Genomic DNA, 46,035 nt, shown 5'->3' with positions numbered 1-46,035 from the left:
AGATTGTTCCGTTCAATAATCTGTCAACAAGTGCGACTACATTATTCTAGGAGGAAGGAAAATGGCTGGATTTTACAAAGAATTGATCGCGGCCGGTTTTGGCGGGCAGGGGGTCATGATGCTGGGACAGCTTGTCGCCTATGCCGGTATGGACGAGGGACGCAACGTATCCTGGATCCCTTCCTACGGTCCCGAGATGCGCGGCGGCACCGCCAATTGCAGCACCGTTGTCAGCGAAGAGCCTGTGGGTTCGCCGATCATCAACAAGTGCGATGTCTGCGTGGTGTTCAATCAGCCGTCGCTGGCCAAATTCGAGAGCTCGCCCCGAGCGGGAGGCGTTCTGGTTTATAACAGCGATCTCGTGAAATACGAAAATCCGCGTCAGGATATCACGGTGATTCCCGTTCCCGCCGAGAAGCTCGCGGCCGAGTGCGGCAGCCCCAAGACGGCGAATATCGTCCTGCTGGGCGCGGCCGTCGCCGCCTCCGGGATCATCAGCCGCGAGTCTGCGAAACATGTCGTGGAAGAAAAGCTTGGCAAGAAAAAGCCGCAGTTCTTGCCGATGAATCTCAAGGCTCTGCAGTGCGGTTTCGAGCAGGCGGACAAAGCCTGACAAAACGATGAGGTAGGTCATCGCAGCTCCGTCTCGGAGTAAAAAAGCGCCTCCAGCCTGTAAAATTCGTTGGAGGCGCTTTTTTGTCCATCGGCAGGAAACGATCCGAACGAAAGCCGGCGTCGCCCCAAGTCCAAAAAAACGTCTTGAAACGACGCGTTCAGATGAGGTATCATTTTATGGTCCTGCCGTTTTCTGCGACGCTGCGCGGGGACGCTGTACTTCTGCCGGGGCAAGGCGATTTTTTGAAGGCGGCCCTGAAAAAGCCGTTCGCTTTTTCGGCGGAGGTCGGACGAAGGTGAAGCGCCAATCGAAGTGAGGATTCTGGCGGACAATCGCCGGATGAGTCGACTATCCAGGAGAGCGTGTGATGACGACGAGAAAAATTCTACTGCTGCGCCACGGCCAGACCGACTGGAACGCGCAGATGCGCTTTCAGGGGCGCATGGACATCCCCTTGAATGAACTGGGCATGCGGCAGGCGGCAATGGCTGCGGAGCGAATCGCCGAATGGGCTCCCGAGGAAATTTATGTCAGCCCTTTAAAAAGAGCTGTGGCGACGGCCGCGATCGCCGCAGACTGCGAGCGGAGCGCCCTTCATGTCATGGAGGATCTGCGCGAAATCGGCTTTGGCGATTGGGAAGGTCAAAGCGTCTCGTCGCTGCGGGAACGCGGCGACGAATATTCGCGTTGGGCGGCGCATCCGTTCTCCGTGAAAATCCCGCATGCGGAATCGGCCGACGAGATCAAAATCCGTGTCAGAAGAGTCCTTGCCGCCTTGCGGAAAACGCGGGGACAACGTATTTTAGTGGTCTCGCACGGCGGAACTTTGCGGGCTTTTCTGTCCGAAGCTCTGAATCTTTCGCTGGAGGCGGTCTGGAAAAACTTCCGCATGAATAATTGCGCTTTGACCGGGCTTGAGGACACGGGAGAAAAATTTGTCCTCTGTTTTTATAACGACACGCTCCACAGCGCCGTTTCGTCGCAGGGAGCTTCACGGAAATCGCTGCCGGTGCCATTTTAATCCGTTCTTTTTCAATGAGAAGACCGCGGCGGCGCTGAAAAGGGCCGCCTGCTTCTTATGCCGAAAACTGGCATGAACGAGCAAAAAGCCTCAAGAACTGGTAAAATAGATAAAAATTCAACTGTGGGAGGACGAAATGGGCGAAGCAAGCGAACTTCACTGGGAAAAAGAAAAAAAACTCTGGCTTGCGATGTCCTCCGGAGACGAGGAGGCGCGAGAGCAGCTCATCCTCGCCTATCGTCCGCTGGTGTATTGGGTCGCTAAAAAGTTCAGGGTAAACGGGCAGCGCTTTTCCGACCTCGTGCAGGAGGGGACTCTGGCGTTGATACGCGCCGTCGATAAATTCGACGTGAACTTGGGGCACCGTTTTACAACCTATGCCTGCTACCGAATCAGAGGACAGATGCTCAATTTTCTCCAGAGAGTGGAGGCGAAAGCCCCGATCCCCGTCGACATCGAGTGCGAGGACGGCGATGAAACGGCGGAATTTCGAGAAGTGGAGGAGATCATCATGCTGCGGGAGGGCCTTCTTCAGCTTCCCGAACGCGAAGCGCACATTTTGCGCGAGCTGGTGGTCGAATGCAGAAACGCCCGCGAGCTGGCGGAAGAAATGAGCCTTGACGTCAGCCACGTCTATCGTTTGAAGAAAAAGGCGCTGGCGCAACTGAAAGAATGGTTTTCTCGGGAATGTGCAACTTCTGGAGCGGCGGCAGGGATAATAAGATGATTCCGTTGTCTCACAAGGAGGAAAAATGCTCGATAAGCAATACAGCCGAGTGATTCGTTGGATCCGGCGCGCTCAGACCATGAGCGCCGACGGGAATTTTTCCGATGCCATACTCGATGTTGAATGCGCTCGTGCTGAGCTGGATGACGCCCGGCAGGAGCTTTTGTTATGCCATCAGAGCGGAAATGCGCGCCGCTCCGTCCGTACCTCCGTGATGATTTTGCCGGCGGCTTTCGCGGCCATATTGTTCCTGGCGCGCCCTCTGCACGTGACCGAGTCCGAAACGCCGATCGCCGTGTCGCAAATGCGGCGGGCGGATGCAGGCGGGGTGCGGGGAGATTTTTCGGTGTCGCAATCGCTGAGAACGGAAATGAGCCGTTATAATGGCCGGCCGACGTCAGAGGGAAAAAGGACTGCGGAGCCCATGCGAAGCAGCGCGCCGCCGGCGCAAACCGGCAACTCTCTCCAAGCCGCGGGGAACAGGTCGCTGACAGACACCGGGATGTCCGGCGCCGAAGCGAGGACGGCTGCCCGTCCCCGGCCGGCCGCGTCAAAGCTTTCCGACGCCGATATGTACCGTCTTGTGGAGGTTGGCCGAAAAGCGCTGTATAAAAGCAATAACTCAGTTGTGCTCGAATTCCATTAATTTGAGGGTCATGGAGGGAATACAGTTGGTTTGTTCTTTGAAAAAATTATTCGCAATGTGCTTCGTTTTGCTCGCCGTCGGCAGCGCTGCTTGTGCCCAAACGGTTTCTGCCCTGAGGGTCGAAGGAAACAACGAAGTTGTCGCTTCTCATATCTTGCGGGCGGTGAAGACCAAGGTCGGCGATGAGCTGAATCAGCAGCAGGTCATGGACGATATCCAGGCGATTTACGACCAGGGCTTTTTCTCCTACGTCGACGCGAAAGTCGCCGCGGACGCGAACGGGGAGCTTGTTCTCACCTTTGTAGTCACCGAGAACCCGACCATCAAGGAGATTCGTTTCCGAGGCAACACGATCTACAAAGAAGACAAATTGAAGAAAATGCTCTTCACGCAGCCCGGCATGATCTTCAACCGCGTTTTTTTCAGGAACGACATCCAGCGCCTCAGAGAACGCTTTCAGGCCGACGGCTACGTCATGACCCGCGTGCAGGACGTGCAGGTGGAAGACGGCGTGGTCACCGTGCTGATCGTCGAGCCGCGCATCAACGACATCGTCATCCAGGGCAACCGGCGCACCAAAACCTACGTCATCCGCCGCAATATCCCCTTGAAAAACGGGGATCTCTTCAACTCGACGCTCCTGCGCCATTCCATCACGAAGCTGCGCAACCTCGGCTTCTTCGAGGATGTCAACGTCGGTTTTGAACCGGTCGAAGACAGCGACAACGTCGACGTGATTGTCACCGTCAAGGAGAAGCGAAGCGCCAGCTTGATCTTCTCGGTCAGCTACGGGTCGAGCAGCGGACTGGGCGGCGGCGCTTCCTACCGCGAAAGCAATCTCGGCGGCCGGGCCAGGATTTTCGAAATCGGCTTCGATCAGGGCGACTACAAGAATTACTGGCTGTCGCTGTCCGACCCTTACATGGACAAGAAGACGTTCGCCTGGAAGCTCGGCGCCTACAAGCGCGAAGATGATGATCTGACGTACCGTTACAATGGTATAGTTGACGGCGTTCGTAAGCGCTACAATGCCTTCGAGTATGAAGAAGACCGTACGGGAATGTATGCCGGTTTCGGACGCAAGTTCGGCGGCAGCGAGATGTTCAGCTGGTATCTGACCGCTGACTGGCACAAGAGCAAGATTAATTGGACTGGCAAGTCATCGTATTGGAATACTGACGCACAAAGCCGAGAAGATTTCGACAAAATAGTTGGACAGGACTCTCTCAACAGCAAGGTGTTTTCGACGACGCTCGAGTTGACGCGTAACAACGTCGACAGATATTTGAGCTATCCCAAGGGCGACCGCGAGACGATCGGCGTCGAGCACGCCTGGGAAGCTCTCGGCGGCGAATGGGATTACACCAAGTACTGGGCCGAAGCCGTCGCCTATGTGCCTATCAAGGGGTTGGAGGACTACATCGACCTCGGACAGACCGAGGACCGGCCGATCATCCTCGCCCTGCGCGTGCGCGCCGGTTTCTCGGATGGTTCGATTCCGCTTTCCGAGCGCTACTCGCTGGGCGGCGCCAACAGCCTGCGCGGTTATGAAAGCGGCGACTTCAAGGGACATGAGATGTTCCTCGGCAACGTCGAGCTGCGCATCCCCATCGACGAGAACTTCTCGATCGTCGCCTTCTACGACATCGGAAACGCATGGGACAAGACCCAGGGGGCCGGTTTCAGCTTTGATGATCTGGAAGATTCTCCCGGCGTCGGCGTCAGAGTGAAGACGCCGCTCGGCAATATCCGCGTCGACGTGGCCAAAGGAGATGAGACGCAGTTCCACTTCGGCTTTGGCGAGATGTTCTAAAACTCGAGCCCGGAATAACATGAAAATAAGCTGCTGCAGAAGGAGGGAGGCCGAAAGGAATGTTTCAGAGGAAACACGTTCCCGCGATCGTTGCCGAATGTTTTTGGCGCATTCTTCCGGCAGCAGCTCTTTTTCTCGGCGTCATTCCCGCGCAAAGCCGGGCGATGCCCGCGCTGCCGCTGCGCTGCGATGCTCCGGCATGGCTCAAAAGTTCGATCCAGGGAAGCATGAGCGCCGTCTGGCGCGAACTGCAAGGCAGCCGGCTCTCGCGTCAGGCGGCGGTGGAGGCGTTGGCCCTCGTGGGGAGCCGCCTCTTTCCGGGTTTTAAGGTTTCGCTTGTCAATCAGAAGTTCGTCTCGATGGAGCCGCCGCGCAGATGGAACTGGCGCCTTTCCCTGCAAATGTCGGAAGGGAGCGCCCGTCTGCCGGAGCCCTGTTCCGCCTGGATGAAGAACGATATCGAACGCGCCGTGCCTCCGCTTCGGGAAATCGTGGAGAACGTGCCGCCGGAGGCCCTGCGCTGGAGCGCGGAGAGCTTTCAGAGCCAGATCGATAAAATCATCGACGAATATATTCCGGGATGGCGCTGCTCGGTGCGCGTTCACGCCGAGGATCTGGAGGCTCTGCTCGATCTGAAGCTTTACCTTCGGCCGCCCTTGTTGCTCGCCTTTTCTCCGGAGACGCTGTCGGCTTCGCTTCCGCAGTTGCTGACGGACCGGATGAGCGACAAGACGCTCGAGTATCTTTCGCCGCTGACGGGGCTGCCGCTCAGCTGGATCAGTTTCCACCTCGCGGAGATGGAGCGGTGGCTCGGGGAGAAACAGCTGCAGAACAAATGGCTGAGAATGCTGCGGGCTTCGTCGGTGAACGACATTGCCGTCAAACCCATCACGAAAGTGACGACTCACATCGAAAGCACGACCTATTCGTTTCGCGGCTGGTTTTCCGTGCATGCCGGAGGTCCCGCGAGGCTGGAAGCCGGGCTTCATTTGGGCAGATATTTCCCGTTGGGCCCGAAAATTCCGGCGGAAGCTTACGCCGAGATCGTCATGGGACTTGAGCATTGGCATGTTGACGGCAGAGCGGGGCTGCGTTTCTCGCCGTTGGAATTCATGTGGCTGGGACTGGAAGGCAGTACTGAAGATTCGTCTCCGCTCTGGTATCGCCTGTGGCTCGGGCGCGACCGCCCCGGTCTCTATGGCTGGCTGAGATACAGCGACGATGACGATTTGGAAGCGGCCATCGGCTACCGTTTGAATCGTTATGTCGCGTTCGAGCTGTATTACGATAACCGGCAGGACGATCGCGTCAGCCTTCGCGCTTTTAGCAACCTTTGAGGGATAATTTAAGGAGAGAGCTGCCATGGAAAATTCGTACCGTCTGCGCGAGTTGTCCGAGCGGATCGGCGCGACTGTTTGCGGAAATGGCGAACGGATCGTCGAGGGCCTTTCCGAGTTGAACGACTGCGCTCCTGAACGCTTGAGTTTTATAGAGTCGCAGAAGCTCGCCCGCGGCCTTCCGGAGAACGTTGCCGTCGTCGCGGATGAAAAGAATTTTCCCGACGGACGCGACGGCTTGAAGGTAAAGTCGTTCCGCGCGGCAATGGCGGCGCTTCTGGCGATCTTCGAACCGCGCTATGCGCCGCCTGTCGGGATCTCTGGCAGCGCATTCGTCGATCCTGAGGCGATCGTGGCGCCTTCCGCATACGTCGGGCCGAACTGTACGGTCTGCGCCGGCGCGCGTATCGGCAGCGGCGTCAGGCTGATCGCCAACGTATACGTCGGCCCGGACGTGGAGATCGGCGACGACAGCGTGCTCGAACCGATGGCCGTTCTTCAGCGCCGCACGAAAGTCGGCGCGAGGTGCCTTATCCACAGCTGCGCGGTCTTGGGAGCCGACGGCTTCGGCATCATCCCCGGCGGTCCTGACGGCGAGAACGTAAAAGTTCCGCAGATCGGCCGGGTCGTCGTCGGCGACGACGTGGAGATCGGCGCCGGGACCTGCATCGATCGGGCGACGATCGCGGCTACCGTTGTGCAGAACGGCACGAAAATGGACAATCAAGTGCAGATCGGCCACAACTGCCACGTCGGGAAAAACTGCATCATCGCCAGTCAATCGGGCGTCGCCGGCAGCACGACCATCGAAGACGGCGTCGTCATGGGAGCGCGCAGCGGTTTGAACGGCCATATTAAAGTCGCTCGCGGCACTCAGATCGCCGGAATGGGGATCGTTATGAAGAGCACCAAGCCGGGGCAGATCCTCTCGGGGCATCCCGCCACCGATCACATGGAAGACTTTCGTTTCAAGGCTTCGCTGCGCCGCGTTCCCGATCTGCTGAAGCGTTTGAAAAAATTGGAAGAGGTCGCTGCTCATGAGCCGCCGCACGCTGAAAAAAGAGATTGACTTCAGCGGCGTCGGGCTTCATTCGGGCAAGCCGGTCTCCATGAAGCTGCTGCCGGCCGACAGCGGCGAGGGGTATGTGTTCCTTTTCGGCGGCAAGCGTTTCCCGATCCAATCCGCAAAGTACTCCGGCGACGGGCGCGGAACCGTTCTCGCGTTCGATTCTCATCGGGTGATGACGGTAGAGCACCTGCTCGGCGCGCTGCGCGGCCTCGGCGTTGACGACGTTATCCTTTGCCCCGAGGGGATCGAAACGCCGCTGCTTGACGGCAGCGCCGCTCCGTTCTGCGAGGAAATCCTGAAAGCGGGGCTTGAAGAGCTTCCCGGGGAGCCGTCGTACCTGCGCGTTTCTTCCCCGGTGTGCGTGACTTCCGAGGACGAGAAGAAAATATGCGCCGTCCTGCCGTCCGATCGGCTCAGCTTCACTTATGTGATCGAATACGGCGACAACGCCATCGGCACTCAGGCCGCGACCGTCGTGCCGACAAAAGACAACTTTGTCGCGGAACTCGGACAGTGCCGGACGTTTTGTCTGTACGAAGAAGTGGCGCACATGCGTTCTCTGGGCTTGGGGCTGGGCGGAACGGTGGAAACGGCCCTGATCGTCGATGGTCAAAGAGTTCTGACGCCCGGCGGTTTGAGACGCCCGGATGAATTTGTCAGACATAAAATTTTGGATATGATGGGCGACCTGACGCTGATAGGCAAGCCGGTTATCGGCCATTTTGTCGGGATACGGGCCGGGCATGCCATGCATCAGAAACTGGTCGATCGTATCGCGCGCGAGTTTGTCTCGGCTTAAAAAATCCGCATCATAAAGTTTTGCCTGTTCACGGCGACGCGTCGGGGAATCATGTGTGCAGCATGGTACAGGTGAGTGACTGTAAGGAGATGGCGTTATGCTTGATATTAAAGAAATCATGTCGTGTGTGCCTCATCGGTATCCCTTTCTTCTCGTCGACCGCATTCAGGAGTTGGTGCCCGGGAAGAGCGTCGTGGCCATTAAAAATGTCACGATCAACGAACCGTTTTTTCAGGGACATTTTCCCGGCGAGCCCGTGATGCCCGGCGTCCTGATCCTGGAAGCGATGGCTCAGGCCGGGGCCATGATGGTGCTGAATATTCCCGAACTGCGCGGCACGATCGCTTTCCTGACCACGGTCAACAGAACGAAGTTCCGGCGTCCGGTCGTGCCGGGAGATCAGCTTGTGATCTATACCGAGATGGGACGCATCTTCGGCAAGATGGGCAAGGTCAAAGCCCGCGCGGAAGTTGAGGGAAAAACGGTCGCCGAGGCCGAATTGGGGTTTATGCTGACCAAGAAACCTGAAGGGGAAAAATAAAATGGGGATTCAAATACATCCGACTGCGATTGTCTCGCCTCACGCCGAACTGGCTGACGGCGTCGTGATTGGCCCCTTTTCCATTGTGGACGAGAATGTCGTCGTGGGGCGCAATACGGTCCTGCGTCCGTTTGTCCACCTCTGCCCCTACACTAAAATCGGCGAGGACGCCGTGATCTTCGAGGACGCCGTGATCGGCCCCGAACCGCAGGACCATGCGTTCAAAGGTGAAACCAGCTGGGTCTCCGTGGGCAACCGGTCGGTCATCAGGGAAAACGTGACGATCCATCGCGCTTCCGGCGAGGGGAACGTGACCTCGGTCGGCGATGACTGCCTGATCATGGAAGGCGTGCATTTGGGGCATAACGTGCAGATTTCCGATTCCGTGACGATTTCGAGCAAATCCGGGCTCGCCGGTTACGTAAAAATCGGGCGGGGAACGGTGATCGGCGGCATGTCCGGCTTCCATCAATTCGTCCGTGTGGGCTCGTTCTGCATGATCGGCGGCGCCTCGCGCGTGGCGCAGGACGTGGCGCCGTTCCTGCTGGTCAACGGCTCCGAATTGTGCCGTGTATACAGCCTGAACGTTATCGGCCTGCGTCGCAATAACTTTTCGTCCGAGCGCCGTCTGGAAATAAAGCGCGCCTACAGAAAAATTTACCATTCGGGGTTGCCCATGCGCGAAGCTCTTGCCGAACTCGAAAAGCAGGACGCAAAATCCGCTGATGTGGAAGAGATCATCCGTTTCTTCAGGGAAGGCGACAAGAAAAGGGGCTTCTGCCCCTGGCCTGCAGGCAGCGCGGGCAGATCCGGGGAATGATGTTTCGACTTCTGGCCATGGATGTCGACGGCACGCTGACGGACGGCAGCGTTTTCATCGACGCGGCGGGGAACGAATTCAAGCGCTTCGACATCCAGGATGGAATGGGCATGGCGCTGTTTCGCAAAGCGGGCGGCAAAGTTGCCTGGATCAGCGGACGTTTTTCCGCCGTGACGGAGCTGAGAGCTCGGGAACTGCACGTCGATTTTCTGGCCAACGGCGTCGCAGAGAAGCTGCCCGTCCTTCGGAAAATCGCTGCCGAAGCAGGCGTGACCGCCGGCGAAGTGATTTTTATCGGCGACGACGTCAACGACCGCGAATGCGTCCGCTGGGCTGGGCTGGGAGTCGCCGTGGCGAACGCCGTCCCCGCACTGAAAGCGTCCGCCTCGCATGTGACGCAGCGCAGCGGCGGCAGCGGCGCCATACGCGAAGTCGTCGATATGGTCCTTGCGTCTGAAGCGGAGGAGGGCTAGCCTATGAAGCCTTTTCGCACGTTGGATCGTTTTATTATGAAAGAGCTCATGGGGCCATTTCTCTTCGGAGTGATGGCCTTTACGTTGATCATGGTCGCCGGCGGGTTATTGTTCAAACTGGCCGACCTCATCATCGAACAAGGCGTTTCTCTGGGCGTCGCCGGCCGCCTTTTTATCTACGAGCTTCCTTCCGTCGTCGTTCTGACGCTGCCGATGTCCTGCCTTTTGGCTGCGCTCCTGGGCTTCAGCAAAATGTCCGCCAACAGCGAGATCGTCGCCTTGAAAGCGGCCGGGATCTCGTTTTCGCGCATCAGCCGTCCCGTCCTGGTCGCCGCTTTTGGCATCTCGATACTCTCTCTTGCCTTGAACGAAACGGTCGTGCCGCTCGGCAAGATCGCCGCGCAGAACGTGATGCGCTACGAAGTCGCCCGCGAAAAGCCCGCGCTCCTGAAGGAGCAGGTGTTTTTGCGGAGCAGCGATCCTTCGGCCGAGGGGCTGAGAAGGATCGTTTACATCAACAAGCTTTATGCCCGTTCGGGCACGATGGACGACGTGGTCGTTCAAGAGTTCAGGGGCGCCGATCTGGTCCGGCTGACGACGGCCCGGAAGGGCACGTGGATCGACGGCGTGTGGTATCTCGACGACGGCGACGTGTTCGAAGTGAAAGGCAGAACCACCGTCGAGCTGACGCTGCATTTCAAACGCCAGGCGCTTCCGATTCGCCTGACCCCGCAGCAGATCTCGCGTTCTACCGCCAAACCCGACGACATGAGCTGCCTGGAGCTGATCAAATATATCGAAATCCTCAAAGCTCAGGGAAAAAGTCTGGAGCCGCTGTGGGTCGCGTTCCATCTGCGTCTGGCGGTGCCCTGGGCATGCGTGATCCTGGCGCTGATCGGCGCGACGCTCGGCGTGCGTCCGATGAGAAAGGGCGGCGCCAGCATCGGTTTCGGGCAAAGCATTTTGATCGTCTTCGTCTATTATGTCGTCATGTCGATGGGGCGTTCCCTGGGACAGGCGGGACACATTCCTCCCATCCTCGGCGCGTGGCTGCCCAATATCCTGTTCTTTGCCGGGGCGCTTCTTCTTGCCCGGAGGGCCGACCGATGAACGTCGAACATCTGGCTCTTGTCGCGGGAGAAGGCGCGCTGCCTCTGGAGATCCTGAAAGCGATGATCCAAAAGAAGGCGCCGCTGCCGAAAGTGTACCTGCTGGCGGAGGACGACGCCCCCTATTTGAACGAAGGCATCGCCGTGCAGAAGATCACCAATCCCATGGCGATCGCGATGATCCTCGCCAAAATGCGCCTGATGGGGATCCGTCGCTTGATGATGGCCGGCGGCGTGCCCAAAAAGAACATCTACTCTACGGAGAAGCTCGACCGGGGAGCCAAGTCCATCCTCTCCGCCGTACAGGACCGCAACGATCACAGCTTGCTGGCCGGGGTCGTGAAGTATATCGAAAAATTCGGCATTCAGGTCGTGAGCTACGAGGAAGTCATCCCGGAACTTCTGGCGTCCGAGGGACATATCGCCGGCCCTCTCGCCGACGCGGAACAGCTGCAGGACTGCGAGTATGGGCTGAACATCCTGCGCGTCCTGCTGCCGCTTTCGTTCGGCCAGTCCCTTGTCGTTTCGAATCGCGCCGTTGTCGCCGTGGAAGCGATGGAAGGCACGGACGAGACCATCCGGCGCGCGGCGTCGTTAAGCGCTCATGGGATCCTGCTGAAGGGAATGCGCGCCGATCAGGACCGCCGTTACGATCTGCCGGTCGTCGGCGTGCAGACGTTGCGAAACATGGCCGATTCCGGTCTGACGGGGCTTTTTGTCGAGGCGCACAGCGTTCTTTTGTTGGAAAGAGATGCCTTCCTGCAGGAAGCGGAACGTTTGGGGATCAGCGTGACGGGAGTTGCCACATGTCGATTTTTATAAGCACCGGAGAGCTTTCCGGCGATATCTATGCGGCCAAATTGAGCGCGGCGCTCCATAAAATCCTTCCCCACGAGCAGCTCTGGGGAATGGGCGGCGCTCTTGCGGAAGGGATCTGCAAGGAATGGGACAACGCGCTCCTGCACATCATCGGTCTGGGACGGATCATCAAGTCGCTGCCGTCGTTGTTTCGTTTGAGAAAAGATCTGGCGGAGGCCGTCGTGAAACGAGCGCCGCGGGCCGTCATCGTCGTCGACAGTCCGGATTTCCACATCCCGCTGCTCAGCAAGATCCGCTCCCTCGGCTATAAAGGTCCCGTCGTCTATGTGTGCCCGCCGACGATCTGGGCCTGGCGCAGCGGCCGGGCGAAATATCTGAAACGCTACTGCGATCTCTGCCTGCCGCTGTTTCATTTTGAAGAAACGGCCCTGCAAGCGTGGGATGTGCGGAGCTATTGGTGCGGGAATCCGCTGATCGACGATCTCGACAATTTCGTCCCGGTCGGAGCTTCTTTGCAGGACGATGCGAGGCGCGTCGCCCTGCTGCCGGGAAGCCGGCGTTCCGAAATAAAAGCGCTGCTTCCCGTCCTTCAGGAAACGGCGCTGAGATTGAAAGGGATGGGACTTCATCCCGTGTTCTCCATCGCTCCGGGACTCGACGAGGCCAGCAAGGCAATGGTCAGGGACAACGAGGCCGGCGTCGAAGCGACGGAGATCAGCGGGCGCAATCTGATGCACGCCTCGAAATTCGTCATCGGCGCCAGCGGCACGACGGCCGTCGAGGCGATGTTGCTGAATCGCTACATGATCGTGCTTTACAAGGGGACCGCGCTGGAATGGCGGATTTATAAAATGCTGACGCATACGCCCTTCGTTTCCATCCCCAACGTGCTGGCGGGAAAGACAATGTTTCCCGAACTTCTGCAGGACGACGCGCGCGCCGACAGGATCCTGCACTATGTCGATCTGTACCTTCACGACAAGGATTATTGTGACGGCGTTCATAAACAGGTTGTGTCGAACAGGCGCCTGATGGGGGAGCCGGGAGCAATTCAACGCTGGGCAGAAGCCATTTCCGAGCTGGTGAATTCATGAAAGTCGCTTTTTTGGCCAACGGGCCGGGAGAAGTCTGGGGCTGGTGCCGGCCGCTCATCAAAGAAGCCGCCGGCAGAAATTGGACGGTGGACGTTCACCTTCTGCCCTGTCCCTTCGCTTCGGGGCGGGAAATCAACGCGCTCTCGCGGCTTCCCGCGACGATATCGAGGCACCGGACGACTGTCGGCGCCCTGCGATGTTTTTTTTCGGCTGCAAAATACGACGTCGTTTTGCAGCTGGGGGGCGACTTGTTTTTCGGCCGCTTTCTGGCGTGGAGGCAGCGCGTCCCGCTGGCCTGCTATTCTTACGGCTATAAAAAGGGCATGAAGCGCTGCGAAACGGTGCTGACGTCCCGCCCCGGCCTGTTCAGTTCCGAGAGATTGGAGATCGTCGGGGACCTGGTGCTGGACAGCCTCGAGCAGGGAACTCCGGAAGGCTGGCGCGCGCCTCGGGGCAGGCGGCTGGCGATTTTTCCCGGCAGCCGGCCGAACATCCGGCGCAAAGCCTTTTTTTTCCTGAAAGAGATCCGTTCGCATTTGATGAAGATCGATCCCGAGATCGAATTGAGGGTCCTCCTCTCGCCATTTTCGGAGGAGAGCGAAGCCCGGCCGTGGAACGAGAACGGCTTTTCGGTCTGGACGGGGACGACCCCCGCGGGGATCCAAGGCGCGGATCTCGCCCTGACGCAGCCCGGGACGAACACCCTGGAGCTGATGTACTGCGAACAGCCGTTCGTGGTTGCCGTCCCTTTTTCTTTCCTGCGGCAGATGCCGATCGCCGGGCTGGTCGGCATGCTCGACCGCATTCCCTGGGTCGGCTGCGCGCTGAGGGAGCGGATCATTCGAAAAGCGATCCCCCGTCATATCGGGAAGATGTCGTGGCCCAACCGGCTCGTGAAAGGGAGTTTTGTCCCCGAGTTCATCGGCGAATACAGCGCTTCGCAGCTTGCCGACGAGGTCGCCAGGATTTTGCGGGATCCGGAATCGCTCGAAACGCAGAGGAAACGTCTGCACGCGCTTGCCGCCGTGGTCGCGCCCGGCGCTCCGGCGAAGATTTGCAACATTCTTGGAAGGATGGCAGCCGATCATGAAAGAGAAAGGAAGTAAGCCTCTCTATCGTCGACTGGCGGCACTCCTTTTGCCTTACAGGGCAAAATTGGGATGCGCTTTCGTCTGTATGGTCGGCGCCGGGCTCTGCGCGGCGATCCCCGCCTGGCTGATGAAGAACGTCGTCGACGGCGTGCTGATCCGCAAGGATTACGCGATGCTGAACGTGCTGGTCGTCTCGCTCGTCATGCTCTTTGTTTTCAAGGCGGCGTTTACTTACGGCCAAAAGTATCTGATGGGCTGGGTCGGGCAAAAAGTCGTCATGGATATGCGGGTCGCCGCTTACGCTCATCTGCAGACGCTGTCGCTGAAATTCATCAACAGCAAACGCGTGGGCGAACTGCTGTCGCGAGTCACCAACGACGCCAACATGCTGCAGATGACCGTCACGAACGTCGCCGTGGATCTTGTCATTCAGGGCGTCTCGTGTGCGGCGATGCTTTCCTATTGCCTCTATCTGAACTGGAAGCTGATGCTCTACACGCTCTTGATCCTGCCGGTGGTCGTCCTCGTGCTGAAGAGCGCTTCGGAGATCCTCCGCAGGGTTGGGCGCCATATGCAGCAGTGTGTCGCCGATCTCTCCGCGGTAGCCGAGGAAGCGCTTTCGGCGATTCGCATCGTGAGGGCTTTTGCGACGGAGGAGCTGGAACTTGCCCGTTTCAAGGAAAGCAATCGGCAGAATTTTGACGCCATCATCCAAGGCGTCAAGGTCAACGCCGTTCTGAACGGCGCCGTCGAGGTCCTTCTCATTGCGGCGCTCGCTCTGATCCTCTGGCTGGGAGGCCGGCAGGTGCTGAGCGACGTCATGTCGCCCGGGGAACTGATCGCTTTTCTCGGTTCGTTGGGCTTTCTGGCTTCTCCGATCAATAATTTTACGCGCGCCGTCAGCCAGCTCCAGTTCGGTTTCGCGGCGGCGGAGCGGATCTTCGGCCTTCTCGACAACGACGACCGGGTCGTGACGCCGCCCGGCGCGATCGTTTTGAAGCGCCTGCAAGGCGAAGTGCGCTTTGAAAACGTATGGTTCTGCTACGAGCCGGAACAGTGGATCTTGAAAGATCTGAATCTGACGGTCCGCCCCGGCGAGAAGATCGCCGTCGTCGGATCGACGGGCGCCGGCAAGTCGACGCTCGTCGATCTGGTGCAGCGCTTTTACGATCCGCAAAAGGGAACGGTTTTCATCGACGGATACGACGTCAAGACCGTCGATCTCAAAAGCCTGCGCACTCAGATCGGCGTGGTGCCGCAGGATCCGGTTCTGATGAAAGGCTCCATCGCCTTCAACATCGCCTATGGATATGATGCGAAAAAAGGCGAGATCGAAGAAGCGGCCGCTATCGCCGGCATCTCCGGATTCATCGGTTCCCATCCCGACAAATACGACACGGAAGTCGGCATTCGCGGCGTCACCGTGAGCGGCGGCCAGCGGCAGAGGATCGCCATCGCGCGGGCGATCGTCCGCAATCCCCGCATCATCATCCTCGACGAGGCCACCTCGTCGCTCGACGCCGCCGTGGAGCGACAGATCCAGGAGGCGATGGACCGCGCCATGGAAGGGCGCACGTCGTTCATCATCGCTCATCGGCTTTCGACGATCATCAACGCGGATCGCATCCTTTACCTCGAGAACGGGCATATCATCGAAGAGGGGACTCACGAGGAGCTCCTTCGGAAAAACGGGGCCTATCAAAAACTCTTTTCGCTCCAGTACGGGGCCGGGCATCCATGAACTTTCTCACGAAGTCCTATCTTGCCTATTCCCACGGAGAAAAGACCGTATCGCCGTGGGTGATTCTAAAACCGCTGGGATGGCTGGGCTCCGTCATCGTCGGAACCCGGCGGGCGTTTTACGATCACGGCGTTTACGCTTCGGAAGAACCGCCGCTGCCCGTCATCAGCGTCGGAAATCTTACCACCGGGGGAACGAACAAAACGCCTTTCGTCGAATTCATTGCCGAACAGTTGTCCCGCTGGGGGCTGAAGCCGGGGATCGTCAGCCGAGGCTACGGCGGCACAACGTCCGAGCCGGTCGTCGTTTTGAACGGCCGCGGCGACAGAAGCGTCGTCGGGGACGAGCCGCTTCTGCTCTCGTCACGGCTGACGGACGTCCCGGTAGCGGTTTCGAGCGACCGCATGGCGGACGTGGCGGCGCTTTTGGACCACGACGTCGATATCGCCGTCGCCGACGATGCGTTTCAGCATCGCAGGATGGTCCGCGACGTCGACATCGTTCTCGTCGACGCCACCTGTCCGTTCGGCAATGGGACGTCCCTGCCCAACGGCATTTTGCGCGAGCTCCCCGGTTCTTTGTCGCGGGCTCATGCCGTCGTCATTTCCAAGTCGGATCAGACATCGCCGGAGGCTTTGCGACGCCTGAAAGAGCGCATCTCCCATTGGGTCCCGCAAGAGCGCATATTTTATTCGCGGCTGGCTGATCCCCTCTGGGAGCGATGGGATGGAGAGCGGTTCGTTCCCGTCGGGAAGAGCATGACGGCCTTTTCTCTGATAGTTTTTTCCGCGATCGGCAATCCGCACAGTTTTCGAAACACGGTCCTCAAAAGCGGCGCGGCCATTCTCCATGAATTCGAATTCAAGGATCATCACCACTATGATGCGAATGATTTGCAGAAGATCGAAGATGCGGCCCGGAAATCGGGCGGCAAAGCCATATGCTGCACGGAAAAAGACATATTCAATCTGCCGCGCGGATACGTTCCCCGCGTTCCGCTCTACGTGCCGAGAATAAGCGCGCTCGTCGAAGAGCCCGGCAGATTCTGGAACGTCGTCGTTCAGGCGCTTCGTCCTCAGATTGTCGTCGCGTCGAACGGGTACGGCGAAGACGCTATCGGGGCCAGGCTCGCGCGCAAAGCCGCACAGAGATTTCCGCAGGCGGAGGTCTGCGCTTTTCCGCTTGTGGGATCGGGGATCCCTTACAAGAAGATCGGCGTCAGAATCCTGCCGCCCCTTTCGAAATCGCCGACCGGCGGGATCATAAAATATCATCTGCGTGATCTTTATCAAGAGATCAAGGCCGGGCTTTTTCGGCAGATTTCCCGTCAGCTGTCTGCGTGGAATCAGCTGCGCAGCAGCTGCCGTACGGTTCTTTGCGTTGGCGATGCGTATCTCCTCTGTCATACTTTATGGGGGCAGGGGAAAAAGGCTCTCATGGTGGCGACGGCGAAAACGAAATTTATCAGCGGCCATTGGAAGCTGGAAAGTTTTCTGTACCGAAAAGGCTGCAGGAAGGTCTGGACCCGCGACGAAGAAACGGCGGTCGAATTGCGCCAAAACGGCGTCGCCGCCGTCTTCGAAGGAAATCCAATCATGGACCTTTCTTGTGATAATACTAAAGGGACCGTTCCGTGGGGCGAGGGGCGCCGCCTTCTCGTGCTGCCCGGCAGCCGGGAGCGGGCGTACAAGGATCTGGGGCTGTTGCTGCGCGCGCTCGGCAAAATTTCCGAACGCTGCGCGATTGCGGCCGTGATGGTCCCCGCTCCCAGCATCGATATCGACACACTGGTGAAAACGGCGGTCGGCTGGGAGTTCGACGGCCTTCATCTTTGCCGCGGCAAGCTGGACATCGTTATTTACCGGGGCGAGGTCGCGGAGGCGGCGCGGGGGGCCGAGCTTCTGCTGGGGCTGGCCGGAACGGCCAATCAGGTCTGTGCCGGTTTGGGAGTCCCCGTTCTGTCGGTCATTGAAAAGGGGAAGTTGGTACAGAAAAAACTCCTCGGAGACTCCGAACTTTTGGTGGAAGCCGATGCGGACGTCCTCGCGGAGGCGGCGCTCGATCTTTTGGCCGACGCCGAGCGACTGGCTCATATGAGTTCGGAAGGGCGCCTGCGCTTAGGCCAATCGGGAGCGCTTGACGCCGTTTTGAATTATGCTTCGGAGCAGTTGGGCTGGAAGAAAAGAGCCTTTGTTTACGACGAATTGAGCAAGCGGATGAAATTCGATCGATGACAGCGCTTGCTTCAAGGGAGGGAAGGGCGATTGAAGAAGATAGAAATTGGAGATTTTGCGGTCGGAGGCGACCGGCTCACCTTGATTGCAGGCCCTTGTGCCCTGGAAAGCCTGGAACTCGGACTGGAAGTCGGCAAAAGAACTCAGGCTTTATGCAAGAAGCTGGGGCTCAATTACATTTTCAAAGCCTCGTACGACAAGGCGAACCGCACTTCGATCTCCAGTCCGCGCGGCCCCGGCATCGAGAAAGGGCTGCAATGGCTGGCGCAGATAAAAACCGAACTGGGCGCGCCCATCCTGACGGACATCCACGAGCCGTGGCAGGCCGCTCCCGTTGCGGAGGTCGCCGACGTACTGCAGATCCCGGCGTTCTTGTGCCGTCAGACCGACCTTCTGGTGGCCGCCGCCAAAACCGGACGGGCGGTCAACGTCAAAAAAGCGCAGTTCCTTTCCGCCTGGGACATGAAGTCCGTGCTGGGCAAGCTGACGGAAGCCGGCAACGATCGGGTCATGCTGTGCGAGCGGGGCACGACGATGGGCTACAACCAGCTGGTCGTCGACATGCGTTCCCTCGTGATCATGCGCTCTCTGGGCGCGCCGGTCGTTTTCGACGCCACTCACAGCGTGCAGATGCCCGGCGGCATGGGAAACAGTTCCGGCGGCGACCGGCGCTTCGCTTTGCCGCTGGCGCGCGCGGCCGTCGGCGTCGGCGTGGACGCGCTGTTCCTCGAGGTCCATCCCGAACCGGAAAAAGCGCTGAGCGACGGGCCGAACATGGTGCCGCTGGCCCTTTTGGAGAAATTCCTCGCACCGGTCTGCGCCATCGACCGCCTTGTCAGAAGCGGCATCGGCCCCGTCGCCCTGGATTGGTGCGAACGATGAATCCGGCGATGACGCTGCCGTCGGACCGGCAGCCGGAAAGGCTGTCGGACGAAGAACTCCTCAAGGCGGGCTGCCAGGTGCTGCGGCACGAGGCGGAGGAGCTTGTCCGCGCGGCCGATCGTTTCGGCTTTGAGCTTGTACAGGCCGCCCGCTTGCTGGAAGCCTGCAAGGGGAGGATCGTCGTTTCCGGCATCGGCAAGGCGGGGCATATCGGGCGCAAGATCGCGGCGACTCTTTCGTCGCTGGGCACGCCGTCGTTCTTCCTTCAGGCCAGCGAAGCGGCGCACGGCGATCTCGGCATGGTCCGCCATGAAGACGTGGCGCTGCTGATCAGCAACAGCGGCAAGACGGCGGAAGTCGTCGCCCTGCTGCCGTTTTTCCGCCGCATCGGCGCGCCGGTCATCGCCGTCTCGGGCGACGCTGATTCGCCGCTGGCGCTGGGAGCGGATATTTTTTTGAACTCTTCGATCGAACGCGAGGCGGATCCGCTCAATCTGGCGCCGACCAGCAGCACGACCCTGCAGCTGGCCATCGGCGACGCGCTGGGAGCGATGGTGACGCTGCTGCGCGGCCTGAAAAAAGAGGACTTCGCCCTGTTCCATCCGGCCGGCTCGCTGGGAAAGAAGCTCCTGCTGCGCGTGTGCGACGTGATGAACACGAGCGGCTCCCTGCCGGTCGTCTCGCACGAAACTCTGGTCAAGGACGCTCTGTTCGAGATCACCAGCAAGAATTACGGCGCCACCAGCGTCGTCGACGACGAGGGCTTTCTCGTCGGCATCTTCACCGACGGCGATCTGAGGCGGCTGATCGCCAAAGAGGGGATCCATTGTCTGGACCGCAAAGTCGAAGACGTGATGATCAGCTCGCCGCGGACCATCGCTCCCGAAGCGCTCGCCGCGGAGGCGGTGCACGTCATGGAAAAGCTCGAGATCTCCGTTCTGATCGTCGTCGACAAGGACCGCCGCCCCGTGGGGATGGTGCACGTTCACGAGCTGCTGCAAAGCGGCGTCGCCTGATCATGTCGTTTTATGGCTGTGTTTCCGAGCTTTTGTTTTTTGCCGCGCGCCCTTTCCTGAACCGAAAATACGACGAAGGCAACGAACAGAGGTACGGCCGCTATCCCGACGATCTGCCCAAAGGCGCTCTGTGGATCCATGCGGTTTCAGTCGGCGAGGTGCAGTCGGCCTATCCTTTTATCAGGGAGATCAAACGGCAGGCTCCGGATATGCCCATTCTCCTTTCGACGATCACGAAGACCGGCCGGACCATGGCGGAGCGTCTGGCGGGCGATCTCGTCCGGCATATTTATTATCCGTGGGATTCGCCGAGCGTTCTCAGAAGAGCGCTGACGGCTCTGCGTCCGGCCGCCTACATCACGATCGAGACGGAGATCTGGCCGGAGATGCTCTTTCAGCTTCGGAAACGACGGATCCCGACTTTTCTCGTCAACGGCCGGCTGTCGGAATCGAGTTTTCGAAAATACCGGCGTCTGCGCTTTTTCTGGAAGCCGGTCATTCGCCGTTATTCTCTGATCATGACTCGTTCCGCGCCGGATCGGGATCGTTTTATCGCCTTGGGCGCGGAACCGGACCGGGTGAAGGTGACCGGAGACTGCAAAGTGGACGCGTTGATCGCCCGCAAAAATGCGGCCGACGGCGCCGGCCTGGGGGAGATTTTTGCCGGCAAAGAACCGCTGATCCTTGCCGGAAGCACCCACGAAGGGGAAGAAGAGATCGTCTTCGACGCCTACGCGGAGCTGCTGAAAATCTATCCCGGCCTGAAACTCGTCGTCGTGCCGCGGCATCCCGAACGCGGCCGCGCGCTGCTGGACGAAGCGTCGGCAAGAAAGCTCGGCAAAGTTGAGCTGATGTCGGAGGCGTACGGCGACTGGAACGTTCTTATCGTCGACCGCATCGGCGTGCTTTTCTCTCTTTACGGATATGCGAGAGCGGCGTTTCTCGGTGGTTCGCTCGTTCCCAAAGGCGGTCAGAACATCATGGAGCCGGCGATCTGGGGCGTCCCGTTCTGTCAGGGACCTGACTACCGCGATTTTTCGGAAGCGACGGAAGCCCTCGAAAAAACGGGACTGTGCACCATTGTGCGCGACGCGCGGGAGATGAGAGATTTTTTCGACGGCGTGCTGTCAAACGGTAATTCCGATTTCGGCCGGGAGCGTCAAGAATTTTTCGCCGCCCTGAGCGGCGCGTCCCGGCGAAGCTGGGATTTGATAAAAGATTTTCGTAGCGGGCATCCGGGAAAATATCTGTAAGCGTCAAGGAAGAAGGGGCATTATGGCATCGATTCACAGAGAACTGCTGAAAACTTTTTTTGAGCGTCAGGACGAGCGCACCCGGGCCGGCATCGAAAAGGCCACGGAAAAGATGGTCGAGGTCAAGAAGAACGGCGGCAAGATCGTCGTCGCCTGCGGCAGCGGTCCCAACATCCACGAAGGCGTGACGACGCTGATCGCGGAACTGATGGACAAGGGCATCATCGACGGCGTCACCACCAGCTCGGCGGTCGTCGGGCATGAAATGGCGGGTTCTCTCGACCGCGTGAAAATGGTCAGTTCCGACGAGCTGGGGTTCGACCCCGAGGACATGCCGCGCGGCAACGTCTTCGAGTTCACCTGCATGAAGCCCGACGAGCTGGCGGCGCTGAAAAAGCAGATCGTCCTGGACGACGCGCTTCTCGCCAAAAAAGACCGGATCGCCGGGCACGAGGTCATCAAAGCGGCCGGCAACATGGCCTATCCGATGGGCTACTGGAACGAACACGTCGCCTCCGAGATCTGCGACATCGCCCGCACGTACGCGCTTCCGTTCGAAGTCGTCGCGGGCTGGGGCTGCGACCGTCGCACGATGCTGGGCGTCGGCGCGGCGAAAGATCTTCCAGTGCTGGTCAGCCTGCCGCAGATGGTCGGCGGCGGCAACATCGGTTCGTGCATCGGCGACAGTATCCCGATCCGCCAGCGCTGCATGCGCGTCGCGCGCATGCTCGAAGACGCGGACGTCATCATCGAGTCGGCCATCGCCCTTTCGCAGGAACTTCACGACGGTCCGTTCGAGAAGTACACGGGACACGGCATCTGGGCCTGGTGGAACGGCATGCACACCTACAACCTGCGCGGCAAGACGCTGATCCGCCTCGACCTCGACGAAAATCTGCGCCGGGCCTGCGATTCCCAGGCGCAGATGCAGGAAGCGATCGCCAAGGGCCTGCCGAAAACGAAGATCTCCGGCATTCCTTTCCGCATGGAAATGTCGGCCTTCGCGCGCCACGAAGGAAGCATCCCGCTGATCGGCGACATCGGCGAAGTCTGGCCGGTCCTGGCCGTCGGCGTCGCCGACGCGCTCGGCATCGAACTCGATTTCATGAGCTACAAGCAGGAGACTGCCGAGGGCAAAGCCATGCGCGAATGGATCGTCGACAACGTAAAACCGTTGGATGTCACCAAGATCAGAGCGAAAGCCCTGACGTTCAAACTGTAAAATGAAAACGATCGGAATCATCCCGGCCCGCTGGGGCTCCAGCCGCCTGCCCGGCAAGCCGCTTGCCGATCTCTGCGGCAAGCCCGTCATCCAGCACGTCTACGAGCAGTGCCTGAAAGCCCGTTCTCTGGCGCGGGTGATCGTCGCGACCGACGACGAAAGGATCCTGAACGCCGTCGCCGCGTTCGGCGGAGAAGCCGTGATGACGGCTCCCGACCATCCCAACGGCACCAGCCGCGTCGCCGAAGTCGCCACGCGCGTGGAATGCGACTACGTCATCAACATTCAGGGCGACGAGCCGATGCTCGACCCGCGCGTGATCGATCAGCTTGCCGACGTTCTGGTCCATGCCGGCGAGCCGATGGCGACGCTCTCCGTCCCCTTTGCCTCCGCGGCGGAGGCGGCCGACCCGAACAACGTCAAAGTCGTCGTCGATCAAAAAGGGCGAGCTTTGTATTTCAGCCGCAGCGTCATTCCCTTCGCGCGCTGCGGAATGCCCGTCGTCTCCAAACACATCGGCATTTACGGTTACCGCAAAGATTTTCTGCCCGTTTATCTGCGCCTTGCGGAAACGCCGCTCGCCGAAGCGGAGAGCCTCGAGCAGCTCCGCGCCCTGGAACATGGCTACGACATCGCCGTCGCCGTTTCCGCGTATCCCGACCGCGGCGTGGGAATCAACACGCCTCATGATCTGGAGCTGGCGCGAAAGCTGATGAACGAAAAAAGCTGAACAAAATCCGTGATAATCGGATATAATAAAAGCCAGTCTGCGTTTATTCAGACTGGCTTTTATCGTATCGATATCCCCGTTCGAGGAGAAAAAATGAAAACTCTGTACATCGACTGCACAGCAGGCATCTCCGGCAGCAGATTGATCGGGGCCCTGCTTGATCTAAAAGGAGAAAAAGCCGACGAATTCGAGCGGCGGATGTCATGGCTCCGTCGCTATGGCTGCGCGTGGGCCGTCAGCGCGGGCCCGAACGGCGGGGCCGGCATCGAGGCGAAACCGGTTCCTTCCGGCTGCAAGACCTTTGGATTCGCGGAAATAGAGGCGCTCCTCGACGAGTCGAAGCTTTTGCCGGAGACGAAGGAACGCGCGCTCTCGGCCTTCAGCGCTTTGAAAACCGTGGGACGCGGCTTTTGCGGCGACGAAAGCGGGGCACCTCTCCTTGACGCCTGCCTCGTGTTCGAAATTGTCGGAGCGCTCGCGCTCTTGGATACGCTTCAGGTCGATGCCGTCTATTCCTCGCCGGTCAACGTCGGCGGCCGTATGGGCGGATCTGGACAGAGCGCCGTGTCCGCGCCGGTTTCGTTTTTTCTGAAAGGGATGACCGTTTTCGCCCGCGAAGGGATACATGAACGAACGACGTTAAGCGGCGCCCTGCTGCTCAAAGCCCTCTCCGCATCCACCGAGCCTCTTCCTGCAGGCAGGCTGCTTGCCGGCGGCTGCGGGGGAGTCGCGCCGCAGGGGAGCGCCGAGGCGCTGCACGTCATGGTGCTTGAGCAAAACGACGAAGCGGCTCTTCCGTATCTGACGGGGAAGATCGTCGTGATGGAAACGAATATCGACGACATGAACCCGCAGGATTATCAGAACCTGGAAGAGCGCCTCTTCGCGTGCGGCGCGCTGGACGTTTTTTTTACGCCCATACTGATGAAAAAACTCCGCCCCGCCGTGAGGCTGACGTGCATTTCCCGCGCCGCCGACAGAGAAAAGCTGGGCGAGATCATTCTGAGATACAGCACGACGATCGGCCTGCGTTGGAGCGAAGTCAACCGCATGACGCTGGAGCGCCACCTCCGGAAATTCGAAAGTTCGTTCGGCCCGGTGTCGATGAAATTGTCATGCTGGGGCGGCGAAATCGTCCGCGTCACGGCGGAGTACGAAGATTTAAAGCGTATCTCTCAGGAGACGGGCTGTCCTTTGGATCGGCTTCGTCCTCTGGTCGTCAGTGAATTCCGTCAAAAGGAAGATTTATAAAAATGGATCTGAAACCGTTTTTGATACTTCTTAACGAGAATACCCGCGGACATATCGTCCAAAGCCGGGGGATACGCGACCGCATGCAGGAGCTTGCCGATTTCGAAACGGCGGAGTTCGACATCCCCCATTTACGCGGAGCGGCGCGGATCAAAGCTCTCAAACTGCTTGCCCGACGCCTTCCCAAGGCGACGCCGCAGGGCGCGGAGCGTTGGCTTTTGAGAGCCGGGGGCAGAGAGCTTCTTGACCGCATCGCGATGCTGAATCCGGAGCGGCGCCCGCTTCTTTTCCTTTCGGCGGGAAGTACGGCCGCGCCCTATTGCTTGGCTCTCGCCAAAAGATTCAACGGGAAAAGCTGCGTGGTGATGACGCCCTCCGTTTTGGGGACGAAACCCTTTGATATGGCGGTCGTGCCCAAACACGACGGACGCCGCGGCGACAACGTTCTGGTCACGCTGGGCGCCCCCAATTCCATTTCTCCGAAGCTTTTGGAGAGCCAGCGCCGGGAGCTGCTGAGCGATTATCCCCCGCACCAAAAAGACGCCTGGGGGATCCTCATCGGCGGCGACGATTTGAACTACTCGATCGCCCCTCTCTGGGTGAACAAAGTCCTGCCGACGCTGCTCGACGCCGCGGCCGACGCCAACGTCGACCTGTATATCACGACCTCGCGCCGCACGCAGGCCGCGACGGAGATGGAGATCGCCAAACTCTGCGGGGACACCAGCGTGGTGCGGATGCTCCTGCTGGCTTCGCAGGATTCCCGCAATCCCGTTCCCGGCATTCTCGGCCACTGCTCGCGCGTCTTCTGCACCGAAGACTCCGTTTCGATGATCTCCGAAGCGGTCACCGCCGGCGTGCAGACGGCGGTCGTCACCGTCGGCCATCACCACGGCGTCAAACGGCTTCTGCAGGAGGTGACGGAGTGGCTCGTGGACGCCCGGCTGCTCTCCACCACGCGTCTGTGGGGCGTGCCCCGCTTCAACAGGATGATCGAGGATTTCGAAAACCAGAATTATCTGTGCCTGGTCACCCCCCGCAACCTGGACGACGATCTTCGCCATTTCCTCGAACGGCCGCTCGACGGGATGAACGGCTTCAACGAAGCCGGAAAAGCCGCGCGGTGGATCCTCGACCGGTGGCTGCCATGAAAATCATCCACATCCTCCCCGAACTTGAGATCGGCGGCGTCGAGCGCCATGTCATCGACCTGGCGAACGAGCTGGTCAAAAGAGGTCACGAGGTCATGGTGATCTCGGCCGGCGGCCGGATGGAGCGCCAGCTCGACGCGAAGGTGCTGGTGCGTCATCTTCCCGTGCACAAAAAAAATCCGCTGACGGGACTGTACAGCGCGGTGAAAATCGCCCGCTGGGTCAGACGCGAAGGCTGGCAGATCCTTCACGCCCACTCCCGCGTGCCGGCGTGGATTGCCAACTGGGCCAGTCCTTTGGCCCGCGTCCCGTGGCTGTATACCGCTCATGCCGTGTACAGCCACAATTTCGGGCTTCATCCTTTATCAAAAGCCGATAAAGTGATCTGTATCAGTCAGGCCGTCAGAGATGATCTCAAAGACTATCTTCCCGCCGACTGTGAAGTGATTTACAACGGCTTGCCTGAGGACGTGCCGCAGTGGCATCCGCCTGTCGGCGGCACGCCGATCATTCTTTCGGTCGGTCGTTTGACTCGTTTGAAAGGGATCGATATTGTCCTCCGGGCGCTGGCTCTCTTGAAGCAAGAGGGGATATCCAACTGGCGGTTTGTGATTGTCGGCGACGGCCCGCAGAAAAAAGGACTGGAACAATGCGCCGTCAGTCTCGGCATTGCCTCACAGGTTGAATTTACGGGGTATAGAGAAGATATCGTCGATCGTTTGTTGAAATGCAGATGTTACGTGCTTCCTTCCGCTTCGGAAGGAATGGGGCTGACCTTGATGCTTGCCGCGAAGATGGGAACGCCCGTGCTCGCGTCGAATCTGCCCGCGGTGTGCGAACTGGCGCTGGATAAAGAAAAGCTTTTGCCGCCCTCGGATTCGGCGGCATGGGCCCGCAGCTTGCGCCGGTTATTGGCCGGACACATGGATGCCGCCTCGCGGTTCAACGCCGCCGCGCTTTTGACAGAGGCGCAGATGGTTCGAAAATTGATTGCGGTATATCAGAAGTTTGTGTGATCGTTGCGAGAGGACGTATGATATGCGGCAAAAACGCGTGTTGCATTATGTCGATGAAAACAGACTGTCGTGGATGCTTCCGTGGATTCAGCTTCTCAAGGAGCTGGAACGTTTGGGGATAGAGAACCATGTCCTTTGTCGAAGCGGCGGGACGTTGTGTGCGGCGTTGCGAGCAAATGACATCAAGTGTCTTACGTATAATCCGCTGGCGCAGTGGTTCCCGTTTATGTCACGCGGCATCGGCCGAGCTCTCAAGGTCGTCAGGCCAGATCTGATCCATACGCGACTTTCCTCCGCTGCGGCTTTAGGCGGGTGGTGGGGAAAACATAGAAATGTCCCCGTCGTCTCGACGTTCGATAAGTTTGCAAAAAGACGATATTACCGTCACAGTAACGTGCTGATCGGCTGTTCTTCCGCCGTGACGGCACATATCAAGACGCTTGACCTGCCGTGCGCCTGCTTCATCGGGACAATCCTGAACCCTATCGAAGCAGGACACTACACACGTGATGAATCAGTTCGCAAGACCACTCGTGCCGTAGAAAACGTTGCCGCCGAAGAGATTGTCGTAATGGGCATGGGACGCTTTGTCGGTTGGAAGGGGTGGGATACATACTTAAAGGCGATCGCTTTGGTTCCTGAGAATAAACGCTTCCGTTTTTACTTGTTTGGCTGCGGCGAAGAGGAAAAAAAGTTAAAACAGCTTGCGGAGCGTTTGGGCATTGTCCATCGCGTAAAGTTTAAACCGTTTGTTTCGGACGTAAGGCCATGGCTCTGGGCCGCGGATGTGTTCGTTTTCCCCTCGCATGCCGACGAAGCGTTCGGTCTGATGCTGCTCGAGGCCATGGCATGCAAGACCGTTCCGATCGCTACGGATATTCCCGGCACGCGGGACATTGCGTTCAAAGATCGCAACGCGCTCATATTTGGTGTCGGTGACGCCGCGGTGCTCAGCGAGGCGATTCTGCGTTGTACCGACGTTCAACTGAGAGCGAGGCTGTCTGCGGAGGCGGTGCGTACGGCCGAAAGGATCAGCGTGAGCGAGATTGCGCGCCAGACGCGCGATCTCTACGAATGCATAGTGCCTGTGATGTGCCGAGAATAAGCCGTGATGGACGTATCCATAGAGGTGAAGACGAATCATGCGTGATGCAGTGTTTCAATCGAAAGGAAACAGCGCCGAACGGATCGAAAAACTGGCTGTATTTTCATACATGATCTCCGTTGCATTTTCTCCGCTCGGTCCTGTCGTTCATTACTCCTTGTGGACAATTTGTCTGAGCTCGATCCTCGTGACCAAAATAAAGTATCGCATGCCCCTCTCTCCACAGAACATCGACACGAAAGGAAGATGGATATTGCTGGGGTGGGGGACGCTGTGTCTCTGGACAGTGGCGATGGGGCTTTTGACTTTTCACGATCTCGACAGTTATGGCCGCAATGTTACAACGCCGCTGGAAGTGCTGCTGGGCATGTATTTGGCCGCACGTCTTCTGGGCAATGAAGCGGCTCGCGAAAAATTTATTCGCCTGTTTGTTTGGGCAAGCGTCTTTATTATGTTGGGCAACCTGAGTCGTGAACTGCATCTGATCGGTTACTTCCCGAACCGTTCTCTGGAAAACGGGAATAGTTTGGGACTATGCAGCGTTCTTCTGCTGCCGCCTCTGGTATGCTATGCGTTTTGGCGCGTTGACGATCTTATTCGTCGTCTAGCGATCGTTATGCCCGTATGTGTGGCAGTCTTTTTATCCTTTTCTCTGGGAGCGTGGGGTGCGGCGGCTTTCGGCGGCGCGGTCCTGCTTTATTGGATGTTCCGGTTCAAAAAGATCAAGGTCTCGCTTTTGTTGGGAATGAGCGCTTGTTTGTTGCTGATGGGCGCGGCGTTTGATTGGCATTCAGGAGGCGCCCTCTGGAAAAGGGCACAGGTAGAATATCGGCAGATTACGTCAACGCAGGATGTCGGCGCGCTGACGACCTACCGCAACGAAATCTGGAGCGCTTCGGCCTGTCTGATACGCAAACGGCCCATGACTGGGTGGGGCGGCATGCGCTTTGTAGACCTCTATCAGGAACTTTTCAGAACAAAAGCTGATGAGCTGGGATTAAAATATCAGCCGAGAGGAGAACATCCGCACTCGACGCTTTTTAACGTCGCGTTCCTTGCGGGAATTCCGGGGTTAATGCTTTTTCTGGCCGTTTATGCCGTTTCTTTGAAGAAGGCTTTCCGGCTCGTTCAATCCGAAGGCGGATGTGCTTTCCCATGGGGATTGTCGATTTCTGTTTCGCTGTTGACGATGCTGGTGTATGCTCTGAGCGGCGATGTGCTTGTGGGGCGGCGCGACATCTCGGTGATGTTCTGGTGTTTTTGGGGAATCTTGCTGATCGTGCCGGAGGGGCGCGGTTCGTCCCGCGAGAAATCATGACCGCGCTCGACCTGTTTTTACCGATATGATGAAAGAGGCATCGCAATGAGTCGTTTTATGGAGCTGGATCCGACCAAGGCAAAAACGTATCAGGCAAGAGAGCGTCTTTCTCTCGTCTCTGCGGCGAGCGGAGGGAAAGCCTACCGCCACGGCATGAGCATGGGAGAATTCTTCCTCGGCCTTCCGAACGTCCTGAAAGCCAAAGACCTCCTCGAGGTCGCCGCGGCGATCGCGCTGGCGAAGAAAAACGGCCGCCCCGTGGTCGCCATGTTCGGCGGTCACGTTGTCAAGTGCGGATGTGTTCCGTTTCTGCTGGACCTGGCGAAAGACGGCTTCATCACGCATTTCGCGTCGAACGGCGCCGCCGCCATCCACGATACCGAACTGGCGTTGTGCGGGCACACCTCGGAAGACGTGGCCGCGCAAATCGAAGACGGTTCTTTCGGCATGGCGGCGGATACGGCGGATGTGTTGAACCACGCCGCTTCCCGCGCTCGCCTCAGGAAGGAAGGTTTTGGCGAAGCGCTTGGCGCCCTGCTGGCGGAAAAACGGGCTCCTTACGACCGTCTCTGCCTCTCGGTCCAGGCGGCCCGGCTGAATATCCCTTACACAGTTCATGTCGCTTTGGGGACGGATATCGTGCATCAGCATCCCAGCGCCGTCGGGGCGGATATCGGCGACGCGTCGCTGAGGGATTTCCGCATCTTTGCCGCCTCCGTTTCCCGGCTCGAAGGCGGGGTAATTTTGAATTTGGGAAGCGCGGTGATCATGCCGGAGGTCTTTCTCAAGGCGCTGTCGCTGGCGCGGAATTTAAAATTCAGCGTAAAAAACTTTACTGCGGTCAACATGGACATGATCCAGCATTATCGTCCCCGCATGAACGTCGTCACTCGTCCGGTGCAAAATTCCGGGAGAGGGTACGCCATCACCGGACATCACGAGATCATGATCCCGCTGCTTGGCGCCGCCGTCAGGGAATTCGAGGCGGGAACCTTGCATTTGCCGAGAGACGAGGTGCGCCGCGGTGAAGATTGAGCCGTCCAAAATCGAGCGAGTCCTCGTCGTCGGGCTCTCGTGCATCGGCGACATGCTGCTGAGCAGCGCGGCCCTGTACAATTTGAGGATGTACCTGCCTCATGCGTATTTCACGATTCGTGCAAACGCTCAGGTTTCTGCAATGCTTGCCGATGACCCCATGTGGGATGAAATAAAATTTTACGACCGCGGCAAGCCGAATTCCCCCTACAATGGATGGCGAGGACGCGTTCGGGCGATCCGCGAGTTTCGCGCCGGAAAGTACGATCTCATCGTCGATCTGCGCAGCACGTTGATCCCGCTGTTCATGAACTGCCGGTACCGGCCGCTCTGGGGCTGGCGGGAAGTTTTTTTGCCGCGAAAGGTGCATGAAGCGGAAAGAAATCTCTATTGTATGCAAACTCTGGGCGTGCCGCTGAGAAGTCGAAGCATGAGGCTTTACGTCCCCGGGGATATCCACCGCGGCGTCCAGCGTGAGCTGGCTCCCTATCGGAACAAACTGGTGATTTTGAATCCGGGGGGGCGTGCGTTCAAACGCTGGCCCGCCGAAAACTTTGCGGCGTTGGGACGTCGTTTGAGCGAACGGGGATATAAAATCGCCGTGATGGGGTATTCTGCCGAGGAGCAAGCCGCGGCAGCGCCGGTTCTGGCTTCATTGCCGGAGGCGCTCGATTTTTCGGGACAGGTGCCCATGCCGGTCAGCGCTTCGCGTTTGGCCGCGGCGTGTCTGTATGTCACGAATGACTGCGGCGGCCTTCATATGGCCAGCGCCATGGGAACGCCGACGGTCGGCATTTTCGGCACGACGGATCCGTGGCGGTACGGCCCGTGGGGGAACAGGCACGAAATTGTTTTTCCCAAGGCGTGCCCGAGATCTTTTTGCCGCGACGAGGGCGCGAAGTGTCCGATCGGGCGCGATAATTGCTTGAAGCAGATCCCAGTGGACGACGTGTGGGCGGCGGCGAAAAAAATCCTTGCGGGGTCGTCGATTGGCTGTGATGAGGGGCGAAAATGAATTTCCCGAGGGTGGCGCTGGATAACAACATCAAGGCAAAAGTTTTGCTGATCCGTTTTTCGGCTCTGGGCGATATCGTTCTTACGGCTCATATCGGCAAAAAATTGAAAGAGCTGTTCCCGTCCTTCGAGATCACGTGGCTGACGGAAAAGGGCTACGCTCCGTTGGCGCAATGCATGCCGTGGATCGACGAGGTGATGCCGTGGAATCGGCAGGAGGGGCAAAAGGGTTTTCTCAAACTCGTCTCCCGCATCCGCAAGGAGAAGTTTGACATCCTCATGAACCTGCAGGACAACGACCGCACGGCCCTGCTGACCCTGCTCACCCCCATTCCTCTGAAGATCGGCTTCCATCGGCATTTTCAGTTTGTGTATCATCAGGATATCTATGCCGTGCTCGGGAAGTTGGGCATTCCGCCGTGTTTGGAAAAGCGGATTCGCAGTTCCTTGGGGCGCCCTGCGGGGGATTCGCCTCTGAGCTCTCGCAGTGAACTGGAGAACGTACGAGGCTGCGCCGCCCTGGCCATCGGCGCCAGCATGGCGCGAAAGCGCTGGCCCGCCGCGTACTGGGCTCAGCTCATCGATTATTTGTCAGGGGAGAATTGCATGGCGGTTCTCGTTGGGGCCGGAGTCAAAGAGCTGAGAATGTCGGGGGAAATCATGGCGCTGTGTCCCGGCAAAAAAATTCTCAATTTAGTCGGTACTCTTTCTTTACTCGATTTGCTGCGCGTGCTGGCCGACGTCTCCTTCGTCGTCGCGGCCGACACGGGCCCGCTTCATATGGCGCGGGCGCTGGGCACGCCGGTGATCGCGCTCTTCGGCCCGACGTCGCTTTCAGTCGCCTACACGCAAAGTCTCGATAAAGTCATCGGCACTCCCTGCGAGAGGATGGGATGCCTGGATTGGAAATGTTCTTTGCCCTGTATGGAGCGCATCTCGCCGCAAAAAGTCGTCGACGCTGCCGGTGAGATTTTGAAGGGGCTTTTTCCGCAAAAGGGGTGAATCCATTGTGTCTGACGGCACTCTTGTGAACATCGTAGAACAGGTCGAGCGGCTTTCTCCGCGTACGGTCGCCGTCATCGGCGACCTCATGCTTGACCGGTATCTTTACGGCAGCGTGGAGAGGATCTCGCCCGAAGCGCCGATCCCGGTCGTGAAGTTTCAGAGTGAAAGGAGCGTCCTCGGCGGAGCGGGCAACGTCGTCGCCAATCTCTGCGGGCTGGGGGCGGACGTCAAGTGCTTCGCTCAGCTCGGCGGGGATCCGGCGGCGCGGGAAGTCCTGAAGCTTGTGGACGCCCTGAACGATCTGTCGCGGGGAAGCGTCGAACTGTTCCCGTCCCATAAGGAGACGATGACCGTGAAAACGCGCGTCATCGGCAACGGGCGTCAGCAGATGATGAGGCTGGATCATGAGGATATTCTCCCGTTGGACCCAGAATTGGAGAACGAACTTCTCTCCCGGCTGGCGGAATTTGCCGCGCGCCGTCTGAATGCGGTCGTCCTCTCCGATTACGGCAAGGGGATGTGTTCGTTTTCGTTGTGCCGCAAGGTCATCGAGCTGTGCCGGGCGCATCGGATCCCGGTTTTCGTCGATCCCAAAGGCCGGGATTGGCAGCGCTATGCCGGGGCCGAACTGGTCACTCCCAATGTGAAAGAGCTTTCGGACGCGGCCGGACTTCTGATCTCGAATGACGACGACGAAGCGCTCGCAGCTCAGGCGCGGAAGGTCCGTTCTTCCTTTGGGCTGAACAATCTGCTGGTCACCCGTTCCGAAAAGGGCAGCACGTTCGTCAGCGAGCGGGAGTGTTTTGACGAACCGTCTCAGGCGGTCGACGTTTACGACGTTTCCGGCGCCGGCGACACCGTTATTGCCGCGGTCGCTTTTTTCCGCGCCTGCGGCGTCGACTGGCGGAACTGCTGCCGGCTGTCGAATGCGGCGGCCAAAGTGGTGATCGGCAAGGCCGGTACGTATCCGATCTCCTATCGGGAGTTGAAAGAGCTGTGTCTCTCTCAGGCGAAAGCGCATCCGCTCTCCGGCGGCCACAAGGTTCTCGACGCGGCCGCGGCGGTACGGCGGGTGAAGGAATGGAAGGCGCAAGGGAAGAAAGTGGTCTTCACGAACGGCTGCTTCGACGTCTTTCATGCCGGCCATGTCGATTCGCTGACACGCGCCAGAGCTTTGGGCGACCGTCTGATCGTCGGCCTCAACTCCGACCGCTCGGTAAAAAAGCTGAAAGGCGAGGCGCGTCCGATTAACGGCGAGCTGGACCGAGCCGCCGTTCTGGCGGCCCTTGAATGCGTCGACGTCGTGGTGATTTTCGACGAGGACACGCCGGAGCGGCTTCTTTCTCTGATCAGGCCGGATGTCCTGGCCAAGGGCAGCGACTACCGGCCGGAGCGGATCGCCGGCGCCGCATACGCCGGCAGAGTGGAGATCCTGCCGCTGCTCCCGGGGTTTTCCAGCACGTCGATCATTGACAGACTGCGCGAGAATGAATAAGAAAAAGTGGGTGATTCTCGACCGCGACGGGACGATCATCGAGGAAAAAAACTATCTTCGTCGTCCCGAGCAGGTGGCCCTTCTGCCCGGCGCGGCCGAAGGCCTGAGACTTTTGTGCGAACGCGGGTACGTGCTGACGGTCGTGACCAATCAGTCGGGCGTCGGCCGCGGTTACTTTACGATGGACGACGTTGACCGCGTGCACTGTCGGCTGACGGAGCTGCTGGCGGAACGGGGAATCACGCTGCAGGGGATCTACGTCTGCCCGCATCGGGCAGATCAGCGCTGTGCGTGCCGCAAACCCGCCGTCGGGCTCATTTCACGGGCAAGCGCCGATTGCGGGCTGGACGGCGACGATATCGCCGCCGTGATCGGCGACAAAGAATCCGACATGCAGTTTGGCAAAAATCTCGCCAGTCCTGTGATACTATTAATGTCGGGTTACGGTCGTGAAGAGCGGGCGCGAGGCGTGAGCGCCGATTTTTACGCCGAAGACTTGCTGCAGGCGGCGTGTTGGCTTTTAGAACGTCAGAAATAAGGTGGAATCCGTGGACAGGCACACGATGGAAGCAATCATTGCAGAAAATCTGGAACGTCACCGAAAGGTCTGCGAGCTTATGTCCGGCATGGCTCCGCTTGTTGTCCGCGCGTCGGAATTGATGGTCCAGTCGCTGAGAAGCGATGGACGCGTTTTCTTCTGCGGCAACGGCGGCTCGGCCGCCGACGCTCAGCATCTCGCCGCGGAACTTTCCGGACGGTATCTTCTCGATCGGCCGGCGCTCGACGCCGAAGCGCTGCATGTCAACACGTCGGCGCTCACCGCAATCGCCAACGATTTCAGTTACGAGACGGTTTTCTCGCGGCAGGTCGAGGCGCACGGCCGCCCCGGAGACGCGCTGGTGGCGATTTCGACCAGCGGCAACAGCGCCAACGTCGTGAAAGCGGCTGAAGCCGCGCGCCGCAAAAAGATGAGCGTCATTGCCATGACAGGGGGAAAAAGCTCGCTTCTGGCCGGCATGGCGGACGTCGTGTTGGCGGTGCCGACGGCCGAGACGCCTCGGATTCAGGAAATGCACATTCTGATCGGACACACGCTGTGTGAAATCATTGAAAAAAGCCTTTTTGAAGAGAAGTGATTTTTTTCTTGGGCTTTTTTCCGGATCGGGGAACGCGTTTTATCATCAAGGAGGGACTCGAATGAGTGTCAAAAGAAGAGGATTTTATTTTGCGCTGATGGTGAGCATGTTGAGCGTTTCGGCCGCCTCTGCCGCGGAGTGGCGCCAAAAGAAGGAATATCGCGACGATTTCGGCGCCAGCGTCGAAGTTCAGGCGACGTACTATGCGTCGGAATACGTGGAACGCTCGACTCAGGATCAGGCGCAGAAGAATCTGTGGACGGCCGACGAGGCGGAAGATTATCGTTACAATTTGCTGCAGCAGCTGAAACTTGATGATACGATCCCCGTGTTCATCAAATTCACGAACCGCGGGCCGGCGATCCGGATGGCTCCTTTCGAGAGCCAGGTCACTCTGACCGTGGGCAAACATCGTCTTTCCCCCGTCGATTACGACAAACGCTTCAACTTCAAAATCACCGATGAACGCGAAGGTTTCGTCTACTTTCCCCGCTACGATTCCAAGGGAAAACCCTATCTGACGCCGAAAGTCAAAACGGTCAAGTTCACCATCGACGGCGCCATCACGCCCGTGACGCTCGGCAAGACCATCGATTTCTTCTGGGACGTCAAAGACGACGACCCCGATAAGCTGCTGAAAGGCAAATCGGGCGCACGCATGGAGATGGACCGTCTGAACAAACGCGTCGGCAACCTCACGAAGGAAGGCAAAGGCCTTCAGGACCGCCTGAACGAGATCCAGGAAGAATTGACCAAGATCAACAATCGCATGATGGAGCTGCAAAAAGAAATCTAATGCCGGCGGAAAACGTAAAGGGACTCAACTCGTGGAGAGTTGAGTCCCTTTACGTTGGCCCCGGTGATTCCGGTTGAAGAGAAAAGTGTATAATTGGACAAACAGCGCGCAAGGAGGATGAAAGATGAAACGTATTGCAGTGTTGACCAGCGGCGGCGACGCGCCCGGGATGAACGCGGCCATCAGGGCCGTCGTCAGGTGCGCGGCCTATCACGACATAAAATGTCTGGGAGTGGAACAGGGCTATGAGGGACTCATCGACGGCATGTTCCGCAAGATCGAAGTGCGGGACGTGGGGTCGATCATCCAGCGCGGCGGGACGGTGCTGCGAACCTCGCGCAGCGAGCGTTTCCTGACGGAGGAAGGCAGAAAGAAAGCGCGCCAGCAGTGCGACGACCGCAACATCGACGGCCTGATCGTCATCGGCGGCGACGGTTCGTTCCGCGGCGCGTGGGAACTGCAGAAAATGGGGCTGCCCGTCGTGGGGATCCCCGCGACGATCGACAACGACGTCAACGGCACCGACATGACGATCGGCTTCGATACGGCGCTCAATACGGCTCTGGACGCCGTGCGGCGGCTGCGCGATACGGCCCACAGCCATGACAAACTTTTCATCGTCGAAGTGATGGGGCGTCACTGCGGCTTTATCGCGCTTCAGACGGCCGTGGCCGGCGGCGCGGAATTTGCGGTGCTGCCCGAGATCCCCTTCGACATCGGCGCCCTGTGCAAAAAGCTCAAAGCGTCGCGCCTCAGCGGAAAAAATTATTCCCTCATCATCCTTGCGGAAGGCGTCATGTCCGGCTACGAACTGCAAAAAAAGCTTGCCGAACAGGCTCCCGGTTACAAAGCGACCGTAACGGTGCTCGGCCACATCCAGCGCGGCGGAGCGCCGTCCAGCTACGACGCGACGATCGCCACCCGCATGGGCGCTTACGCGGTCAACTGCCTGCTGGGAGGGAAGCACGGCGTCATGGCCGGACTGGTCAACGGGCACATGACGCCGGTCCCTCTGCCGAACACGTGGGAGATAAGAAAGCGACTGAACCCCGAGCTGCTCGAGCTGGTGGAAGAACTCAGCATCTAACTTCCGTTCCGCCGCAGGCCGCCGATATAGGCCTGACCGACGGAGAGGCACTCGTCGTTCGGGGAAAGCAGTTTATGGGTGAGCGGCGTCAGTCCCCGAGCGCGCAGCAGGGGCAGCGTCTCTTTCAAGAGCAGGCCGTTCTGCCAGCAGCCACCGGAAAGGGCGACCAGGCGGATGCCCGTCTGCCCGGCAACGTTCGCGGCGCACTGGGCCAGCGCCTGCGCCAAGCGGGAATGAAAAGCCCCGGCCGCAAAAAGGACGTCGTGCGGAGTCCGGGCCAGAGCGGCGACGAAAGGCCGCCAGTCGATGACGCCGTTTTCAACGTCAAAGGGCGAACCGCTGGCGGGCAGGGGATGCGTTTCCGCAAGAGCCTGCAGTTCCATGGCCGCTTCGCCGTCGTAACTGACGGATTCTTTTCCCAGCACGATCGCGGCCAGGCCGTCGAAAAGACGTCCACAGGAACTTGTGAGCGGAAACGCCTCCCAGGCGTTCAGAAGCTGCCGGGCGGCGGCGGTCCGTCCGGGCCAGAGAGTTCGGCACAGTTCAAGAGCCTGGGAAACGCCGCAGCTTTCCACCAGCAGGCTCAAGCCGCAGCGCCAGGGTTCCATGACGGCGCGGTCGCCTCCGGGCAGACGGAATTCCTTGAGATGGCCGCAGCGTTCGAAGCTTTTCGCGTCGCCGCAGAGGATCTCTCCGCCCCAGATCGAGCCGTCGCTGCCGTATCCCGTGCCATCCATGATGATGCCGAGGGCGGGGGAATCGACGCGGTTTTCCGCGAGGCAGGCCATCATGTGGGCGTAGTGGTGCTGCACGGCAAGCGCCGGCAGCTGGGGAAAAGCCCTCTTCGCCGCGGCGGTGGAGAGATAAAGCGGATGCAGATCGGTGACGAGCCGCTCGGGGGCGAAGTTGTAGAGGCCGAGAAAGTGCCGCAGGGCTTTTTCGTAGAACTGCGCGGTTCCCATGTCCTTCATGTCGCCGAGGTATTGGCTGGGAAAGATCATGGCGTCCTGGCTGAACGAAAAAGTCGCTTTCATCTCCGCGCCGGCGGCGAGCACCGGCGCCAGCTCGCGTGCGGCGATAATGGGATTGGGAACGTAGCCGCGCGCCCGTCGGATCAGGACGGGGCCGTCGTCGTGATGGAGCAGGACGGAATCGTCGATCTTCATGTGGATCGGGCGGTTGTGGACGAGGAACCCGTCGCAGATCCCGGCGAGGCGTCGGTACGCCTCCTCGTTTTCGGAGACGAGCGGCTCGCCGCTCAGATTGGCGCTTGTCATCACGAGGGCGTCGAATCCTTCCATGATCATGTGATGAAGCGGGGTATAGGGGAGCATCACGCCCAGACGATTCAAGCCGGGCGCGACCGACGGGGCGAGAAAGTTGGAATCGTTCCGTTCCAGCAGTATAATAGGAGCTCGTGCGCCCGTCAGCAGCTTTGCGTCGGCGGCGCTCAGCTTCACGATCTTTTCGGCGACGGCGACGTTTTTGACCATGACCGCAAAGGGGCGGCGCGGACGGCGCTTGCGGCGGCGCAGCAGGGAGACGGGCTCTTCCCGGGTCGCGTCGCAGGCCAGATGGAAGCCGCCCAGCCCTTTGACGGCGATGATTCGGCCGTTCGCAAGCGCGGCGACCGCCAGCCCGAAGGCTTTTTCATCCCGCGCGATCTCTTCTCCCCGAGCGTCGCAATATGTCAGGCGAGGCCCGCACACGGGGCAGGCGTTCGGCTGAGCGTGAAAGCGGCGGTTTGTTTCGTCGGCGTATTCCTGCCGGCACGCGGGGCACATCGGAAAGGCCGACATGGTCGTCTTGGGCCGGTCGTAGGGGAGTTCTCTGACGATCGAAAAGCGCGGGCCGCAGTTCGTGCAGTTCGTGAAGGCGTAACGGTAACGCCTGTCGGCGGGATCCCTGATGTCGGCCAGGCAGTTCCGGCACGTCGCCATGTCGGGCGGAAGCAGGACTCTCTGCCGAAGCGAACGCACGCTTTTGAGTATGGTAAAATCATCATCGGCCTGTTCGACGTCCTTTCGTTCGAGCAGCTTGATATCCACGATCAGCGCCACGTCGGGGCAGTCGCGTTTCAGTTCCGCCACGTATCGGGCGATGGCGTCCTCCGTCCCCTGCAAACGGAGCAGGACGCCGTCGGAAGTGTTCGCCACGGAGCCGCGGATCCCGGTGCGACGCGCGATCCTTACGCACAGCGGGCGGAAGCCGACGCCCTGGACGATGCCGCTGACGCTGTATGTTTTTTCAATCAGCATGAATTCCACCTCGAATATGAAAACGCTCCGATTATTTTAATCGGTCGAAGACCTGCCCACAAGCGGCGCGGAGAGAGCATGAGCGAAAAAATCCTTGTCGGAGTCAGCGGCGGCGTTGACAGCGCCTTATCCGCCCTGCGGCTCAGAGACCTTGGCTACGACGTGACGGCGGCGCATCTGCTCCTGAAAGACGGCGAAGACCCGACCGACCGCCTGCGGCTGGAACGACTGGCGCAGCATGTGCCGATGCATCGCCTGGACTGTCGAAAACAATTTGGCGACCGCGTCGTGCAGCCTTTTCTCGACGCATACAGAAAAGGCCTCACGCCCAATCCCTGCGTGATCTGCAACGCCAGCCTGAAATTCAGGGTGTTGCTCGAGCTGGCCGACCGGCTGGGCATCGAAAAGGTCGCCACGGGACATTACGCGCGCGTTCTCAAGCGCGGAAACCGCTGGGCCATCGCCCGGACGCCCTCGCCGAAAGATCAGACCTACATGCTGTGCCGGCTGCCGTACGAATGGCTGCCGCGGCTTTGCTTTCCGCTTTCGGCAGAACGAGATAAAACGGGCGTGAAAAACGAGCTCGCATCCAGGCTGGGCGGACGGCTGGCGCAGGGCGACAGCCAGGGCATCTGTTTTCTTGAGGGCGGCTCGCTGGAACGTTTTCTCGAAGATCACATCGCGTCGGAGGAACGCCACATCGGACGCATGGTCGACCATGACGGCAAAGATTTGGGCCCGCATCGGGGCTTGATCTTCTATACCGAAGGGCAGCGCCGCGGGCTGGGCCTGTCGCGCGGCCCGTGGTTCGTCGAACGCCGGGATTTTACGAACGATCGCCTGCTGCTGTCTCATGGGACGGAAGCCACGGTCGGGACGATCTCTTTTGAAAACGCCGTCTGGCAGCAGGAAGTCCGCGCCGGGCAGGAATGTCTCGTGCAGTACTGCTATCGCGCCCGGCCGGTTCCCGGCCGGCTGACGGACTGCCACGACGGCTGCGGCGCGGTCAAACTGCGGAAACCCGCCGGGAGCGTTTCGATCGGACAGGCGCTTGCCCTTTACGACGGGACGGAGTACATCCTCCTCGGTGGCGGATTTATAAAATACATGGAATGACTGGGGGAAAGGCCATGAAAATACGGGCCCGAAAATTAACGGCGGCGCAGGCGCGAAGAAAGACGGATCCCAAGGTGCTGCGCTGTTCTTCTTCCGCTGAGCTGGAAGGACTGACTCATTTTATCGGACAGGAACGGGCTGTCAAATCGATCGATTTCGGTCTCGCCGTCAAGAGCACCGGCTACAACGTCTTTATCGTCGGGGCGCAGGGCAGCGGGCGCACAAGCTACGCGCTCAAAAGCGTGCGTGAAAAAGCGGCGCGCATGCCGGCGCCCAGCGACTGGATCTACGTCAACAATTTCGACGAGCCGGCAAAGCCTCTGGCCATCGACCTGCCGGCCGGGCAGGCGAAAAAGGCCGAGGAAGACTTCACCAAGCTGATCGAAGAGTTGAAGTCCGTGATCAGCGGCGCTTTCGAGAAAAGCAGCTACGAAGACGCTAAGGCGCAGGAGATCAGTTCGTTTCAGGATCAGATCTCGAAGATGATGAATCACGTCCGCGAAGAGGCCGAGAAGGACGGTTTCCTCGTCAAGCGCACGCCGCAGGGTTTTGTCAACATTCCCCTCAAAATCGTCAAGAACGGCAAAGGCAAAAAGGAGTTCAAGGAGCTTCAGACCGACGAATTCGAAGCCCTGCCGCGGAAAGAGCAGAAGCGCCTCAAGAGCGTATCCGACGCCTTGACCTCGAAAACTCTGGAAGTCCTGCGGCAGATCCGGGAGAAGGAGCGCGCGCTCAAGGCCAAGCTTTCGGATATGGAAGCCGAGATCTGCCGCACGGCGATCGGCCCTTACCTGGACGAGATCCGGGAGAAATACGGACAAACGAAGAAATTCGCCCAGTGGATCGATTCGCTGGAGCGCCAGATCGTCGCCAATCACGCCCTGTTCATTGCCGCCGCCCGCGACGAGAGCGGCGAAGTGGATTTCACGCCGTACAAGATCAACGTCTTCGTCGGCAACGATCCCAAGGGCGGCGCGCCGGCCGTGTGGGAGACCAATCCGACTTTTTACAACATCGCCGGCAAGATGGAGTACGAGAGCCGCCAGGGATATTATTATACCGACTTCACGAGGATCGTGAGCGGCGCGCTGCATCGGGCCAACGGCGGTTATCTGATCCTCGACGCGGAAGAGCTGCTGCGCAATTTCATGTCCTACGATCTGTTGAAACGCGTGCTGCGCTCCGGCCTGCTCACGGTCGAGAACCTCAGCGACCAATACAGCGTCATGCCGATCACGACGCCGCGCCCGGAAGCGATCCCCATCAAGACCAAAGTGATCCTCGTCGGCAGTTATTACATTTATTATCTGCTGCGCGAATACGACCCCGATTTCCCCAAATTCTTCAAGACCGTCGCGGAATTCGACTACGAAATGCCGCGCACGCCGGAAAACGAGTGGGATATGGCGCGCTTCGTCAAAACGACGGCCGAACAGGACGGCTGCCTGCCGTTCAACAAAAAAGCCTTGGCCGAACTGATCGAATGGGCTTCGCGCCTCGCCGACGATCAGAACAAACTCTCGACCCAGTTCAACAGGCTGAAAGAATACGTCGTCGAATCGTCCGCCTGGGCTCTGTCCGAAGGCGCCAAATCGGTGGACCGCAAGCACGTGCTGCGGGCGATCCAGGAGAAGCGCTACCGCTCGAGCCAGACGGAAGAAAAGATCCGCGCCGCCTTCGCCGAAGACATCATCCGCATCGACACGGACGGCGCCGTCGTCGGGCAGATCAACGGGCTGGCCGTCGTCAGCTTTGCCGAAGTCTCCTTCGGGCATCCCGCGCGCATCACCGCCAACACGTTCATGGGGCAGGAAGGCGTTATCAACATCGAGCGCGAGATTTTAATGGCGGGTCCGATCCACAACAAGGGCCTGCTGACTTTGAGCAGCTACCTCGGGCGCGTTTACGCCCAGGACATGCCGCTGACGCTTTCCGCCCGCCTGTCGTTCGAGCAGAATTACGGCGGTATCGACGGCGACAGCGCCTCGTCCACCGAATTGTACTGCCTGCTTTCCTCTCTGGCCGACGTGCCGATCGCGCAGAACATCGCCGTGACCGGCTCGGTCGATCAGTTCGGCAACATCCAGCCGATCGGCGGCATCAACGAGAAGATCGAGGGCTTTTTCAGCTATTGTCTTGCGCGCGGCCTGACCGGCTCGCAGGGCGTGCTGATCCCCTGGCAGAACGAGCGGCATCTGATGCTGAACCACGACGTGGTCGAAGCGATCCGCCGCAAGCAGTTCCACATCTGGTCCGTGAAGACGATCGACGAAGGCATCGAGCTCCTGACCGGCTGCCCGGCCGGAAAGCGCCGGGCCGACGGGACGTATCCGGAAGATTCGATCCACGGCCGGGCGATGGCGAAGCTGAAACGATGGATCGAAAAAAGCGCCGCCCTGAGCAGAGGCCAAAAGGGGAACGCGCCTTCCGCCGTTTCCCGGGAGCGAAAACAATGAGCCGGGCTGACGTCGGCAAAACGGTGACGCCCGCTCCGATCGCTCCGCCGTCGATCACGACCGTGCTGGAAATCCTGGAACAACTCTGGAAACAGGGGACGGACTCGGCCAAAATCGTCTATGAAGAGCCGCTCGACGGGCTGATCGAGACGGTGCTGTCGCAAAACACCAACGACCGCAACCGCGACATGGCCTTCGAACGCCTGAAATCTCAATACGGAAGCTGGGAGCGCGTCGCCGCGCTGCCGCAGGACCGGATCGCCGAGGCGATCAAGCCGGCGGGAATCTGCAACAACAAGGCGGCGACGATCCTGCGCGTGCTGAAAACCGTGAAAGAGCGCTTCGGCGAGTATTCGCTCAAACGCCTGAAAAGCGGTACGCCCGCCGCGGCCTGGGATTTTATGACGCACATCCAGGGCGTCGGCCCGAAAACGGCCGCCTGCGTGCTCGCTTTCGATCTCGGTTTTCCGGCCTTTCCCGTGGACACGCATGTGGCGCGCATCTCGAAGCGTCTCGGCTGGGCCGACGCCAAAGAGACGCCTGCGGAGATCCAGGCCCGCCTCGAACGGCTTGTGCCCGACGAGATGAAGTGCGCCGGGCACCTGAACGTGATCCAGCACGGAAAAAACATCTGCAAGGCCCGAGCGCCGAAGTGCGGCGAATGTCCCCTCAGGGGCATCTGTCCTTCCAGCGAAGCCTGACGGAAAAAAAGGAGTTCCCCGGTATTTTTCGGGGAACTCCTTTTTTCTGTCTGTGCGTAAGCTTTGAGGCGTGATAGAATATTTTCAGTCAGTCGCCGATATTTCCCGCCTCGACACTGAACGGCGGGGAATCGTTCGCGCAAAGGGGGAGTGATCCATGGAAGAGCTCAACTTGTTTGAAAGCGGGCAGACGCAGCCCCTTGCCGCCCGGCTACGGCCGCAGAACCTGGACGAGTTCGTCGGGCAGACGCATCTGCTGGGGCCGGATAAAATCCTGCGCCGCCTGATCGTCAACGACACCATTTCCTCGATGATCTTCTGGGGGCCGCCGGGCGTCGGCAAGACCACGCTGGCCCGCATCATCGCCAACCAGACCAAGGCGGAGTTCATCAACTTTTCGGCGGTGACCAGCGGCATCAAAGAGATCCGCACGGTCATGCAGCAGGCCGAGAGCAACCGCACCTTCGGCGGCAAGACCATCGTCTTCGTCGACGAGATCCACCGCTTCAACAAAGCCCAGCAGGACGCCTTCCTGCCGTTCGTCGAGAAGGGGAGCATCATCCTCATCGGCGCGACGACGGAAAATCCTTCTTTTGAGGTCAACGGCGCGCTTCTGTCGCGCTGCAAGGTCTTCGTATTACAGGCGCTCACGACGGAAGAGCTGGTTTCTTTGCTGCGGCGGGCGCTTGCCGACCCGCGCGGCTTCGGCGGACAAAACGTCCGCATCGCGCCCGAACTGCTGGAAGCGATCGCCAACTTCGCCAACGGCGACGCCCGTTCGGCCCTTTCGACGCTGGAAATGGTCGTGCTGAACGGCAATCGCGCCGGCGGCGAGGTCGTCGTCACGCCGGAAGTGCTGGAACAGTGCATCTCCAAGAAATCGCTGCTCTACGACAAGAAAGGCGAAGAACATTACAACCTCATCTCGGCGCTGCACAAATCAATGCGCAACTCGGACCCCGACGCCGCGGTTTACTGGCTGGCGCGGATGCTCGAAGCGGGCGAGGATCCGCTTTACGTGGCGCGCCGGATCGTGCGCTTCGCCAGCGAGGACGTCGGGCTGGCCGATCCGAGAGCGCTGGAACTGGCGGTGGCGGCGTATCAGGCCTGCCATTTCATCGGCATGCCCGAGTGTTCCGTCCACCTGACGCAGGCGGCCGTCTACCTCTCGCTGGCGCCCAAGTCGAACGCCCTTTACCGCGCCTATGAAACGGCCCGGCGCGACGCGATCTCTCAACTGGCCGAGCCCGTCCCGCTTGTGATCCGCAACGCCCCGACCAGACTGATGAAAGAACTGGACTACGGCAAGGGCTATCAGTACGCCCACGACGCCGCGGAAAAACTGACGGGCATGCAGTGCCTGCCGGATTCGCTGCTGGGAAAGGTCTACTACGAACCGACGGAGCAGGGGCTCGAAGCGAAATACAAGGCGCGCCTCGAGTTCATCAAAGACTGGAAGGCCAAGCATGGCAGCTGACGTGTTTATAAAAAAGAAAATCCCGTCGTGCGGCGCATTCGACACGTCGCACGACGGGATCGGCATCTCGGCGGTGGTGCTCAGAGCGGGACTCGAACCCGCACGGCGCAATGCCAGGGGATTTTAAGTCCCCAGTGTCTACCGATTCCACCATCTGAGCCCTTTCAATTACTCACGAATCATACCATAGGTTGAGTGACGTCTCAAGATATTTTTGCTCCCGCGGCGCCGCGTATTTCCGCGCGCGAATCCCGCCGGGGGATACGGAGACCGATACGGTTTGTCTGAGGGCCCCGGTTTGGATTGTGCATTGTGCTTTTGTGTGCTAAAGTGGGACCGAAATGGAGCCTTAAAAGTTGTCTCTGCAATAATATTCAGTCGGGAGGCGCGGCCATATGGAAAAATGGAAGGATGAACTGACAGAACAGCTTGCTTCTGCGTTTCTTTCTTTGAACACAGTGGAAGAAGTGTATAATTTCCTCGAAGATGTGGCGACCATCGGCGAGATCAAGGCGCTTTCTCAGCGATTGGAAGTGGCGCGCCTGCTGCGCCGGAATCACACGTATCCGCAGATAGCGCAGCTGACCGGCGCCAGCACGGCGACGATCAGCCGCGTACGCAAATTTCTCGACTATGGCGCCGACGGTTATGGCGTGGTGCTGAACAGGCTTGAAGAGAACGGGAAAAACGTCACGAACAAGAAATGACTTTCATGCGCCAGAGCCGTCGGTAATCCAGACGGCCCTGGCGCATGTTCATACTGTTTCTTGATAAAAAGCGTTAACATAGTTTTTTGGCGCTGCGAGGGAGTTCAGTCGCTCAGAACTCCCTCGCAGCGCCCTTGTGTTTGTCCTTTTAATTGAGAAGTAGTATAAGAAGCGCCGCTCCTCTAAAAACATTATAGGACTTTTTTGAAAAAAGATTTATCCTTACAGAAGATGTCGAAAGGCCAAGCAGGGAAGACGCCGTGGGCAACGGCCATGAAAGATGTCAATAGCCAATAAAAATGTCACCATAACTGCTCATTAAAAAAGTCACCCCATCACACTCCCATCACAGCAAGACACCTCGAAAGAACTCCCCATCGTGCCGCCATAACAACGTCTACGCGAACGTACGTTTATCCCGACATGTGCTATGATATCCCTGCCTTTTGACGACGCCACGCCGCCATGGGTGGTCCGGAGCGGGCTTGTGCGCTTTCACAAGCCCGCTTTTCCGTTTCTTTGCCGATGCCTCATCGGAGTCGACTCGTTTTTGACTTTCAACCTCCTTCATCTCGATCCGTCTGCCCTTGGAAACACCCCAGATCCGCCCGGTCGACGTTTCACGCACCTCAACCGTCGTTTTGGCCATCCCGAGGCAATCGTCCGCCGCCGGAACGTACCGACGACCTCCATAGGAAATCATGCCGCCGTGATCCGTCCTGCGAGATTCGCGACGCGCAAAGAGAAAATCCAAATCGACTTTTCCTTCCGGCTTCACATAAACGTCCTCTCCCTCAGCCGGCGTGACGGCAAACTTCCGATTGTGCCTGGCGATGAGCTTGGGCAAAACCTCGTTGG

At 59.1% G+C, this 46,035-nt stretch carries 41 protein-coding genes, 1 tRNA gene and 1 pseudogene; 40 read left to right on the top strand and 3 right to left on the bottom strand.

Annotated features, from left to right (window positions below; translation table 11 throughout):
- The first annotated feature begins 61 nt into the window (after positions 1–61).
- The 35 genes from B0D78_RS08695 to pfkA all read left to right on the top strand — a co-directional run bounded on the left by B0D78_RS08695 (position 62) and on the right by pfkA (position 36,462).
- Positions 62–613, top strand: coding sequence for a 2-oxoacid:acceptor oxidoreductase family protein (locus tag B0D78_RS08695; protein ID WP_009164320.1), 552 nt, complete (start codon positions 62–64; stop codon positions 611–613).
- A 370-nt stretch (positions 614–983) separates the two neighbouring features.
- The gene (locus B0D78_RS08690) at positions 984–1,637 is read left to right on the top strand and encodes a histidine phosphatase family protein (RefSeq protein ID WP_078016582.1); all 654 of its coding nucleotides are present in this window, start codon (positions 984–986) and stop codon (positions 1,635–1,637) included.
- Positions 1,638–1,773: 136 nt separating this feature from the next.
- Positions 1,774–2,364: a sigma-70 family RNA polymerase sigma factor gene (locus tag B0D78_RS08685; RefSeq protein WP_078016581.1), complete on the top strand. Its 591-nt coding sequence runs from the start codon at positions 1,774–1,776 to the stop codon at positions 2,362–2,364.
- 25 nt (positions 2,365–2,389) lie between these two features.
- Entirely contained in the window at positions 2,390–3,010 is a 621-nt protein-coding gene (locus tag B0D78_RS08680) for a hypothetical protein (protein ID WP_078016580.1), read from the top strand.
- Positions 3,011–3,065: 55 nt separating this feature from the next.
- Positions 3,066–4,823, top strand: a complete 1,758-nt coding sequence (locus tag B0D78_RS08675; RefSeq protein WP_078016579.1) for a BamA/OMP85 family outer membrane protein — start codon at positions 3,066–3,068, stop codon at positions 4,821–4,823.
- A 59-nt stretch (positions 4,824–4,882) separates the two neighbouring features.
- On the top strand, positions 4,883–6,160 hold the full coding sequence (locus tag B0D78_RS08670; protein WP_078016578.1) for a hypothetical protein: 1,278 nt from the start codon (positions 4,883–4,885) through the stop codon (positions 6,158–6,160).
- Positions 6,161–6,185: 25 nt separating this feature from the next.
- Complete coding sequence (gene lpxD, locus B0D78_RS08665; RefSeq protein WP_078016577.1) at positions 6,186–7,229, top strand: UDP-3-O-(3-hydroxymyristoyl)glucosamine N-acyltransferase; 1,044 nt, start codon at positions 6,186–6,188, stop codon at positions 7,227–7,229.
- Positions 7,198–8,028: a UDP-3-O-acyl-N-acetylglucosamine deacetylase gene (lpxC, locus tag B0D78_RS08660; protein ID WP_078016576.1), complete on the top strand. Its 831-nt coding sequence runs from the start codon at positions 7,198–7,200 to the stop codon at positions 8,026–8,028. Before lpxD ends, lpxC begins: the two co-directional genes overlap by 32 nt.
- Before the next feature lie 97 nt (positions 8,029–8,125).
- Positions 8,126–8,569 (top strand): 3-hydroxyacyl-ACP dehydratase FabZ, encoded by a 444-nt coding sequence (gene fabZ / locus B0D78_RS08655; protein WP_078016575.1) that lies wholly within the window; start codon positions 8,126–8,128, stop codon positions 8,567–8,569.
- A 1-nt stretch (position 8,570) separates the two neighbouring features.
- Complete coding sequence (gene lpxA / locus B0D78_RS08650) at positions 8,571–9,389, top strand: acyl-ACP--UDP-N-acetylglucosamine O-acyltransferase (RefSeq protein WP_078016574.1); 819 nt, start codon at positions 8,571–8,573, stop codon at positions 9,387–9,389.
- The gene (locus tag B0D78_RS08645) at positions 9,386–9,862 is read left to right on the top strand and encodes a KdsC family phosphatase (RefSeq protein WP_317540154.1); all 477 of its coding nucleotides are present in this window, start codon (positions 9,386–9,388) and stop codon (positions 9,860–9,862) included. The genes lpxA and B0D78_RS08645 overlap by 4 nt, the downstream gene beginning before the upstream one ends.
- A 3-nt stretch (positions 9,863–9,865) precedes the next feature.
- Positions 9,866–10,972 carry an LPS export ABC transporter permease LptG gene (gene lptG, locus B0D78_RS08640; protein WP_078016572.1) on the top strand — a complete coding sequence of 369 codons (1,107 nt, stop codon included), beginning with the start codon at positions 9,866–9,868 and terminating at the stop codon, positions 10,970–10,972.
- The gene (locus tag B0D78_RS08635) at positions 10,969–11,793 is read left to right on the top strand and encodes an LpxI family protein (RefSeq protein WP_078016571.1); all 825 of its coding nucleotides are present in this window, start codon (positions 10,969–10,971) and stop codon (positions 11,791–11,793) included. Before lptG ends, B0D78_RS08635 begins: the two co-directional genes overlap by 4 nt.
- A complete protein-coding gene (locus B0D78_RS08630; protein WP_078016570.1) occupies positions 11,778–12,884 on the top strand; it encodes a lipid-A-disaccharide synthase in 1,107 nt (368 codons plus the stop codon). The genes B0D78_RS08635 and B0D78_RS08630 overlap by 16 nt, the downstream gene beginning before the upstream one ends.
- Positions 12,881–13,990: a lipid-A-disaccharide synthase gene (locus B0D78_RS13405; RefSeq protein ID WP_143521802.1), complete on the top strand. Its 1,110-nt coding sequence runs from the start codon at positions 12,881–12,883 to the stop codon at positions 13,988–13,990. The genes B0D78_RS08630 and B0D78_RS13405 overlap by 4 nt, the downstream gene beginning before the upstream one ends.
- On the top strand, positions 13,971–15,716 hold the full coding sequence (locus B0D78_RS08625; protein ID WP_240496148.1) for an ABC transporter ATP-binding protein: 1,746 nt from the start codon (positions 13,971–13,973) through the stop codon (positions 15,714–15,716). The genes B0D78_RS13405 and B0D78_RS08625 overlap by 20 nt, the downstream gene beginning before the upstream one ends.
- The gene (gene lpxK / locus B0D78_RS08620) at positions 15,713–17,950 is read left to right on the top strand and encodes a tetraacyldisaccharide 4'-kinase (protein WP_078016568.1); all 2,238 of its coding nucleotides are present in this window, start codon (positions 15,713–15,715) and stop codon (positions 17,948–17,950) included. The genes B0D78_RS08625 and lpxK overlap by 4 nt, the downstream gene beginning before the upstream one ends.
- 30 nt (positions 17,951–17,980) lie before the next feature.
- On the top strand, positions 17,981–18,832 hold the full coding sequence (gene kdsA / locus B0D78_RS08615) for a 3-deoxy-8-phosphooctulonate synthase (protein WP_078016567.1): 852 nt from the start codon (positions 17,981–17,983) through the stop codon (positions 18,830–18,832).
- Positions 18,829–19,848: a KpsF/GutQ family sugar-phosphate isomerase gene (locus tag B0D78_RS08610; protein ID WP_078016566.1), complete on the top strand. Its 1,020-nt coding sequence runs from the start codon at positions 18,829–18,831 to the stop codon at positions 19,846–19,848. The genes kdsA and B0D78_RS08610 overlap by 4 nt, the downstream gene beginning before the upstream one ends.
- A gap of 2 nt (positions 19,849–19,850) precedes the next feature.
- Positions 19,851–21,101 (top strand): 3-deoxy-D-manno-octulosonic acid transferase, encoded by a 1,251-nt coding sequence (locus B0D78_RS08605; protein ID WP_078016565.1) that lies wholly within the window; start codon positions 19,851–19,853, stop codon positions 21,099–21,101.
- Positions 21,102–21,123: 22 nt separating this feature from the next.
- Positions 21,124–22,323, top strand: a complete 1,200-nt coding sequence (locus tag B0D78_RS08600) for a hypothetical protein (protein WP_078016564.1) — start codon at positions 21,124–21,126, stop codon at positions 22,321–22,323.
- A gap of 1 nt (position 22,324) precedes the next feature.
- Positions 22,325–23,053: a 3-deoxy-manno-octulosonate cytidylyltransferase gene (gene kdsB / locus B0D78_RS08595; RefSeq protein ID WP_078016563.1), complete on the top strand. Its 729-nt coding sequence runs from the start codon at positions 22,325–22,327 to the stop codon at positions 23,051–23,053.
- 93 nt (positions 23,054–23,146) lie between these two features.
- The gene (locus tag B0D78_RS08590) at positions 23,147–24,304 is read left to right on the top strand and encodes a LarC family nickel insertion protein (protein ID WP_078016562.1); all 1,158 of its coding nucleotides are present in this window, start codon (positions 23,147–23,149) and stop codon (positions 24,302–24,304) included.
- A gap of 2 nt (positions 24,305–24,306) precedes the next feature.
- On the top strand, positions 24,307–25,455 hold the full coding sequence (locus B0D78_RS08585) for an ELM1/GtrOC1 family putative glycosyltransferase (RefSeq protein ID WP_078016561.1): 1,149 nt from the start codon (positions 24,307–24,309) through the stop codon (positions 25,453–25,455).
- On the top strand, positions 25,428–26,471 hold the full coding sequence (locus tag B0D78_RS08580) for a glycosyltransferase family 4 protein (protein ID WP_205948285.1): 1,044 nt from the start codon (positions 25,428–25,430) through the stop codon (positions 26,469–26,471). The genes B0D78_RS08585 and B0D78_RS08580 overlap by 28 nt, the downstream gene beginning before the upstream one ends.
- 22 nt (positions 26,472–26,493) lie before the next feature.
- A complete protein-coding gene (locus tag B0D78_RS08575) occupies positions 26,494–27,576 on the top strand; it encodes a glycosyltransferase (RefSeq protein ID WP_078016559.1) in 1,083 nt (360 codons plus the stop codon).
- A gap of 37 nt (positions 27,577–27,613) precedes the next feature.
- Positions 27,614–28,894 carry an O-antigen ligase family protein gene (locus tag B0D78_RS08570; RefSeq protein WP_078016558.1) on the top strand — a complete coding sequence of 427 codons (1,281 nt, stop codon included), beginning with the start codon at positions 27,614–27,616 and terminating at the stop codon, positions 28,892–28,894.
- A gap of 45 nt (positions 28,895–28,939) precedes the next feature.
- Positions 28,940–29,929 carry a hypothetical protein gene (locus tag B0D78_RS08565; RefSeq protein ID WP_078016557.1) on the top strand — a complete coding sequence of 330 codons (990 nt, stop codon included), beginning with the start codon at positions 28,940–28,942 and terminating at the stop codon, positions 29,927–29,929.
- A complete protein-coding gene (locus B0D78_RS08560; protein WP_078016556.1) occupies positions 29,919–30,944 on the top strand; it encodes a glycosyltransferase family 9 protein in 1,026 nt (341 codons plus the stop codon). The genes B0D78_RS08565 and B0D78_RS08560 overlap by 11 nt, the downstream gene beginning before the upstream one ends.
- Positions 30,941–31,945, top strand: coding sequence for a glycosyltransferase family 9 protein (locus B0D78_RS08555; protein ID WP_078016555.1), 1,005 nt, complete (start codon positions 30,941–30,943; stop codon positions 31,943–31,945). The genes B0D78_RS08560 and B0D78_RS08555 overlap by 4 nt, the downstream gene beginning before the upstream one ends.
- A 25-nt stretch (positions 31,946–31,970) precedes the next feature.
- Positions 31,971–33,443 carry a D-glycero-beta-D-manno-heptose 1-phosphate adenylyltransferase gene (rfaE2, locus tag B0D78_RS08550; protein ID WP_168170074.1) on the top strand — a complete coding sequence of 491 codons (1,473 nt, stop codon included), beginning with the start codon at positions 31,971–31,973 and terminating at the stop codon, positions 33,441–33,443.
- Complete coding sequence (locus B0D78_RS08545; protein ID WP_078016553.1) at positions 33,436–33,981, top strand: D-glycero-alpha-D-manno-heptose-1,7-bisphosphate 7-phosphatase; 546 nt, start codon at positions 33,436–33,438, stop codon at positions 33,979–33,981. The genes rfaE2 and B0D78_RS08545 overlap by 8 nt, the downstream gene beginning before the upstream one ends.
- 25 nt (positions 33,982–34,006) lie before the next feature.
- A complete protein-coding gene (locus B0D78_RS08540) occupies positions 34,007–34,579 on the top strand; it encodes a D-sedoheptulose-7-phosphate isomerase (RefSeq protein WP_168170073.1) in 573 nt (190 codons plus the stop codon).
- A gap of 61 nt (positions 34,580–34,640) precedes the next feature.
- Entirely contained in the window at positions 34,641–35,375 is a 735-nt protein-coding gene (locus tag B0D78_RS08535; protein ID WP_078016551.1) for a hypothetical protein, read from the top strand.
- 124 nt (positions 35,376–35,499) lie between these two features.
- Positions 35,500–36,462 (top strand): 6-phosphofructokinase, encoded by a 963-nt coding sequence (gene pfkA, locus B0D78_RS08530; protein ID WP_078016550.1) that lies wholly within the window; start codon positions 35,500–35,502, stop codon positions 36,460–36,462.
- Here pfkA and hypF read toward each other — a convergent pair.
- On the bottom strand, positions 36,459–38,720 hold the full coding sequence (gene hypF / locus B0D78_RS08525; protein WP_143521798.1) for a carbamoyltransferase HypF: 2,262 nt from the start codon (positions 38,718–38,720) through the stop codon (positions 36,459–36,461). The two genes, pfkA and hypF, sit on opposite strands and share 4 nt — an antisense overlap.
- Positions 38,721–38,798: 78 nt before the next feature.
- Between hypF and B0D78_RS08520 the strand changes: the two genes are divergently transcribed.
- From B0D78_RS08520 to B0D78_RS08505, 4 genes are all read left to right on the top strand, one after another.
- A complete protein-coding gene (locus B0D78_RS08520; protein ID WP_078016549.1) occupies positions 38,799–39,836 on the top strand; it encodes a tRNA-specific 2-thiouridylase in 1,038 nt (345 codons plus the stop codon).
- A gap of 14 nt (positions 39,837–39,850) precedes the next feature.
- Positions 39,851–42,292 carry a Lon protease family protein gene (locus tag B0D78_RS08515; protein ID WP_078016548.1) on the top strand — a complete coding sequence of 814 codons (2,442 nt, stop codon included), beginning with the start codon at positions 39,851–39,853 and terminating at the stop codon, positions 42,290–42,292.
- Positions 42,289–42,993 (top strand): endonuclease III domain-containing protein, encoded by a 705-nt coding sequence (locus B0D78_RS08510; protein ID WP_078016547.1) that lies wholly within the window; start codon positions 42,289–42,291, stop codon positions 42,991–42,993. The genes B0D78_RS08515 and B0D78_RS08510 overlap by 4 nt, the downstream gene beginning before the upstream one ends.
- Positions 42,994–43,150: 157 nt before the next feature.
- Positions 43,151–44,470 (top strand): replication-associated recombination protein A, encoded by a 1,320-nt coding sequence (locus B0D78_RS08505; RefSeq protein WP_078016546.1) that lies wholly within the window; start codon positions 43,151–43,153, stop codon positions 44,468–44,470.
- 74 nt (positions 44,471–44,544) lie between these two features.
- Here B0D78_RS08505 and B0D78_RS08500 read toward each other — a convergent pair.
- Positions 44,545–44,630: transfer RNA gene (locus tag B0D78_RS08500), tRNA-Leu, on the bottom strand.
- Between the two features lie 235 nt (positions 44,631–44,865).
- Between B0D78_RS08500 and B0D78_RS08495 the strand changes: the two genes are divergently transcribed.
- On the top strand, positions 44,866–45,177 hold the full coding sequence (locus B0D78_RS08495; protein ID WP_078016545.1) for a YerC/YecD family TrpR-related protein: 312 nt from the start codon (positions 44,866–44,868) through the stop codon (positions 45,175–45,177).
- 397 nt (positions 45,178–45,574) lie between these two features.
- Here B0D78_RS08495 and B0D78_RS12850 read toward each other — a convergent pair.
- Positions 45,575–46,035: pseudogene (locus B0D78_RS12850) on the bottom strand (hypothetical protein); the annotation flags it as partial.

The sequence above is a fragment of the Pyramidobacter sp. C12-8 genome (genome assembly GCF_002007215.1).
Classification (GTDB): Bacteria; Synergistota; Synergistia; order Synergistales; family Dethiosulfovibrionaceae; genus Pyramidobacter.
This window is presented reverse-complemented; position numbering and strand designations above follow the sequence as displayed.

Excerpts from the sequence above, each read along its gene's own strand:
- B0D78_RS08695 (WP_009164320.1), top strand. The coding sequence starts at position 62 with ATGGCTGGATTTTACAAAGAATTGATCGCGGCCGGTTTTGGCGGGCAG.
- B0D78_RS08690 (WP_078016582.1), top strand. The coding sequence starts at position 984 with ATGACGACGAGAAAAATTCTACTGCTGCGCCACGGCCAGACCGACTGG.
- B0D78_RS08685 (WP_078016581.1), top strand. The coding sequence starts at position 1,774 with ATGGGCGAAGCAAGCGAACTTCACTGGGAAAAAGAAAAAAAACTCTGG.
- B0D78_RS08680 (WP_078016580.1), top strand. The coding sequence starts at position 2,390 with ATGCTCGATAAGCAATACAGCCGAGTGATTCGTTGGATCCGGCGCGCT.
- B0D78_RS08675 (WP_078016579.1), top strand. The coding sequence starts at position 3,066 with ATGTGCTTCGTTTTGCTCGCCGTCGGCAGCGCTGCTTGTGCCCAAACG.
- B0D78_RS08670 (WP_078016578.1), top strand. The coding sequence starts at position 4,883 with ATGTTTCAGAGGAAACACGTTCCCGCGATCGTTGCCGAATGTTTTTGG.
- lpxD (WP_078016577.1), top strand. The coding sequence starts at position 6,186 with ATGGAAAATTCGTACCGTCTGCGCGAGTTGTCCGAGCGGATCGGCGCG.
- lpxC (WP_078016576.1), top strand. The coding sequence starts at position 7,198 with ATGAGCCGCCGCACGCTGAAAAAAGAGATTGACTTCAGCGGCGTCGGG.
- fabZ (WP_078016575.1), top strand. The coding sequence starts at position 8,126 with ATGCTTGATATTAAAGAAATCATGTCGTGTGTGCCTCATCGGTATCCC.
- lpxA (WP_078016574.1), top strand. The coding sequence starts at position 8,571 with ATGGGGATTCAAATACATCCGACTGCGATTGTCTCGCCTCACGCCGAA.
- B0D78_RS08645 (WP_317540154.1), top strand. The coding sequence starts at position 9,386 with ATGATGTTTCGACTTCTGGCCATGGATGTCGACGGCACGCTGACGGAC.
- lptG (WP_078016572.1), top strand. The coding sequence starts at position 9,866 with ATGAAGCCTTTTCGCACGTTGGATCGTTTTATTATGAAAGAGCTCATG.
- B0D78_RS08635 (WP_078016571.1), top strand. The coding sequence starts at position 10,969 with ATGAACGTCGAACATCTGGCTCTTGTCGCGGGAGAAGGCGCGCTGCCT.
- B0D78_RS08630 (WP_078016570.1), top strand. The coding sequence starts at position 11,778 with ATGTCGATTTTTATAAGCACCGGAGAGCTTTCCGGCGATATCTATGCG.
- B0D78_RS13405 (WP_143521802.1), top strand. The coding sequence starts at position 12,881 with ATGAAAGTCGCTTTTTTGGCCAACGGGCCGGGAGAAGTCTGGGGCTGG.
- B0D78_RS08625 (WP_240496148.1), top strand. The coding sequence starts at position 13,971 with ATGAAAGAGAAAGGAAGTAAGCCTCTCTATCGTCGACTGGCGGCACTC.
- lpxK (WP_078016568.1), top strand. The coding sequence starts at position 15,713 with ATGAACTTTCTCACGAAGTCCTATCTTGCCTATTCCCACGGAGAAAAG.
- B0D78_RS08610 (WP_078016566.1), top strand. The coding sequence starts at position 18,829 with ATGAATCCGGCGATGACGCTGCCGTCGGACCGGCAGCCGGAAAGGCTG.
- B0D78_RS08605 (WP_078016565.1), top strand. The coding sequence starts at position 19,851 with ATGTCGTTTTATGGCTGTGTTTCCGAGCTTTTGTTTTTTGCCGCGCGC.
- B0D78_RS08600 (WP_078016564.1), top strand. The coding sequence starts at position 21,124 with ATGGCATCGATTCACAGAGAACTGCTGAAAACTTTTTTTGAGCGTCAG.
- kdsB (WP_078016563.1), top strand. The coding sequence starts at position 22,325 with ATGAAAACGATCGGAATCATCCCGGCCCGCTGGGGCTCCAGCCGCCTG.
- B0D78_RS08590 (WP_078016562.1), top strand. The coding sequence starts at position 23,147 with ATGAAAACTCTGTACATCGACTGCACAGCAGGCATCTCCGGCAGCAGA.
- B0D78_RS08585 (WP_078016561.1), top strand. The coding sequence starts at position 24,307 with ATGGATCTGAAACCGTTTTTGATACTTCTTAACGAGAATACCCGCGGA.
- B0D78_RS08575 (WP_078016559.1), top strand. The coding sequence starts at position 26,494 with ATGCGGCAAAAACGCGTGTTGCATTATGTCGATGAAAACAGACTGTCG.
- B0D78_RS08570 (WP_078016558.1), top strand. The coding sequence starts at position 27,614 with ATGCGTGATGCAGTGTTTCAATCGAAAGGAAACAGCGCCGAACGGATC.
- B0D78_RS08565 (WP_078016557.1), top strand. The coding sequence starts at position 28,940 with ATGAGTCGTTTTATGGAGCTGGATCCGACCAAGGCAAAAACGTATCAG.
- B0D78_RS08555 (WP_078016555.1), top strand. The coding sequence starts at position 30,941 with ATGAATTTCCCGAGGGTGGCGCTGGATAACAACATCAAGGCAAAAGTT.
- B0D78_RS08545 (WP_078016553.1), top strand. The coding sequence starts at position 33,436 with ATGAATAAGAAAAAGTGGGTGATTCTCGACCGCGACGGGACGATCATC.
- B0D78_RS08540 (WP_168170073.1), top strand. The coding sequence starts at position 34,007 with ATGGAAGCAATCATTGCAGAAAATCTGGAACGTCACCGAAAGGTCTGC.
- B0D78_RS08535 (WP_078016551.1), top strand. The coding sequence starts at position 34,641 with ATGAGTGTCAAAAGAAGAGGATTTTATTTTGCGCTGATGGTGAGCATG.
- pfkA (WP_078016550.1), top strand. The coding sequence starts at position 35,500 with ATGAAACGTATTGCAGTGTTGACCAGCGGCGGCGACGCGCCCGGGATG.
- hypF (WP_143521798.1), bottom strand. The coding sequence starts at position 38,720 with ATGCTGATTGAAAAAACATACAGCGTCAGCGGCATCGTCCAGGGCGTC.
- B0D78_RS08520 (WP_078016549.1), top strand. The coding sequence starts at position 38,799 with ATGAGCGAAAAAATCCTTGTCGGAGTCAGCGGCGGCGTTGACAGCGCC.
- B0D78_RS08515 (WP_078016548.1), top strand. The coding sequence starts at position 39,851 with ATGAAAATACGGGCCCGAAAATTAACGGCGGCGCAGGCGCGAAGAAAG.
- B0D78_RS08510 (WP_078016547.1), top strand. The coding sequence starts at position 42,289 with ATGAGCCGGGCTGACGTCGGCAAAACGGTGACGCCCGCTCCGATCGCT.
- B0D78_RS08505 (WP_078016546.1), top strand. The coding sequence starts at position 43,151 with ATGGAAGAGCTCAACTTGTTTGAAAGCGGGCAGACGCAGCCCCTTGCC.
- B0D78_RS08495 (WP_078016545.1), top strand. The coding sequence starts at position 44,866 with ATGGAAAAATGGAAGGATGAACTGACAGAACAGCTTGCTTCTGCGTTT.